The following is a 57,671-nucleotide window of genomic DNA, read 5'->3' on the forward strand; positions in this document are numbered from 1 at the left end:
TATTGCATTCTGGCTAATTTGTGTTCATACTTTTTATAACTTTTTGCTCCATCAAATATTTCTGTTGTTGATAATGTGGCTAAATGATTTATTCCTAAGTCTACTCCGACAAACTCTTGTTTTTTAAGGGTTTGACTTGTTTCTACTTCTATTTTCCAGGAGATAAACCATCGGTCAGCTTGTTTGCTAATTGTGACTGATTTGGGTTTATATCCAAAAGGTAAAATCTCATAAGTTTTTAACCATCCAATTATCGGAACTTTTGCTTTTTTATGGTCAATATGAATTGCACCATCTAAAGTAAAAGAATCATGTCTACCTTTTTTCTTAAAGTTAGGAAACCCTTTAACTTTCTTGAAAAAAGATTTAAAGGCATCTGACAAATATCTTAATGCGTACTGAGGAGCGCATTTTGATACGTCATAATACCAAGGATGGGTAAATTTAACTGCTGCTACTAACCATTTATGTAAATCTATGGCTGTGGGAAATTTAATTTTGTCTTCAGGATTAAGTTTGTTATGTATGAGAACCTGTTGACATAATGCTAACAAGCGTGTCTGGCTACTCCTGCGTGTTGTACCAGTAGTAGACGTTGTTGCTTGTTTACCTTGAGTTCGGTCTTGAATCCTAGTAGCATGATTGTATTTTACAGCCAAATCCCAATACAGTCACAATAACTGATGACTTTGGCTGGGAGCATAAGTGCGTAATTGGTACTAATTGTTAGCTTTTGGGCTACTGTTAATTAACCCTTCCCCAAGGAGTATCTATCGGTGCAGCCAGATTTAGTAGGCTTAGAAATTAGCAAAGGTGAATTAAAACGCTTAACTGGCTTTGACACAGAAGACGTATTTCGTCCTTCAATTATGGCAGACAAGCAAAAGCGCATCGGCTTTTTTATTAATGAAGCCTTAACCGCTTTAGCACTGACACCGATTATTGTTGGCTTTATTTATGCTTTTATAATTTTGCCCACATTGGGATCTTCCAATATATTGGGCGTTATTTTATTGATTATTGTACCTATGGCCGTAGTTTTGGGGCGTTGGCGTAGCCCGTCGTAGACATCGCTCTGGAGAAAATTCACCTGTCCCCACGCACTCACCATACTCCTAGACGAAGTTGATAAATATCATGCGGTAGTCCAAGCTATAGATATTAACGATCCACTCGCGACCTCTGGCAACTCCCAAAGTAACATTAAAGACAGGAAGCAAATCCTAGCCGCACTGCAACTGATTAGAGAAGATTTAGTTCGCGCCTTAAAAAGTGAGCCTATTTTGCGCGATAATAAAAAACTGCTTGCTAACATCCAAGAGTTACTTGTAAATAACTTAGCCAATTTGCAAAGCTTACAAGTTAGTTCTCAAGCTGGGGAATATGCTCAACTTCTAAATCAATCATTGCAGATTGCTTTAGATGTGCAAGCAGAACTCAGAAAATTGCCGAAAGTCTAATTTAAATTTCCTAAAAAATAAATGAATAACCAACCCAAAATAATTGTTTTAGATGATGATCCGACCGGTTCTCAAACCGTTCACAGTTGCTTATTATTAATGCGCTGGGATGTGGAAACATTACGGTTAGGCTTAAAAGATGATGCCCCAATTTTCTTTATTTTAACTAATACTCGTTCTCTCACCCCAGAAGATGCGGCAAATGTAACTAGAGAAGTTTGTCATAATTTAAAAATCGCCTTAGCAGCAGAACAAATAGACGATTTTCTTGTAGTTAGTCGTTCTGACTCTACCTTACGCGGTCATTATCCCATAGAAACCGATGTCATCGCCGAAGAACTCGGACCTTTTGATGCTCATTTTCTCGTACCCGCATTTTTTGAAGGTGGGAGAATTACCCGCGACAGCATCCATTATCTAATTATTGATGGTGTTCCTACTCCCGTACACGAAACAGAATTTGCTCGTGATTCCGTCTTTAGTTACAATTACAGCTATCTGCCCAAGTACGTAGAAGAAAAAACCAAAGGACGCATCAAGGAAGATACTGTCACCAGATTTTTACTTGCAGATATCCGTGCTGGAAGTTTAGAACCCTTACTGCAACTTCATGATAATCAGTGTGGGGTAGTTGATGGAGAAACCCAAGCGGATCTCAACACCTTTGCTGTAGATATATTAACAGCCGCAAGTCAAGGAAAACGCTTTTTATTCCGTTCCGCTGCTAGTATATTAACAGCTTTAGCGGCTTTACCCCCCCAACCCATCGCTGCTGAAAATATGGCAGAATATGTGCGTGGTGGTAAACCGGGTGCAGTGATTGTTGGTTCCCACGTGAAAAAGACAACTCAACAGTTAGAATCACTGTTAACAGTTGAGGGAACGGTAGGGATAGAAGTTAACGTGGGTAGATTACTTGATGATGGAGTGAATGAATCTGCTAAACTGCTAACCGAGATTCTCCAAAGAGTCGAGGAAGTACATAACGCAGGTAAAACACCAGTTGTTTACACCAGCCGACAGGAATTGACTTTTAAAGATGTTAAAACCAGGTTAGACTTTGGGGCAACAGTTTCGGCTTTGCTGATGGATATTGTGAAGGGTTTACCAGCTGATATAGGATTTTTAATCAGCAAGGGGGGTATTACTTCTAACGATGTCTTGAGTACCGGACTGTCTTTGACTTCAGCCGGGTTACTAGGTCAAATTTTAGCCGGTTGTTCAATGGTAATTACACCATCTGATCATCCTCAGTTTCCTAACCTGCCAGTGGTATTGTTTCCCGGTAATGTCGGTGATGCTGATGCCTTGGCTACAAGTTATCAAAGATTGACTACAAAATAAATTTGTCAGTCACAGAAGACAAGAGGCAAGAGTTATTAATTTTGACTTTTGACTTGATTTTTCCCAATTCCCAATTCCCAAGCAAGAATGAATTCTGATTCTACTCAATCACAAAAAGATTTGGAAATGGAGCCAAATTCTGCACTTCCTGATGCAGAATCTAGCTCTAAGCCAGCAGATGAGATAGAGAAAAAAATTGCCAATCCTGTTGATAAAGAGGTAGATCCTATTGTTGATGATGCAGATAGTAATTCTATTATCCCTAATGGGGAGTTAAATTCTGTTCTTGTCTATTTACAAGCTAATTCATCTGGGAATGTAGACTCTAATTCTGAAGCTAAGTCTGAAGTTAAGAATATAGAAGAATCTAATTCTGACTTGATGGATTTGAACAGCGATGAGTTAGGATTACCAGAACAAAATATCAACAGTAATATTCAGGTTCAGTTAAAAACAGAGGAGGGAAGACTGTTATTAATTTTGCCAACTGAATCTCAAGTACCTGCTTCCGACTTCAGTTGGTCCGAGATTTGGCAACAAATGAGGCAGCGTCTCAATGGAAGCGATCGCTTGCGGACACCTAATACTATAGTACATCTAGTAGCAAAAGACCGCTTATTAGACAGTAGACAACTACAAGACCTGGCAGAAACATTAAGTCAAATCAAACTTCAGTTAAAATCGGTGGCCACGAGTCGCAGACAAACAGCGATCGCCGCTTGTACATTGGGTTATTCTGTCGAACAAGTACAGCTACAAACATCCTTGACTGCCGATCTCCAAGCTACTCCCGAACCTCTAGCAGATGCCCTCTATCTAGAGATGACAGTCCGATCTGGTGGAGAAATTCGTCATCCCGGCACGGTGATTATTTTCGGAGATATCAATCCTGGTGGTATTGTAGTTGCAGATGGAGATATTCTAGTTTGGGGTCGTCTGCGGGGGGTGGCTCATGCTGGTGCTGGGGGAAATCGTGAATGTCTAATTATGGCTTTGCAAATGGAACCAACCCAACTGCGAATAGCTGATGCAGTTGCTAGAGCGCCTGAGAAATCATTGACACAATTCTTTCCTGAAGTGGCGCATATAACACCCCAAGGAATCCGCATCGCCAAAGCTACTGATTTTTCTCGCACTCAGTTAAGTAAGATTAATCAGAGTCTCTAATATAATATTCCACCAACCCTAATCGAGTGCATTCCTGTTATGAGTCGTATTATTGTAATTACCTCCGGTAAAGGAGGAGTGGGTAAAACCACGGTTTCCGCAAATTTGGGTATGGCTTTGGCCAAAATAGGCCGACAAGTGGCCTTAGTTGATGCGGATTTTGGTCTGAGAAATTTAGATTTGCTACTAGGACTAGAAAACCGCATCGTTTATACAGCGGTAGAAGTTTTAGCTAGAGAGTGTCGTTTAGACCAAGCTTTGGTTAAAGATAAGCGGCAACCTAATCTGGTACTGCTACCAGCTGCCCAAAATCGCACCAAAGATGCCGTCACTCCCGACCAAATGAAATTGCTAGTAAATGCACTAGCGCAAAAATACCAGTATGTGGTGATTGATAGCCCCGCAGGTATTGAAATGGGGTTTAAAAATGCGATCGCCCCAGCTAAAGAATCCCTCATTGTCACCACCCCAGAAATTTCCGCAGTTCGTGACGCTGACCGGGTAGTAGGGTTGCTGGAAGCACAAGGTGTCAAAAAGATTCATTTAATAATTAACCGGATTAGACCTGCAATGGTGCGGGCAAATGATATGATGTCTGTGCAGGATGTTCAGGAACTTCTCGCCATCCCCTTAATTGGGGTAATCCCTGACGACGAGCGTGTTATTGTTTCTACCAACCGTGGGGAACCTTTAGTATTATCAGAAACTCCTTCTTTAGCGTCCATAGCCTTTGAGAACATTGCTCGTAGATTAGAAGGGGAAACTGTCGAATTTCTTGAGCTTGACTCACCCAACGACAACATCTTTTCCCGCTTGCGGAAGTTGTTGTGGACAAAGATTGTTTAACTCATTTTCCAGTCTCCGCCTTACACCTAGTTGCAATGATCCTTGAACTTTTAGAAAAACTTTTTGTTCGCACACCAGACACCAGTCGTACCCAAGTTAAACGTCGTCTGCAAGTAGTAATAGCCCACGACCGCGCTGACTTAGACCCCCAAACCTTGGAAAAAATGCGCCAGGAAATCCTAGCAATTGTTTGTCGCTATGTAGAAATTGAGACAGACGGCTTGGAATTTTCCCTAGAAAGCAACCAACGCACAACAGCTTTGATTGCTAATTTACCTATCCGCCGGGTAAAGGAAGCTACATCTGATTTGGAAGACAGTAGTGATACATCTATTGAGGTTTGATCTCTAGGGTGGGTTAGGTGCATTGTTTAATTATGTTACTAAACAAAAGAATTACTTTTGCGCTTTAACCCACTTATCAGGATTTACAGAATTTATGTTGGAGTTGGGTATTTCTGATAGTCGGTTTTTCAGCTTTTTTTGCTTCAAGACTTGACAAGATGCGTAAACTTATTTACTCTTATGTTATGAGTGGAAATCTGTGCGCGCATATATAGTAGGATTTTGAATTATCAACATCATTATTTTCATCCACATCCAAAAAATCTTCAAATCCTGTACATTGAAAGTTGTATTTGTCTGAATCAGGATATCCAGGATTTAAGGATTTATGGCTTTAGCTTGCGTGACGACGTAGGAGTCATACGCCACGCTGCGCGAACAGGATGGTAATTTTTAGATGGTTTGTTGGTGATGAAATTTGCATTTGTCTGATAGCGTAGCGTGGCGCAAGCCATATCAGGATATCCATGATTAGGGGAGAAATGAGCAACGGATACTGTTGGCGAATGTAATACATATTTGTATTTTTAAGTATTACGTAAGCTCAAACTTTTAATCTGTGGTTGCGGCTTTTAGTTGTAACACATTTGTTGGTGAGTTTGTAACACTTTCGCCAACAGTATCTACGCTATATTTACCCCTTATTGCGAAATAATGAGCGCACTGTAGCGACCAATACCTACATTACCTCGATAAGGCATATAGTCAGGGTCTCCTGCATCAGTGGGATAAGCTTCGGTGTGATAGCCTGAATGATTCTCAAAATCAGGACTGTAGCCTTTCCAGTCACTGTTAAAGCGCACCCACCATATTCCTCCTTGGGGAAACCCAATGCTGTAGCTATCGTAAGCTTGATTGCTCATATTAACGACAACTATGACATCATCTCCAGAACCACCATTTTCCCAGCGGTGAAAAGCAATAACTTTGTCTTTGTCGTTGACATGATGGACGTGTACGTTCTGTCCTCGCAAGCCTCGGGTATTGTTATCCCAATTGCGTCGGAGATGAATTAAGTCTTTATATAGGTTATATATCCCTGGATATTTAGAGAGATTATCCCAATCAAGTGGAACATTATCTTTCCAAGCACCTTGTTCCAGGAATTCTTGTCCTTGGAAAATCATCGGAATACCAGGTGAAGTCAAAGCAAACACAGATGCTAAAGTAGAGCGTTTTTTTGCATAGAAGCTATCTGGTTGATTCTCATCTATTCTATTGGGAAGACGCTTTTTGCGATTAATATCAGCGACTTCATCATGGTTTTCGCTATAGATTACCCGCTTGAAGGCATCCGTATCAAAGCGGTGTAAAATTGCATTCTGCACGTCAATTATATTACGGGAATTGTCAAGTGGACTAACTAAGGCATTGTAAATAGGCCAGTAGAATGAACTGCCCCACTGAGAGTTAAAACCCGCGCCTCCTGCGCCTGTATCTTTAGTAATCCATTCGTTGTTTTGTAAATCTTCGGCAATGCAGATTTTCCAGGGCTGTTTGTTATTTTTATCGTTGTTTATCCACTGCATTAAACCCCATCCTTCAGGAATATCATTCCTGGGGTCGTTATTATTTCCTTTGGCATTTCTGATATTTACAGTGGAATCAAATCGCCAGCCATCAAGTTGATATTCCTCTAGCCACATTAAGGCATTATCTCGAATAAAGTGGCGTACCTCCTCTCTACCAAAATCAGGGCGGGGACCAAAAGGAGTATCAGCACGCCAATCGTTGTATAAGTAGATACCGCCATATTCTCCTTGATACCAGCCATCAAAGCGCCAAAGACTCGGAAATACCTGCTCATAAAGACCGGAATCAAAATGGTTATAGACCACATCTAAGATGATAGCAATGCCTTTATCATGAGCAGCCATCACAAATTTTTTAAAGTCTTCTGGTGAACCGTAGCTACTTTCAATATCAAAAGGTAGATTGGGGTTGTATCCTAAAGATGTTTTAGTTGGGAAGTCAACAATTGGCAGAAGTTCAATGGCATTGATTCCCAGGTCTTTGAGGTAATCCAATTTGGCAATTATGCTAGTGAAAGTTCCTAGCTGCTCTTCATCAGAATTAACAGAACTTGCCTGAATAAGATTGTAGAAAATTCCTGGTAATTTCTTACCTTTACGAGCATTGAAAGAACTGACGTGTAGTTCGTAGATAACTAATTCATTCCAGGCTGGCATGGTGAAATGATGATTGCCCCAATCAAAAGGAGCTTTGATTTCAACTTTGCCTATATCATTCGGATTAGTAGTGTTATCACGAGGATCTATTACGTGCTTGCCATAGGGATCTGCACGTCTGAGGATTTGGTTCTTAAAGTGCAGTACATAGCGATAGTAATCATCTGGTTTAGCTCCTGAAACATCTACTGACCAATATCCATTGCTTTCAGATGCTAAGGGAGTTTCTGTTGGAGACCAATTATTAAAGTCTCCTTCTACGTAAACCTGTGATGCAAATTTTGCCCAAACTCTGAAGGTAGTCCCACCATCGTAAACAATTGCTCCCATTCCATTACGAGTAGACGGGTGGAAGGAAGATGAAGTGATAACATCTGGTTGAGTGATTGCTGTGACCATTATTATTAACTCCTTAAAAACGACTACTTAATTGATCATTAAGAGGTTTATCTAATTTTATGTGAAGTTCTCTAACAAAAAGTTATTGAAAAAACGCCAAAGCAAATCTGATCGTTATTATCTGATAATTTCATTTTTTAAAGATTTAACTTAGCTTTTGACATAATTCCCCAATGTTATTTATATTTTTGATGTTTAAAAAGAGGATAATCGCAGAATCAACCAGCATAATAACACCCATATTTTTATTCCTCGTACAAGTTGCTTTTTTCACAAATTTATTAAGAATCTATTGGTTTTTGTGTGAAACCACATACTCCCCCAGTGGTAAACCAGTATTCCCAACTTCCACCCGAAGCAATTGACCAGTTATTGAGGTCAAAGTGTCCACTACCTTCTGGAGTTCCTGAAATTTTATAGACTTTAACAGCTTGTCCATTATTATTCCAAATTAAAGGCAAACCTGGTTTTATTTGTTCTGGTGCAGCATCATTAGTTTGCAGAAAATAGGCATATTGACCTTCTTTTGTACCATTCCCAAACACCTGAGCGATTCCTTTATCATCAATGGCAACAAATGCACCTTCTTCTAAACCAATTCCCAAAGCCGGAAGTTGATTGCCTTTTTCATGAACAACTCTAGATAGAAATCCAAAAAGTCTCCCATATCTGGGTTCAGGATGCTCTTTATCAATCCGGTTTAAGTGGGTGTCTGTAATTACATTTTTGAAAATGGGAACTTTAATGAAGTCACTGTAATAAATATCTTTTGTATTGTGATGGAAGGGATTATTTAAAATTTCTGAACTCAGCACACCTTGATGAGCAGGTGCATAATAATAGTCGCCTAGAATAGCCATGCCAGCACTAGTGCCAGCAATCGGCACTTTTTTTTGATTAATTAAGTAATTAATTGCTTCTTCTATACCAGAACCTTCCCAAAAATCTTCATAATCATTCTGATCTCCACCGGCTATAAATAACGCATCGGCATCGCGGATGTATTGCATAACTTGTGGATGATTAGCTGCTTCACGGCTGTTGATAGCAAGTTCAGCCGATGAACTGATAAAATTTCTATAATGATTACAAATCCAAGTAGCTTGTCTGCCAATTCTGGGTGAGCGCAGAACAAGATAATCTCCCCTATCTAATCGTTTGAGAAACCATCGTGTAGCTGAATCTTCTCCAGATGTTTCCCCTTCTGCACCGCCAATTAGCAGAATACAAGAAGTTGGTTTTGGCAATTTGCTATTAACGGTTCCACATTCGCAAATATAGTCAATTTCATCAATATTATCGGGAAATACAGAAACTGTAAATTGTTTGCTCATAAAGATTCTACTTATTCCTATGTATTGTTAATTTTTCGTCTTTTTTTTAGCACACAATACTATATATGTGATTAGTAATGCAAGATGTGACACGAAACTACTTGTTGGGTTGCTAATCAAGCAATATCTACTTCTTTATTCGAGACATTTAAGCTTTTGAGTTTAAAGCTTAAACAACCAATAATAAGTATTATTATTCAGGAATTCATAGACCTTAAGATATAACTTGCAACTACTAAGCAAGTTATATATATACCAATACCTTGTCCATTTTCTGTAGGTTGGGTTAAGCGACAGCGCAACCCAAGGCATTTGTTGGGTTTCATGCTTCAAACCAACCTACAAATCAGGGATTTTTCCAACTTGGACAAGGTATTGATATACATGACTTATTTTTTTTTAATTAGAAGTAAATAGCCATTAAAAGTTGAAAAAACTTGCTCCAGAAACCTTTTGTTAATTTTCATCGAAATTTAGGAAGAATCTCACTTGTAACAGATGATGGAAGTCAAATCTGACAGAATGTGGTGTCTTAAAAAGCAATATGCTGGCTTTAGTAATAAATACTCCTACTGGCAGAAGTTAGTAACAATTATTTAAGCGTACAACTGAGTGATGATTACCAGCAACGCTGCTAATAAATTGTGGGGAGTCGCTCTTATATTGCACGAAATTGTAGTTGGGGTAAGCTTTTGTTCAATTGTTTGAGCTTTTCACTCTTTTTGCAAAAAATGGCAGGTTTCGATTTATGTTTTCAAAAGATAACTGTTACTTGGTTGCCGCTTCACCAGAACTCCGAGCCAGATTTCTCCACACTAAAGAATTATTGCAGGCAGGAGACGAATTGCCTGACGTAGCAACAATTGATGTTCTTGATTTGCGAACTTTCAGCTTAATTAGCAGTAGACGCAAACGCATCCATACGACAACTGGAGAACTGGCTCCAGTTGTTGGTACAAGAAGAGCTTTAGTACTTTTGGTAGATTTCTCAGATAATAAGGCTACTCAAAACCAACAACACTATGCAGATATGCTGTTTTCTAGTAGCAACGATGGTACAGTGAGCTTGAAAGATTTTTACTGGGAAGCTTCTTACCACAAACTGACAGTAACTGGTGAGGTCAGTGGTCAGGGAGGAGCTACAAATGGTTGGTATCGCGCTCCAAGACCATACTCCTATTACACCAACAATGATTTTGGCACGGGTTTTTATCCACAAAATTCTCAAAAGCTAGTGGAAGATTTAGTGGATTTAGCAGACCCATTTGTGAATTTCGCCAACTACGACAATGATGGCGATGGAATTGTCGATGCTCTATTCATTGTTCATGCGGGTTCTGGAGCAGAAGTTACTGGTGACAAAAATAATATCTGGTCGCATAAGTGGGAAATTTCACCAAAGACTGTGGATGGCGTAAAGGTTCAAAGCTACAGCATTGAACCTGAAGACGGAAAAATTGGTGTATTTTGTCATGAATTAGGACACGTATTTGGATTACCAGATTTGTATGACACTGACTACAGTTCATCTGGTACTGGTGATTGGGATTTGATGGCTGCTGGAAGTTGGAATAATGGTGGACAAACACCAGCCCACCCAACTGCTTATTGTAAAGTTAAACTCGGATGGGTAAAACCCGTAACAATCTTCAATAGCCAACAAAATGTCACTATTAAACCCTATGCTACTAATGATGGACAAATCTACAAACTGCCAATCAAAGACATTAACAGTAAGGAATATTTCCTACTTTCAAATCGTCAGAAAAAAGGATTTGATGGCTACTTGCTAGGTGAAGGTCTAATCATTGAGCATATAGATGAAAACAAAACTGGTAATACCAACGATACTCACTACCTAGTTGATATTGAACAGTGTGATGGTAAACTAGACCTGAATAAGGGTGCTAACCGTGGAGATGCTAACGATCCATTCCCTTGTGGTATGAACAGTTCTTTTACGGCAAACACTACACCCAGCAGTAAAGCATACGATGGTTCTGATTCAGAGATTGCGATCGCTGAGATCAAACGCAAAGGAGATAACATTACTGTAGATATTAAGTCTGGGGTACTACAAGCTCCCAAGATCCCTGTGGCTCGATAAGCAAGGTCGTAACAAGAGTATAAATTCTATATCCTGAACTGAGAACATCACACCCATGAGGTTGCTGAATCACTCATTTAGCAACCTTACAGCGATTTTCGGGTAAATGACTACCATTTTTTTGTCTCACGCAGAGGTGCAGAGGGTAATCAAGAGTGTGGTCTAAATATATGAAAACCGCTATAAATTGGTTGGGTAAATGAGTAAGATTCTAAAGTGGTTATTATTTGCTCTGGCATTTACCATTGGATTATCGGGATTTGCAATAAATGCCACTTCACTTAACTCTGTCAGACATGATGTTGCAGTTGAGATTTTAGGGGGAAAGCATTTTATGGCATCAAAGTTACAGGGAATAATGGCAGCACCTAACGAAAGTGAAATAGAAGCAAAGGTGTTGCATATTGAACAATCTAACCAATTTCCAGATAAATGGTATTTAGAGTTAGAAATCCTAGAAATTAAAAATATAACAGGAGGGAATTTTGCTCAGATAGGAGATAAGGTCAAAGCATTTACTATTCAATCCAGCCTGAATTTTGCGAAAAATAATATAATTACTGCTCAAGCCGAGTTTTTAGGTGATGCACACGGTGGTTTCTTTCGGCTGAACAATATTCAGGTATTCAAACCATAATTTTGCTTTTTTGAAAGTTAAATTACCCAATCCTAATCTGATAGTTCGGTCTACTGATAACTACTTGCTTGACGGTTGAACATGAGATGATATTGTCCGCCTCTTGCTATTAATTCTTCATGACTTCCTGTTTCTATAATCTTGCCATTTTCTAAAACAATAATCCGGTCTGCCAGTTTGGATAAAGCTAAACGATGACTAATGACAACGGCCATTTTATTAGCAGCAATGGTACGTAAAAGCTGGTAAATTTCATGCTCGGTTTTTGGATCAAGTGCGCTTGTTGGTTCGTCCAAAATCAATAGTTCTGCTGAGGATAATCGCATCAGCGCACGAGCGATGCCTGCGGCGGGCTACGCCTACGCAATTCTTTGCCACTGTCCTTGCGATAAGTCCACCCCACCGGCTAATTGCTTACCTAATAGTGTCTCTAAGCCTTGCGGTAGATTGTCCACTGCTTTGGCAATTCCTGCTACCCTTAGAGCCTCTTGGATGGCGTTCACATCCTGTAGTGCAGATAAGTATAAGTATCCAAAACCCACATTTTCAGACACTGTAGCCGGAAACCGAGCGTAATCTTGCATCACCACAGCCAGGCGTGAGTATAGCTGTGCCAAGTCAATTTCACGTAAATCCTGTCCGTTCCACAAAATCTCGCCACTACTTGGATCGTACAGGCGACAGAGTAACTTAGCCAGAGTTGTTTTCCCTGCACCATTTTCCCCAACTAAAGCAATCATTTGCTGCGGCTGAATTGTGAGGTTGATGTTGTCCAGAATCTTGCTGTCGCTACCAGGATAAGCAAAAGATAAGTTCTTGATTTGGATTCCCTGTTGCTTGGCGATCTCCTTTGGAGTCAACGACAAGTTAGCAGCAGTATCCTCTCTTGAAGCTAACGATAACCGCAATTTCGGCTTCAATTCTAATAATTGGAAAATCGGACGGATACCCAAAACCACATCATACAAGTTAGACCCATTATTAATCAGTAAAAACAAACTCTGGCGCACTTGGAGGATTAAACCTGCATAAAGTGCTAAATTTCCTAAAGTATAAATTCCGCGTAAAGCTCCGATAACAACATAAATGTAGGGTAAAGCGGCTCCTAATCCATTCACCATTGACCAAGAAATTACCAGCACTGTCCCTTTTTTGCGGATTTGCTGCATCGATCTAAACATGATCTGGAAAAGACTTTGCCACCGATTTAGCAATAAAGGTTGTAGCTGAAATAAGCGTAATTCCTTGGCATAAGCTTCACCCACTAAGACATCCCGATACAAGTTCATTTGGCGGACAAGACTCGCCTGAGTTTCTTCGACTTCCCAGCTTTTTTTGCGGTAAGTCAATTCCACATAAATCGCTGGTGTAGCAGAGGTAAATAAAATTAACGGTATCCACCAAGCAATTGAGCCAGAGAGCAAAATAGCAGGAATTAAAAGAAAAAAACCATGGAAAGTTGTAATTACAAGCAAGGATAGTTCCTTGAGCCGTTCTATTCCTGTTTCTGCCAGTTGCACCAAGTTCAATAATTCGGGTGTTTCAAATAACGCGATATCCGTAAAATTAGCAATTTTATTCAGCACAATACTTTGAGCGAAACCCTGAACGCGATCGCGCAGGGAAGAAAAAACAAAGTTGGTAATCCCGTTTATTGATTCGGTTAATAAATTAAGTAATATTAATCCGCCAATGCTGCCAAGTAATAGTGGTTCTTGTAGGATAAGAGCGAGTGAGCTTACTGTTGTAAATTTCCCTAATGAATGGGAGATTTGGTCAATAATAATTTTATTGAGAAACAGTGAAATTGCTGGGCTAGAACCACTAATTAGAGTTAAAAATATCAGAGTGCGTAACTCAGTAGATGCTGACTGAATTACTAACAGCAGGCTACGCCGAAAAGTTTGAAACAGGCTGGGTTGGCTCGGTTGCACTCAAGGTTAAATAATGTCTTTTATTTTGTTATTCTAATTGACAATAAATATTCTTGAATTTATCGTTCATTTTATTTCAAATGATCCACAATAGAGTTGTAGAGAGTTTCTACTTTGTTACTATGTTTAAGCAAAATTTAGAGTCTTCAACAGAGCCGCTAAGACAGCTAACCAAGACCGATAAACGACTACCCTATCGCAAACCTGAAATTTACTCTCTTGGTTCTCTCGAACAGGTTCAAGCGAACGATCTAGGCAGTATGATTGACGGGCCTAACCGTGCTTACTATTACAACGGTTAGTTTTTCAGGTGAGAAATTAACAAAATTAAACCACATATAACCTTATAGTTTGTAGCTGCGCCATAACATTCAAGCGCAACTACAAAATTTTTATGAATCATTCTTCTGACAACCAGATATTTTGCCATTAGGTAGGGTAGTTTTGCAAAGCTTGACTTGCTTTATGGCTGCGGTTGCTCCTTTAGCATCTTTAAGATTGGTGCGTGTGAGAATGGCATCTTTAAGGTTAGCACCTGTAAGATCAGCACCTGTAAGATCAGCACCTGTAAGATCAGCATCTGTAAGATTAGCCTTCGTGAAGTTAGTCTTCCTAAGATCGGCATTAACTAGCTTGGCTCCAGTAAGATTGACTTCACTCAGATCAGTATCATATAAAGCACAGCGAGTTTTATCTTTATGAATTGAAGCACAAGAAGTTTTATCATCGATTGAGCTTTTAAAGACATCATCGAGGAATTGACGAGTTTCTAGCGGTAGATCGCTTAAATCTAAGCCAGGTTTGACTTCAATCGCCTGTTTTTCAAGTTTCCTTTTAAGCTCTTCACTCTCACTCTTGCTATAAAAGCATGGAAGCTCAGGTCTACTACATCCATATACAGCCCCTTTGAAATCGGTATTGTTATCTAGCACAACTTTTTTAAGATTGGCATCAATCAAGTTAGCTCGCTGTAGATGAGTGCCTTTGAGAGTAGCTTGAAAGAGGTAGGCGTTTTTCAGGTTGGCTTTTGTTAGATATGCACCAGACAGATTAGCATAATGAAGACGGGCATCTGTCAGCTCGGTGGTAGTCAGATTTGCACCTCTCAATTTAGCGTCTTTGAAATTAGCCCTTCTGAGGATAGCTCTTGATAAGTTAATTTCCTCTAAGTGGAGTCCCTCAGTATCTCTCAAACTACCAAGATTGATTTCTTCTAAAAAAGATTCTGACGGTTCTTCTGGCATTATTCCATCGACTCGATTCTTGAAACCTAATCCTGCCTCATCCAAAAAGGATAGTAAGAGTTGTCGTCGTTCTGGATTTTTTGTAAACATACAGGGAATTATACGTAAACAAATACCATCATTTGTGCTTAAAGAACGCAACGTGTTTTCTGTTACAGAGCGAGCAAGATTTTTTGCTTGCTCATATTCAGCTTTTTTCTGTTGAAATTCTTTCTTTTTATCCTCGTCATTAGTATTAAGATGTTCCTTCTTAATATGCTCCATCTCTAGATAATTGACATATAACTTATCCTGAATCAAATAAAGTTCCATTGAGGTCAAAAATTTATCTATTAACTCATCATAATATCGCTGTCTTGAAATGTAATCACCTGCTATAAATAATAATAGAGAAACCAGAGTAGATATCCCTATAAATTTGAATAACTTTATGATACCAAAATTGATTTTCATATTTTCAGTAAATCTTTTACTTAGTGTTTTTTGTATTTTTTAAAAAATTATTAGGTTCTAAATTTTTATGCCATTTATCACATTTTGAGATTTTGTAGTGAGATTAAATTATTTAATTAAAATAAAGCACTTTTTATAATTTTATTTATGTTGCAATGATAACTATTATTAGTATGCTTCGATATTTAGTATATTAGTATGTATAATTTTTACTCAGGTTGAATTTTAAAACATCCTCTCAAAGAATGAAATCAACTGAATTTGATTTTTAAAGCATCTTCTTAAAGAATGAAGTCAACTGAATAAACTTCAGTTAAAATATGGTCGTTATAATTTGCTAACAAATCTACAAATACCAAATAGATGATATTGAAAACATTAGCTAGGCAAAGATAAGGACAATATTGATGGGTGAAAATGGCAATTTTTACAGTCTTAATCGGGATGTATTTCTATTTCTGCAAGATGGGGTCGCCCAAATCTTGGACTTTGACCGCGGACAGTTTTATGGGCTGGATGAAATTGCCACATTAATGATGTTAATCGTACTAGAAAAAGGAGTAGAAGAGACAGTTAACGAACTAACTAAAATTTATGAAATAACTGAAGAAAGTGTTCGCTCCGACTTGAATAAACTCTTAAAGAATTTAGAGCAAAAAAATCTATTTGTTACCGAAATACAAACGCATAACTACATATTTAATTTGATACGTTATTGTCTCAGAATAAATAATAAAATTTTTAACAAAATCTTACTTTTGCTCTTAAAAAGAGTCAGTGCAATTTTCCGCAATTTAGTCAACCCTGAACCAACCCCAAATCGCCTGACAGTTGAGCTATTGTTAAGCTTAAGTTGGCTCAGTTTTCGTCTACTCGGATGGAGTCGTACTCTGTCATTGTGGCAACACTGGCATCGTGCAGTATCACCAACTGACACCACAGTAACAACAGATGTCATTCAAACAGTGGATCGAATGGTGCGGGAAGCTGCTGCTAGTAAACTTTTCTTACCAATAGTCTGTAAAGAACGATCGCTGGTTGGTTATCATCTTCTCCGTACTTTTTACGGCTTACCTGCAACTTTAGTTATCGGCATTGACCGCTATCCGTTTCAAGTCCACGCCTGGGTGGAGTGTAATGGCTTAGTTGTGACGGATGAATTAGCTCATTGTCAACCCTTTATCCCAGTTGTCAGATATTCCTAAACGCGATCGCGAGGACTGCCATGAGAACCGGATTTGAAGTCACCCTAGAAGCAACCGAAAAGGCTGAATTTCATCTCTTTTCCCCAGCAACTTCCCTGGTAACCTTTGCCCAAGACTCCGCAACAGAGATGGCAGTGGTGCTGATGGGACGAATTTATTACCAGGATGACTGGAAAACTCGGTTTCCTCAAGCATTTCCGCAGAACTTCGCCTCAGATGCAGCCTTGGCATTGGCTATTTTCCAACATTATGGCGCACAAGGTTTAGAGAAACTTGAGGGTGAATTTGCCCTAGTGGTTTTCGATGCCAAGGAATCGCGTCTTTTCGCCCTGCGAGATCCTCTAGGCAACTTTCCCTTGTACTGGACACGCCACAACCAAACCACCAGGGTTAGCACTAGTTTGCAATTATTAGCGCAACGACTTCCCCAAGCTGCCATTAATAAAGACTTTCTCGCCTCATTCTTAATGTTTCCCTATGCTTTTGTCGAGTTAGCCACTGAAAAGACGGCATTTGAGGAAATTCACCGGATTTTACCAGGCAATCTCTTAGTATTGACTCCCGATGGTCGGACAACAAAAATCTGGTCTTGGGACTGGATGAAGCAAATTCAACCGATAGAAAATATCACGCCCCAGGAAGCTGGTTTACAGTTTCTCCACCTTTTTCGGCAAGCAGTCAAACAGCGAATTCAGGACGAGAAAACCGCTTCTCACTTATCAGGAGGGATGGATAGCTCTTCTATAGTGTGTATTGCCCGTGACTTACTAGCCGCAGAAACTTTTCCCAGAAAGCTGATTACCCTTTCTTTGGTTTATCAAATGCGGAGTTTGGCAGGTGAAACTGATTACATTCAGATGGTGGTAGATCAGGGAGGAGCGATTGATCCACAATATGTGGATGGGGATGCAGCTTTAGATTTCCAGTGGTTTACTCAAGAACTCCCTACCTATGACGAACCTTATCCTGGTTTATTCCACTTAGCAATGGAAAAGGTGCTGGTGGATGTAGCTGCCCAGCAAGGGGTGACGGCGATTATGAGTGGAGGGGGTGCAGAACTGATTGTAGAAGGAAATCGGATGCACTTGGCAGATTTGATGCTTCAAGGTCACTGGAACAAAGCTTTACAGGAGGCGCGTCAATGGGCTAATGCCAAAAACCAGAGCCTCTGGTCAATTTTGTACCCATTTGGAATTGAACCGTTAATTCCGCCACTGCTGCGGGAGGGCTTGCCAGCTTTCATCCGACGCGGCTATGGACACTGGCCAAAGCTAGGTTCATTTACCATTCCTCCTTGGATTCTTCCTGATTTTGCCCAGCAGCACGATATGTGGGGCAAGGCACTAGCAACTATAGGTGATATCAATAGATATCCGGTAGAAGAATCCTTAAATCTGCTAGGACTGCGAGCATCTGCCGGAAATTGGGCTGCTTGGAATCTTGCCGCACCTCTGGGAATCCGCATTTGCCAACCCTTCCTCGATCCGCGTCTGATTACTTACTGTCTCAGTCTCCCCAGAGAACTGAGAGAAATCCCTGGCGTTCCTAAGCCTCTGCTGCAAGTGGCGATGGGCGGGATTCTGCCCGAACCAATTCGGACTCGGCGGTTTAAGGGAAATTTCAATGAGGTTTATTGGCAGGGACTAGCCAAGAATTTACCCAATCTAGAGGAAATGGTCGCTCAGTCGCAAATTGATGAGTTAGGTATTTTCGACAAACAGCAATTGATTCAAGCCATGCGACAACACGCGGTGGGGATTGGCGATGTGAGAAGTGGCAGCCGGATCAGTAGTTCGTTGGCTGCGATCGCTTGGTTTGACCAAATGATATCAAACATTGCCTATTTGCAAGAGGTCTAGTGAAGGGCGGTCATCTCACATTTTCGCGTTGCTCCCCTTTTACTAGAGCCAAATTTAGCAGTTGCTTTAAAGCTAACCAAATAAAAACTGGGATAGTTGTACTATATCGACGAAATAGTCTCAATGGTTCCTGAATCAGACGATAGAACCACTCACCCCCTAAATGACGAATCCAATAGGGCGCTCTTTTGTGGCTTTCTGCAAAGACAGGAAATGCTCCTCCCAAACCAATCATCACAGCCTGAATTTTGTCTTTGTTTTGATTCATCCAATACTCTTGTTTTGGACATCCTAAAGCAACTAAAACTATTCCGGCTCCACTATCATTAATTTTTTTGATAATGGCTTCATTCTCTGTAAAAGTAAGTGGACGGAATGGTAAAGGCTCCATTCCAGCAATTTTCACATTCGGAAATACACGTTCCAACTTATATCTCATCTTCTCTAGAATTCGTATTTCAGAACCCAAGAAAAAAAGATGAATGTCTCTAAGTGGAGCTAATCTACACAAAGATAAAAGAATATCCATCCCAGCAACACGGTTTTGAGTACCTGCTCCCATTAGTCTCAACATCCAAACCAGTGGCATACCGTCGGGAGTAACAATATCCGCATTCTTTAAAACAGAGGAAAAGTCTGGATGCCAATAAGCTTCTACAAGCATATGAGTATTAGCCACACAAACAACTTTGCTGATTTTGCTCATAGCCCATTCCAAGATCATGTTTATTTGAACTTCAAAGGGTAAAGCAGTAACAGGAGAGCCAATTACATCGATTTTTGTAGGGATTTTTGAAGCTGCAAATTCTAGAGACGGACTTAAGGATTGAACCTGAATTTGGTTGTTTGTGGTTAGCATCTCTTCTTTATATTGTTTGTCAGTTACAAAAAATTTTCAGTCAGCCAGCAATTAAAACCAGTAGATTATGCAAAGATAATATTGAGAAGATTCACAAGAGTAGCTGGAAAGATTTGTTAGGTTTTCAGCCGCATCTTGCGTAAGTTCTATTTATCCTGTTCCAAAGCAGAAAAAATTATCAAACAGTGGCTTAAATGCTGCGAGTTAGCCACTACATAGAAAGGCATTTACCTTTTACACTTTAGCGTTTTCTCTTTCCCCAAACTAACTGAAAACTTACAGGTTCACAAAGCAGGCAGTATTGAGAACACTAATTAAAAAAAGTTTCAGAAATGATTGAGGATGCCTATAGTATCATTAAAATTAGCTACTTTTATTGTGGCATGAAGTTGAGCCGAGACTGTGCGGATGGCTTGCTAATGATGAAGCTTGGCGTAAGCCACATAAACTGAAACCATTGATAAATCAAGAGAATGAGGAGTCTCAAAATTTGAGCAGATGCAACAAATAATTATTGAATGCGACATTAAATTAATTTACATATTTGTGACCTCTAAGTTCAATATTTGATTATTCTCTTGCTTGGATAAATTAACTAAAATTATCGAAATTAGTTACTAAGATTAGCATAGATTTAATCCAAAATTAAGAGATATGCAACCTAAATTTACTCATAAGACCTCTTGCAGAATTCATTTTATGTTATAATTAGGGGTTGGCTTACATTTACATAAAAGTTAGAATTACACACCTATCTTTGAATTTGCGATGCCTTCGGCGAGCGTAGCTATCGCAAAGACACCCAAAAATACATACAACCTAAAACCCTTCATTATACCACAGAAACAATTTTGCAAGAGGTCCAATGAAACAATTGTCAATTATCAATTGATGAACTGTTTTCCCCTACGCCCTGATCTCTTGCTACTGTAATAATAAGTAGGTAGGCGTTAAAAATTGTCGTTATGGCAAGGCAGGAGGCAGGAGGGAAGATGTTTTTAGCAATTTTACATTTTGTTACATACCTTGGTTTTTTCGTGCTGATTTACTTAAGTATTGAAACATACACAATATTATTTTCTCAAAGTACCTTGTATATCAACAGCAATTACACCTAAAATAGAACAGGAATAAAGATTGAATTGTTCCAATACTTTTGCCACTACAGAACGATTTGTTTTACCTATTCCCATAGATAAAATGCTTGCATCTGTATGCCTAGTGAGGAGACTAGTATCTGTAAAACCTAGTAGATGTGATGTATCATATATAATTAAATCAAAACTTTCCCGAAATTTTGCTGCTAATGCTGCCATCTGAGGGGATGAAAGTAAAATTGTGGGATTTGAAGAAATTTGACCAGCAGTTAAGACAAATAAGTTATGCTGTGGACGTAATTCTCTTACATCCTTAGAAATTGCTTTTTCCAAACTATAGTTTTGGTCTCTGATGTAGTTATTGAGTCTGTGGATAACATTCTCAAAATTGAGTTCTTCAGAAATCAGATTACTTAACCCTTTTGTATTGGGTAAATCCAACATTGTATGGATTGTAGGCTTACGTAAATTTGCATCTACCAACAGCACACGTTTACCCATTGCTGCTGCTGTCTGAGCTAAGTGAAGAGCAATTATAGATTTACCATCTCCAGGAGCAGCTGAGATGATTACTAGAGAGCGGATAGAATTCTCATTATTGAGAAGAAAAATATTTGTGTAAATAGAGCGAAAAGATTCACAAACATTTGAGATATCATGTTTGTTACGAAGCTTACCATCCTTGCCCAACCTAATATGAGGAATAAACCCTAATATCGGCAGTTTAGTTTTCTCTTTTACTTCCTCAAGGTTATAAAAGACGTTATTGAACTTGTCTATGAGCAAAGCATATCCAGTGCTTAATAATAAGCCCAAAGCCGTTCCTAAAATTAAGTTAAGTGTAGGACTGGGTGCTAAATTTTCAGGCTTAGTAGGCGGAGTAAGTACCTGCCAAGGAGCCTGCTTTTGGGCTGAATCTATTCGTAGTCTTTCACGTTCAGCTAAAAAGTGATTTAGGTTATCGACAGCTATTTTTAATTTTCGTGCTAAGTCATCTTTTTGACGTATGAGAGCCGGAAACCGTTGAACCTGCTGCTTCAAGGCACTTTCAGATTGACGAAGAGATTGGATTTGAGTTGTTAATACCTGAATTTCCTTATCTACATCAAGAAATTTTTGGATTGCTCGAAGGCGAGCTGAATTTGGGGCAGCTGAATCCAGGGAATTCATAGTTGTGTTTGACCATTGGCTTCCCAAAATACGTTGTTTTTCTTTAGCAACTATATCCAGCAAATTTTGTCGTTGAATGAGCAGTTTTTGAAGACTCGGATTATTTTCCGTATAATCCACTGATTTACCGGCGATTTGAACTTCTATATCTTGGAGTTGATTCAATAACTTCTGGTATCCAGGAGACTCACTCAGAGAGGAAATAGCCTCAGCTTCATCAGTTTCCAGCCTCAATTGTTTTTGTAAACTATTGTAAGATGTTTGAGCTTTAGCTAATTGTGTTTCAGTATCTAGCCGATTCTGCACAATCTGATAATATTGCCCAGCAAGCTGCTGGCTTTGAATTTCAGCATTAATAAGGCCATATTGTTGACGAAATATTTGTAGTTGTGACTGAAGATTTTCTACTTGCTGTAGCAGTCTTGGGAGTTGATCTTCAACAAATTTAATTCCTAATTGAGTCTCTGTTTGGCGTTCCTCTAAACTGTACTTTAAGTATGCTTCAGATACTTTATTTAATACAAACAAAACTTTTTCAGGATTTGTATCTTGGTAACTGACTTCTAAAATTTGAGTATTTGGCACGAGTTTGATATTGAGTTGAGGTTCTTTACTATCTGGATAATGGTTTTTAACTTGTTGGATAATTGGAGACATTAGCTTAGGACTTGCTAAAATTTTCAACTTGGTTTCATCAATTGTGTTGGAAGTTTCATATCCTTTGGCTCTGTCGTCTCGAGTTACTTTATCTTCAGCCGTTACAGGTTCAGTTAAAATTTCAAATTTAGCAACATAAGTTGGAGGAGTAATTAAAGCCCATGCTAAAGCCGCAGCAATAATCGTAGTTGTGCCAACTCCAATGACAATTATTCTGCGATGAATCACTGATAATAGTTCGCCCAAGTTCAATCCACCTTCATTATTTTCTTCAGGTTCGACTGTATAAATAAGCGGCATATATTGATGTTGATTGTCATTTGCTTCCAACAGATTTTGCTGAGAATAATATCTTGTGTTTATCATCAAACTTGTATATTTTATCTTGCAATTTTCAGATTAATTATCGTGTTCAAAAAGTTAAAAAATCTTAATTACTCACTCATGATACCCCTATGCGGAAGCAAGATGAGTAATTGTAACGTAATTAGTCATGGCTTGAATGGGCTTGAGTGGGGGCTTTAACCCATTGTTTGGTTTAGACCGCTACATGAAAAATTCATCTTCAATTTAGCAGAGTCTACAACACCAACTAATTACGCACTCAGTCTCCATTAAGCTACTGTAGCTACTATTCAGAATTAGTAACTATTTGGTCAAAAATTTGCAATTCCAACAACTCTTAAAGTACCACATAGAAGCTAGGAGTGCAGTTCAGAAACTTTGTAGATTAATGTTTCTACTCAGAACAGGTGTGACGAATTTTCTGCACAAATATGGTAAGTTAAGCACAAATGATGTTTGAGACTGGATGTAAAACATATTAACTTATAGGTAGGAATAACACAAGTTTTAATTGAAAAAAAACAATTATCTTTTAATTTTGTAAAAAAATACTTGTACCTTAGCCAAATTTAGCGGTTTATAACTAGATAACCCAGATAATTTGATTCAAGTTTGAAACTTTTATACTTTTCAATAGGGTTGTAATTACATAGTAAGATACTATTGCTCTGCGGGCATAAAAAAATAGTTAACTTAATAATTAACATCTTTTTTTGTCGTTCTTCACAATTTAACTCTAGTCCTGATAATTTCATTTATAAACTGTATGAATTATGAAGATTTTGTAAAATTGACAAAAAACTGTAATTTATATATTGACTCCTAACTGCAATTATCTTTTAATTTGCTTTAATCCTAAGTTACCACAGGAAAATATCAGGACTTACGCAACTGGCATATTTATTAGGGTGTGTCAGATGTTAAAAATTTGTTTATTGACAGGATTTATGCAGTCTGGCGGACCATACAAGAGATGTTTGATGTGACACTTGCGTAAGTCCTAAATATAAAAAAATCAGCATTCATCTGTTGGTTTTTTCGGTTTCCATCAACAAGAACCTGACAACTATCAATAATTGACAATGAACTTAACAACTAAAGACTTTAAACTTCATTAACCTAATTATAAATTATCAATTATCCATTGATAAATTGCTCTCATCAACTCAGTCTCACTAGAGAAAAAAGCTGTAAAGCCCTACTGGCATAGCCGCGCTTACCGCGTAGCTCGGCGTAGCCACCTACTGATTACTGATAGCTAAATACTTACCCAAATTTATCGTTTTATCATTAATTATCGTGCAAAAAGGTAGATAAAAATGGCTATAAATGATAACGTGAAATTAGGTAAAAACGTTCAAATTTTTCATCCTCATCTTGTCAACCTTTACGGTTGTACAGTTGGAGAGAAAACAAAGATCGGCAGCTTTGTAGAAATCCAAAAAAATGTGATAGTCGGAGCTAAATGTAAAATTTCATCCCATACTTTTATTTGCGAGGGCGTGTTCATTGAGGATGAAGTATTTATTGGTCATGGAGTTATGTTTACCAATGATCTTTATCCTCGCGCTACCAATGAAGATAGTAGTATGAAAACTGAGGATGATTGGTTTGTAACTAAAACTTATGTAAAACTACGAGCTTCTATTGGCAGCAATGCAACTATTCTGGCAGGGGTAACAATTGGCGAAAATGCTATAGTTGGGGCTGGAGCAGTTGTTACCCATGATGTCCCTGATTTTACAATTGTGGCTGGAGTACCTGCTCGTGTGATCGGCCATGTTCCTATTAAGTTGCATAAGTCAAAAAATTTAGTGATGACAGATAGCTGAAACTATTCCCTATTCCTTACCTACAAGAAAAGACTTTCTCAGCAACCCCTATATATAATTCTGAGCCAATGATAAATATTCGCGCTCATTTAGAGCAGTCTGTTGATGCAAATATGTTAATAGACCAGCAAAGTCAGGCAATTGATACCATTAAAATAGGTGTCATTGGTTATGGTTACTGGGGTCCGAACTTAGTACGCAGCTTTGCTGAGATACCAGGATCAGAAGTGATAGCCGTCAGTGATTTTAAACTAGATAGACTGGCAAAAGTGCGATCGCGCTATCCTACTATCAAGTTAACGACAAATAGCCAGGACTTACTTAAAGATCCTAGAATAGATGCGATCGCGATTGCCACACCAGTTTCCACTCATTACGATTTAGCCTTAGCAGCTTTGCAAGCTGGGAAACACGTATTGGTAGAAAAACCGATGACTGTTTCCTCCCAACAGGCGATGAGACTGATCGATGAGGCTCAAAAACGTAACTTGGTGCTGATGGTAGACCACACCTTTGTTTATACAGGTGCTGTGCGGAAGATGCAAGAACTGGTAACAACAAAGGTTTTAGGCGATGTTTATTACTATGATTCAGTTCGTGTGAACTTGGGATTATTTCAGCACGACGTGAATGTGATCTGGGATTTGGCAGTTCATGACCTCTCGATTATGGACTATGTGTTGCCATCAAAACCTTATGCTGTCTCAGCCACAGGTATGAGCCACGTTCTTAATGAACCAGAAAACATTGCCTACTTAACACTATTTTTTGAGAATAACTTGATAGCACACATTCATGTGAATTGGCTCGCACCAGTAAAAGTGCGGCGGACACTACTTGGTGGCAGTCAAAAGATGGTCTGTTATGACGATTTGGAGCCGAGTGAAAAGATAAAGGTATACGACAAAGGAATTACCGTGAATAACAGTTCTGAGAATGTGTACCAAATGCTGGTTGGCTATCGCACCGGTGATATGTGGTCTCCTAAGTTGGATATGACAGAAGCATTAAAAACAGAGGTATTACACTTTCTTCATTGTATTCAGTCAGGTAATCGCCCCATCACTGATGGAGAAGCGGGATTGAGAGTAGTAAGAATTTTAGAAGCTACTACCCAATCCATTAAACAGCAGGGTCGATTAGTTGAACTTGACTTAGGGAAAGTGGCAGCATGATTCCATTTGTAGATTTAAAAGCTCAATACAATAGCATCAAAAACGAAATTGATACCGCAGTCTTCCAAGCTTTAGACAGTACGCAATTTGTTTTAGGTAGCGAGGTAGTCGCTTTAGAAGCAGAATTTTCTCACTACTGTGGTGCTGATTATGGAATTGCAGTGAATACAGGTACAAGTGCGCTGCATCTAGCCTTATTAGCTGCGGGCATTAATCCCGGTGATGAAGTAATTACCACACCTTTCACCTTTGTTGCCACCGTAGCCGCCATTTGTTACACCGGAGCTACCCCTGTTTTTGTAGATATTGATCCCATTTCCTACACCATAGATGTCAGGCAGATTGAAGCAGCCATCACCGCCAGGACGAAAGCAATTTTGCCAGTGCATCTTTATGGCCAGCCAGCAGACATGGGACCGATATTAGATATTGCTCGGCGTTACGGTTTGATTGTCATTGAAGATGCCGCACAAGCACACAGGGCTGAGTACAAAGGGCAAAGAGTTGGTAGTATTGGTGATTTAGGCTGTTTCAGCTTTTATCCTGGTAAGAACTTGGGAGCTTATGGTGAAGGTGGCATGGTTGTAACCAATAATCCTGAATACGCTCACAAGATCGAGATGCTAAGGGACTGGGGGCAAAAACGCAAGTATCACCATGTTCTCAAGGGTTATAATTACCGCATGGATGGCTTGCAAGGAGCAATCTTGCGGGTGAAACTACGTCATTTAGATCAGTGGACCCAAGCACGGAGAGCGATCGCCGCAGAATACGACCAACTACTAGCAAAAGCAGACGTGATCACTCCGAAGGTCATGCCCTACAGCCATCATGTTTACCATATATATGCCGTGCGCTCCAAGTCACGGGATACACTGCAACAGCAATTACATGAGCAGGAAATTCAAACAGGCATTCACTACCCGATTCCTGTGCATTTACAACCAGCTTACGCTGATTTAGGCTATCAACTTGGTGATTTTCCACACTCAGAAGCTGCATCCAGAGAGGTATTATCCCTGCCTATGTTTGCAGAACTCTCAACAGAATCACAAACTCAGGTGGCAATGGCGGTAATTAGCTCAACATGAATGAAACTTTTTCGTTAAAATTCCTCGGTCACGCTGGTATACTTGTAAAAGCCTATGGTGTGACTTTACTGTGTGACCCTTGGATGAGTGAAAGTGGTGCTTTCCTGCACAGCTGGCATCAGTTTCCACCAAATGATTTTATTGAACGGCAGTCTTTATATGATGCGGATTATCTATATATCAGTCATGACCATGAGGACCACTTTGACAAATATTTCCTCAAGAATTTTCCCAAGCACAAAGTAACGGTAATCGTTGCTGACTTTTTATCAGATACTTTTGCCAAAGAAATTGCCGATCTAGGCTTTCCACGAATTTGGTGTCTGAAAGATTGGGAACAGTGTAATCTAGCCGATAGCTTCAGCATCGTTGTTGTTAAAGACCAGTCATTATACAAGATAGATTCGGCATTACTAATTCAAGTAGGCAACACAAATATCTTGCACAAAAACGATTGTCATATCCCAGACGAGGATATTTCCAAATATAGAGATTATGGCATCGATCTTTTATTTGCTCAATTTTCAGGAGCAATGTGGTACCCAGCTACCTACACCTATGAAGCTAAAAAACAGCAAAGGGTAGCAACAAAGCTCAAACAAAATCTGATCAGTAGTTTTGTTGACTTTGCTAATAGCATCTGTGCCAAACAGATTTTTCATTGTGCTGGGCCTGCTTGCTTTTTGGAAGATGAAATCTTTCATCTAAATTTTCAGGAAAACAGCATTTTCCATGACCAGTGGGATGTATATCCAGAACTGTCTCAAAGGCTAAATGGCAATTTGCACTTGCTTTTACCAGGGGATGATGTGGTATTATTTGATGAGAAGGAGCTTCACATCAGGCATCAAACTACAACTTTAAATTTTTCTGAAAAAGCGTCGCTGCTGAAAGAATATCAGCACAAAAGAACTGCTGTAATCCAATCATATCTGAAGAGTTTACCGCAGGCTGATCAGGATTTTGTGCAGAAATTTACAAACTATGTTCAGCAACTTTTCTGTAAAAGTGATTATCTGACCAAGAAAGTCAATGCTTTAGTCAAGTTCACTTTGATTGGTACAAATAATGGTTGTGTGTATGTTGACACCCGCAATCAGCTTTTTGCAGTTTTTCAATCTTCAGCAGAAATGCCTAATTATGAGTTTACTATTGAAACTGCGATCGCCAATCTGCTGGTGAAGGGAGAAGAGACATGGGAGAATTTATTTTTAAGCATGAGGTTTAAAGCAAAACGTAACCCAGATATCTACAACTGGCCTTTATTTGCTGTACTGCGTTACGGTCATGAACCCAAGCTGATTGCTCAAATTGAAAATGTGATGAGAGCAGCGGAGAATGAAAAAATCTTGGTCAGAGATGAGAATCAAGAATACCAGGTTCAACGCTATTGTCCTCATGCAGGGGCTGATCTTACCCATGCCAAAATCCAAGATAACAAGTTAGTTTGTCCACGACATCATTGGGTATTTGACCTTGCTGCACAAGGTAAATGTGTTAGCGGCGGTAATATGCCTCTGAAAATTTATGACCTTTGTTAAAAGGCTTCAAAACATTCTGCAAGAAGTAAAAAAATAATGAGTGATATCCGTCCTGGTTTCAATTCCCATCGGCTCATTACCCTAATTCAGCAAGCAATTCAGCGTTGCGAACTTCAACTTGACAATCTTACCGTACTTACAGAAGCTGCAACTGGAGCCTATGTTGTCACACCTATAATAGCTGCAATGGCAGGAGCAAAAAAAGTATTTGCTATCACCCAAGGCAGCCGTTATGGAACTATAGAGGAAGTGAAAACACAAACACAAAAACTTGCGGAAATCGGGTGTATAAGTGATAAAATTGAGTTTATAACCAATAAACCAAAAGATATTGTAGCTCAAGCAGACATTATCACCAACAGCGGCCATGTTCGTCCGATTGATGCAGAGATGATTTCCTGGATGAACCCAACAGCCGTTATTCCGTTAATGTACGAAGCATGGGAGCTGAGACCAGTCGATGTCGATATCAAAGCTTGTCGTCGCAGAGGTATTAAAGTAGCAGGAATTAATGAGCGCCATCCGGCTGTAGATGTGTTCTCATTTCTGGGACTAATGGCGATTAAGCTATTGCTTGATGCTGGCGTTGCTATTTATAAAAGCAACATTTTATTGTTGTGCGACAATCATTTTGCAGCATTTATTGAGAATGGGTTAGTAAGTGCTGGTGCAAGTATTGATACGCTCAACAATATATCACTAGCAGATAAAGGTAAAGTATACGACGCTATTTTAGTGGCAATGCAGCCTCGATCAGAATCAGTGTTATCTGCTGTGGATGCAGAGCAAATTGCAAAGTGCTGGCGTGGAGTGGTAATTGCTCAGTTTTGGGGTGATATTGAGCGGTCTGCTTTTCTTGCTCAAGAAATAGCTATTTGGCCACCAAATGCGCCAGAAAAAGGACATATGGCTATCCTGCCATCAGCAATAGGACCGGAGCCGATTATCAGGTTACAAACAGGAGGATTAAAAGTTGGGGAGTTGCTCTGGCATTCTTGTAAAAATAGAACATCTACTCAAGATAATTCTTTCTCTCAAGAATTAGAAACCTCTGAATTTATTGACCAAATCATTTAGAGCTAGAAGTAACAAGTTTAATTCAGAAATATCGCCTGATGCAATTGTACCTGAACAAAGTTATATGACTGCCAAAAAGTTCGGAAGAGAATATTCGTATTACCCCAATGAAAAATTCCATGTCTGAAATTTCATTAGAAATATTGAATTCAAATGAGATTTGTTACAAAGAAATCGACACTTTATTTAGTTCGGCTTCAAATGAAACCTTATTTCATCACCCGAAATTCCTCTCCTATCATGCCAATGCAAAATTCCCTGATGCCAACTGGAGACACTATCTATTTCGAGAAGGTTCTCGCCTGATTGGATATCTTCCCGGTGCACTGGTAATGGAGGATTCGGGTTGTATTTACAAAAGTCCATTTGCTTCATCTTTTGGCGGACTTGTTTATGGGAACTTAAACTTTGCTCAAATTGATACATGCCTTGAAAAGTGGTGGCATGATCTTGATCAACAGAATATCCAACGAGCTGAAGTAATTCTCGCTCCGTTACCCTATAGTTCCCCCAATTTTTGCGAAGGGGTTGAATTTAAGCTGAACCAACTCGGTTTTCAGCTAAAAGCACCTGAACTTTGTCTAATAGTGCCAATAGACAAACACTCGGAGTTCCCTAGACAGCTATTTCGAAATAAAGACTGGCGATACTTAAAACAGGGAAGAGAAAAGCCCGGCAGTATTATCTACTCTCAAGAGCTAAATGATATCAAACGCTTTTATCCTGTTCTATTGGAAAATAGGAAAAAGCATGGAGTGCTTCCTACACATTCTCTGGAAGAAATTATCTGTTTACACGAGCTTTTTCCACACGCACTTCATCTGTTTTTAGCAACTGTGGATGAAAACGTGGTTGCAGGTATTCTGGCATTTCAGACCAATAAAAGGGTTCTGAATGCTTTTTATCAAGCGAGTAATGAACAGGGACGCAAAATACGAGCTATGAATTTCCTTTGTGCCGAAGTTTACGGTTGGTCTTTAAGTCAATCTATTGCTTGGGTAGATTTAGGGTCATCCTCATTCGGACTTGAAGCTCATAAAACTCTGATCAATTTCAAAGAGAGTTGCGGCGGACGAAAATTTTTACGCAAACGCTATATCTGGCATCGCAACAATTATTCATAAAGGTATTTGGTGTTATATGAGACTTTTTCTTCTAGGCACAGGAAGCCTCTTTGAGAAGCTTTTTACTATTCTTCCCGATGCAGGGATAAACATCGTTGCTGCTTTAAATAGTAATCCTGAATCTCGATTTGCTGAATATTGCCATCTTCCTACGATTCGTTGGCTTCATTCAATCGACGATCTTGCTGACGACGAAGTAGACCTATGTTTTATGTGTGATTACTTACGCCTCCTTCCGGCTGAGTTTGTCAAAAAATACAAAGTTTTAAACAGTCATGGAGGACTTTTGCCCAAATACCGAGGCTATCACGGTAATGGATGGGCTTTCATCAACGGGGAAACCGAAATCGGTTACACCATTCATCGAGTAGACTCAAGCCTTGACGGAGGTCCGATTATTTATCAAAAGAAGTTTTCCGTTAATCCAACGAGCACATTTTCGGAGATTAAATCGAAGATAACTTGGGATATTGAACAAAACTTGGCAAATGTATTGAACGACTACTTTAAAGGAAAATTGAAGGAGCAGCCACAAAACGCCCAAAAAGCCACCTTCGTCGCCCGTCGCCACATCAGAGACTGCTACATTGAATGGGAGCGCAGTTCAGTTGAGATCGAGCGTTTTATTCGAGCACTAGCACCTCCCTTTGCACCTGGCGCGTTCACTGTATTTCGCAATCAGAAGCTGGTTATTTTGTCCGCAGAACTCTTTGAAACAGAAATTTACTCCGAAATACCGGGACATGTCGTCTATCGAATTGAAGGACAAGGCATTCTAGTTAAAACAGGTGATGGCGTTCTTCTGATGAAGGAGGTTGAGTATCAAGGCAAAAAAATACATTCTCTAGATCTATTTTCAACTACAGGATATCGGCTAGGTCTTGATCTAGTGGGGGAAAAACTCTCTCAACTTGGAATATATTAGAAGGTAAAGGTAATAGATAAAATGCAAAATAAACGAATTTTAATAACAGGTGGTGCTGGTTTAGTTGGTTCTCATATTACCGATTTACTGGTAAAAGAAGGAGTATCAGAAATCATTGTTTTAGATAACTTTACACGCGGATGTCGTGATAACCTAGCTTGGGCGCAGACACATGGACCGTTAGTAGTTGTAGAAGGAGATATCCGCGATCGCCAACTCTTGGCTGATATCATGCAAGGTGTAGATATCGTCTTTCATCAAGCAGCCATTCGGATTACCCAATGTGTCGAAGAACCACGACTGGCTTTAGAAGTGTTAGCAGATGGCACTTTCAACGTTTTGGAAGCAGCAGTCAAAGCAGACGTAAAAAAGGTAGTTGCAGCTTCATCAGCTTCTATTTATGGCATGGCTGAAAATTTCCCCACTACTGAATCTCACCATCCCTACAATAACCGCACCCTCTACGGTGCTGCCAAGACTTTTAATGAAGGCTTATTACGCAGTTTTTATGAAATGTATGGACTAGATTATGTAGCACTACGTTATTTTAATGTCTACGGTCCACGCATGGATATTTACGGTGTTTATACAGAGGTATTGATTCGCTGGATGGAGCGCATTATCATAAATCAGCCACCATTGATTTTTGGTAATGGTGAGCAAACAATGGATTTTGTGTATATCGAAGATATCGCTAGAGCCAACATTTTAGCAGCCAAAGCCAATGTCACAGATGAGGTTTTCAATATCGCTAGTGGTGTGGAAACCAGTTTAAATGATTTAGCTAATAGTCTGCTAAAAGTAATGGGATCTGATCTGAAACCGGAATATCGCCCAGAACGTAAAGTTAACCCCGTACAACGCCGACTAGCAGATGTGAGCAAAGCTAGAGAATTATTAGGTTTTGAGGCACAGATATCTTTAGAAGCAGGGCTACATCAGCTAGTTACTTGGTGGCGAGAACAAAAGCTGGCAAAGGAAACGAGCAATGTCTGAACAAATGCAAAATCTCCCCATTGCTAAACCTTGGATTGGCGAACCAGAGGCAGAAGCCGCAAAACGCGCTATTATGTCCGGTTGGGTGACTCAAGGACCAGAAGTTGCCGAATTTGAACAGGAGTTTGCAGCCTATGTAGGGGCAAATTATGCCTGTGCTGTTTCTAATTGTACTACGGCTTTGCACTTAGCACTGTTAGCTGTAGGTGTGCAGCCGCATGATGAGGTGATTACTGTCAGTCACTCTTATATTGCCACTGCTAATAGTATTCGTTATTGTGGTGCGATTCCAGTCTTTATAGATATTGAACCGCAGACATACAACATCAACCCGGTGTTAATTGAAGATGGGATTAGCGATTCCCTTCGGGATAGCTCCGCTTCACGCACCCGTGCTATTCTAGTTGTTCATCAGATGGGAATGCCTTGCGACCTCAAAGCTATCTTAGATATAGCGCACCGTTACAATTTACCAGTGATTGAAGATGCAGCGTGTGCCATTGGTAGTGAAATACTTTGGGATGGAAAGTGGGAGAAAATCGGTAAACCGCATGGAGATATAGCTTGCTTTTCCTTTCACCCCCGCAAGGTAATCACTACTGGCGACGGTGGCATGATCATCACTAATAATTCTGAATGGGATCAAAAATTTCGCCTTTGGCGACAACATGGAATGAGTATACCCGATACCGTGCGTCATGGAGCTAAACAAGTCATATTCGAGTCTTACCCAATATTGGGTTATAACTACCGGATGACGGATATTCAAGCAGCAGTCGGACGGGAACAACTCAAACGCCTACCAGAAATAGTAGAACGTCGTCGTTACTTAGCAGAGAGATATTACCACAAGCTTGCAGATATACCAGGGTTAAAATTACCAACAGAACCAGCTTGGGCAAAGAGTAACTGGCAAAGTTACTGTGTACGTCTCCCTGATAGTTGCAATCAGCGCCAAGTCATGCAGGTAATGTTAGATGCTGGAGTTGCCACCAGAAGAGGAATTATGTGCGCTCATCCAGAACCAGCATATCAGATGGAAAATGGTCTGTATGGGGGCGATCGCCTAACTGAAAGTGAACAAGCTCAGGATCAGTCAATTATTTTGCCATTGTTTCATCAGATGAGTGAGCAAGAACAGGATCGGGTAGTTGAGATTTTGAAAAGAGTTTGTTTGGTTTGAGCATCCTGAAGAAAAAAATTAATGACTATCAAGGAAGAAATTGTATGAACAATATGACAAAGCCAAAGCTGGTTTTTTTTCAATGGAATCATCAGGATACATCCATTTTTGTACAGATGCACATGAAACAACACGTTAAATGCCTATCAGAGTTTTTTGAAGTTATTGTAATTAACGAAGATTGTGATTATCGCCAGATTTGTGATAAATATCAACCTGATTTAACACTATTTGAAAGTGGCGTTTCATATTCTGCTTCTCGTAGACTCTATATTAAGAATACTTCTGCTTATTCAGAAATACCCAAATTAGGATTGCATAACGGAGACCCTTGGTGTATTCGCCGTGCAGGATTTATTTCTGATATGGAAAATTGGGGTATAGAAACGTTTTTTTCTACTGCTACAACTATAGGTGAACACACGCCAGAAATTGCTGAAAATTTATTGATTTGGCCAAATTTTATAGATGCCGATATATATCGAGATTATGGTCAAAAAAAAATTATCCCAATATTAATTAATGGTAGTACAAGTAATCTGTATCCGTGGCGGCAAACAATTAATAAGATTATTTCTCAGAACTATCCTTCATTAATTTGTCCACACTTAGGTTATTCCAAGCCCTCAGAATGGCGAATGCTTTATGGTGAGCAGTATGCTCGCACAATCAATACTTCTTGGTTTGCGCCGACCTGCGGCACAGTAGCAAAAGAGGTTCTGCGTAAACATTTTGAAATTCCCGGTTCTAAATCTTGTTTAATTACAGAAAAAAGTCCCACACTTGAAGCGGCAGGTTTTATTGATATGCAAAATTGTGTTTTTGCTGATGAACACGATATATTAGATAAGCTGAATTATTTATTTCAACACCAAGATGAGCTTGAGAAAATTACTAATGCTGGTTATCAATTAGTTCACTCTCGCCACACATTGAAACAACGAGATCAAATTTTCCAATGGTACAATTTGTATAAAAATCTTAAACCCAGTCAAAAAATTGTTCAGTCCGGTCTTTTTCAGCCACTAACTATTGTAGAAAAATCATCAGATCAAAAAAGTTATCATATTATCTGTAATGGTCTAGATATTTCGCTGATTAATCAAGGAGATGAAAAGCTTTGGGCTGGAAAATACAACGAAGCAGAAGTTTTATATCTCAAATGTTTAAATTATATATCTTGGATGCCGGAACCAAAATTAAAATTAGCTCTGTGCAATCTCTATAAAGGAAATGCAAAAACAGCACTTGACTGGATTGCTTACCCAATCAAAGATACTCTTGAGAATTACAAAGCCTCTACTCCTGATCCGGTAGAGTGGTCTTATTTCCTGATTATTCTTATTTGTCAAGGCAAATTAAATGAGGCTATTAAACATAGTGAACAATTTCCATCTCTGAGTCATCCTGAACTTAATCGTACTCGTTGGATTATTAAAATGTTAAAGAATAAAGAATATATCTTACCACCCATTGAGCAAACAAAATACAGAGCTACTATTCATCAACTACCAAATCGCAATTTAAATGAATGGATTGGCAATATATACATCATGCTTACAGCCTCTGGGCAGTTTGATTTGAGAGAACAATTGAGAGAAATTATTTCCTTAAAAGCTCAAGATTTTAAAAAAGAAAACAGTAATTTTAGGGGCAATAAAAAATTTTTTATTAAAAGTAGTTTATTCACAAAAATAACCAGTCTGTTTTCACTACCAAGTACAGTGGAGCCTATTCACATTCTATTTAAAAATCGCTTAAAACGATTATGTGGTAACTTCTTACGTCGCTTAGAATGTAGATTTGGTTACTTTCTGCCCTACCATGTATCAGAAAAGAGGAATGATGAATTATTTCATACTATTCAATATCTAACACAGTCGGAAAATATTAAGACAGCACTGATTATTGGAGCGTCTAATCGAGAAGGAAGCACCGAAGCATTTTTAACCGGAATTCAGCAAAATTTTAACAAGCCAAGTGTATTTTGCATAAATATTCCATTGCCTCAATTCATAAAATTGCAAAAGCAATATGCCAATCATTCTGTTGTTAAATGCTATCAATTATCCTCCGCTTCCCAAAAGAATTTTACGCATGAAATTGAAAATGTCATCCAAAAAATTAAACAAGAAAATAAACTTGAGTTTTTTGATATCGTATTAGTTGATGGCTCTGAATTGTCTGCCAGAACAGAATTGTATAATGAATTACAAACAGTAAAATTTATTATTCTTGATGACATAAATAGTGGCTTTAATCAGCCCAATTACTTCAGTCTTGCAACGAATAAAACCCATATTGTAGATACTGAAAATATTAGCTTACGTAATGGATATGCAATATTCAAAAAAATCTAATGGATTATATTTATCCTCCCAAGAACAGCTATTATTTTCATTATGCTTGAGTAGCGGTTAATACAGAAATTTGTCAGTAACTTCAAAGAATTATTGTCATGTTAAATCATATCTGTACAATCAGCTAAAAAAGTTTTAGACAGAAGTTTAGCCACCTGAAATAAGAGCATGGTAGTAATTAGGAGAGAGAAAAAATGTCTTTATGTGAAGTTAGAGTTCCGACTTATAAACGACCGCACTTACTCAAAAGAGCATTATCGAGCTTAATAGCACAAACCTACAATAACTGGAAATGCCTCGTTCTCGATGACTCTCCTGCTCAAGAAGGCAGATTAGTTGTCGAATCTTTTAACGATGATAGAATGATTTATCAACCTCACCCTATCAATCTTGGTCGAACCAAAAATCTTGACTACGCTTTTTCATCATCTAATTACATTGGTGGATTATATGCATTTGTACTAGAAGATGATAATTATCTTCTGCCAACTTTCATTTCTGAGAATATTCAGTCGCTAGAAACTCACAATGTCAACATAGTTTTAAGAAATGCAGAAATTAGATTGCAAATAGATGAGGCATCAATTCCTACAGGTAAAACTAATCTGGGAAAATGGTATAGACAAGGGCTGTATACTCCTTTTGAAATTTATGCACGTCTATTTTTTTGTGAGGGTATTACAAATAGCGGGTTGTTCTGGCGCACTGATAAAATTCGCTCAAATCTACAGGTTGGATCTCAAGTTAAGGACGCTCTGCATCAAGAATTATTTAGAAGTTTGCAAATCAAAGATCCAATATACTTTGAATCAACTCCATTATCCGTATTTACTTTATTTGAAGTCCACGACCATATTGAAAATAAATCTGGTCTTTCCAAGAAAATAAACCTTATTCAATATAGGCGTGGAGTTCAATCTATTCTAATTCATTTAGTCAATAAATATGGCTGTAAAATTGTTAAACAAGCCCAAAAGATTGCTATGATCACTGCTTCTGAAGATATCCTAGAAAATCGCTTACTTGAGACTTTTTATCTGAATTACCAGTTCCAAAAAACCAACAAACTTAGAGCTATACATAGTCTATTTCGACATTTTTTAAGATTCTTAATACTTCCAGATCCCTACAAGGCTATGTACGACAAGTATCTGTAAATATTCAGATAATTTGGTGTCACAATGTTTTAGAGGTTGTTTGAAAAGTATTAGATGAAACCAATAATCTTCAGCAACCTAACCCCCCTTCCCCCCTTCCCTACGAAGGAATGGGGGTTTCAAAGCCTCTCCCCGCGTCGGGGAGAGGTTTGGAGAGGGGTTTATTTATACATTCAAAACTTTTAAAACATCCTCTTAGATACAAAATAATTAGATGCAAAATAAATACAAAAACCAATGCTTAATTTTCTCCCCAAGCTATTATATATTACAAAAGGCAATCACAAGTCGCTGATAGCGATGCTTTTACTATTCATGCTGATTTCCGGGTTAGAAGTTTTTGGAACTGGCATGATTAGTCCTTTCATTACCATTGCTGTTAATCCAGATGCTATCAAAAATATTTACTGGTTAAATTTAATTTATAACCAGATTAATTTTCAGTCTGAACAGCAATTTATGATTTTTCTAGGATTGGTAGTTGTTACTGCTTTTTATCTGAAATCATTTTTAGCTTTTAATGCTCAAAAAACAGTATTCAAATTCAGCCATAGCTTAAAAAGAAACCTATCTTATAATCTTCTAAAAGCATATATTCAAGCACCCTATAGCTATCATTTACGAATGAATTCAGCGACGCTTATTCAAAACATCACCAACACAACAGATGCAGTTTCTATTGGGGTAGTATCTACGTTTTTGACATTTATCTCCAATACTGTAATTGTCCTAGCATTAATGCTGCTTTTAATTAAAACTAATGCGATCGCCTTAATTCTCATTGGCGTTTTATTACTTATTTCTTTTGGATTGTTGCATCCCATGAAAGAGCGTTTAGCTCGTTGGAACAAAGATGGATTTCATGCTTATGGTGAGATGATTCGCATTACAAATCATGGACTAGGGGGTTTAAAAGAAACTCGTGTTATTGGTTGTGAATCTTATTTTGAAGAGCAAATGGAAGAGCAGTCCAAAATTTACGCCAAATCTACCACTTTAAGAGATGCTTATGGTAATCTTTCCCGCTTTGTACTTGAACCTTTAATGATGAGCTTCTTAATTGGCTTTACCTTTTTATTTATCAACTTAAATCAAAATGAGACCCAAAACCTGACAGGAGTTTTAGGTATTTTTGCACTCGCATCAGTTCGTCTAATGCCAGCAGTGGGAAATTTAATTTCTGGTATTAATGTGATTAGAGGTAACAGTTATTCCCTTGATCGGCTATTTTTTGACATGAAAGAGTTAGAAAAAGAAAAACTGATAACTGGCTTTGATTATGCTAGTCATTATAAAAAATTAATTTATGGACAAAATCAACAAAGGTTGTTATTCTTAAATGAAGTTATTTTAGATAGGGTTACATTTCAATATCCAAACACTACAAAAAATGTACTAGAAGAGATTTCCCTATCTATTCGCAAAGGAGAATCTATTGGACTCATTGGTAAATCCGGTGCTGGCAAAACTACTTTAGTTGATGTTATTTTGGGTCTTTTTATCCCTCAATATGGAGATATCAAAGTTGATGGGGTTTCAGTTTATAGCAATTTACGTGCCTGGCAGAATATGCTTGGCTATGTTCCCCAATCTATATTTTTGATTGATGATACCCTGGAACGGAATATTGCATTTGGGGTTCCTGATCATTTAATTGACTTAAATAAATTAAAGAAAGCAATTGAGATGGCTCAACTTAGTGAATTAGTTGAGCAACTTCCAGAAGGTGTGAAAACTGTCGTTGGTGAACGGGGAGTTCTTTTATCGGGAGGACAACGCCAAAGAGTTGGGATTGCACGGGTGCTTTATCACGAAAGAGAAATCCTAGTTTTTGATGAAGCAACTGCCGCTCTCGATACTGAAACAGAACATCTGATTACTGAAGCGACAAAAGCTTTAGCTGGTAATAAGACAATCATTATTATTGCTCATCGCCTTTCAACAATTGAGCATTGTGATTGTATTTACCAACTTGAACAAGGTCGAATTATTAAATCAGGCAGTTACCAAGAAGTGATTGTAGGAAGATAAAACTGATGTTATTTGTCATTATTGAAGCCTGAGAAGCCCATAGAAACAAAACATCTTCAATTTTATTTTCGTATGATATGAAACCAGTATTTAAATTTCGCAAAAATTTCGTACACAAGAATTTTTCTTATTCCTTGTTCCCTGCCATAACGAGTAATTTCACTAATTTAATCAAAACAGATTCCTATATTCATTCAGGATGAATTAGCAATGAGGATAGCTTACGTTACCACTTTTGATGCCAGAAATCTAACCATTAACAACAACTGGTCTGGAACTGGCTATTACATAGCCCAATCTCTGGCAAATCAGTTCAGTACTCTAGATTACATTGGTCCTTTAACAGATCCTTTTAATTTAAAAGCTGTTCGCAAGCTAAAAAATCACTACTATAAGCTATTCCAGAACAAAGATTATCGAAAAGATGCTGATCCTTTGACTCTCAAAAATTATGCAAGGCAGGTTGCAAAAAAAATGAACTGTATCAAATCAGATATTGTTTTCAGTGCCACGGTTAATCCAATTGCTTACCTTGAATGTGAGCAACCGATTGTATTTTGGGCAGATGGAACGTTTGCAAATATCCACAATTTCTACCCGCACTATAGCAATTTACCGCAAGAGGTTATTAAAGACTGGCATCGTATGGAAGAGCTTGCTTTACAGAAATGCAAGCTTGCCATATATTCATCCGATTGGGCAGCCAAATCTGCAATCTATAATTATGGAGCCAATCCTACTAAAGTTAAGGTTGTCCCCTTTGGTGCCAATATTGAAAGTTCTTTTACATTTGAGACCATTCAGGATGCAATTCAATCTCGACCTACAGATCAATGTAAGTTATTATTTATTGCCGTGGATTGGATACGAAAAGGGGGAAATGTTGCGTATCAAGTAGCTAAACAACTAAATCAGTCCGGCTTAAAAACCGAGTTAACTATAGTTGGTTGCCAACCGATGATTGATGAACCCCTCCCAGACTTTGTTAAATCTCTCGGTTTTATTAGCAAATCTACAGTTGAAGGCAAAAAGCAGATTCATAACCTGATTTCGGAATCTCATTTTTTGATTTTGCCAACACTAGCTGATTGTACACCAATCGTATTTTGTGAAGCGAATTCTTTAGGAGTTCCTTGTTTATCAACAACAGTTGGCGGCATTCCGACAATGATTCAAAATGATGTGAATGGTCGCCTATTTCATAAAAATGCTGCTATCTCTGAATACTGCGACTATATTGCTTACTTGTTCTCTAATTATTCAGATTATAGAAATTTAGCAATTGCTGCCTTTAACGAGTATCAATCACGGCTGAATTGGTCAGTAGCAGGGAAAAAAGTCAAAAATTTGCTTACAGAATACATCGTATAGGTAAAAAATAATGTACGCATTTCGCAATTCAATTGCTGCTTTATCTCGATCTACACCATATTTCCAGGGTAAGCGTCGTTTAGGAAACATTATCAGTCGTTTATTGACTAACTTCGATAGCGATCAAGAGTGTATTTCAACTGTAAAAATGCAAGATGGAAGCTGGATGCAGTTAGATGTGCGGAGTAGAACAGAGCAGTGGCCTTATTGGACGGGATTTTATGATAACGACATTTTGGCAAGATTATCAAGTTGCCTACAAGAAAAGAGTATTGTTTTTGATGTTGGCGCTCACGTTGGATTTTATTCAGTAGCATTAGGTCGCAAACTACAAGCATTAAATGGTCAATTGTATGCTTTTGAACCAGTAAAATCTAACTTTGAGAGGCTTACTACCAACATATTATTAAATAGTCTTGAAGGAATTGTATCAGCCCACAATATTGCACTTGGTGATGATGAAGACATCATAGAGATGTCTATGGAAAATGACAACAATTCTACAACCGGTAATGCAGTAATGGTTAAAGGAGAAATTCCAACTCATTATTTTGGCATGAATTCAACGGCTCGTTTGACAATGCTGGATACTTTTGTGAAGGAACAAGGGGTAGAAAACTGTCACCTGCTCAAGATTGACATTGAAGGATCTGAAGTTATGTTTTTCCGTGGTGGCATATCGTTTCTTAGTAAAACTCGTCCCATTATCTATGGCGAATTTAACAATTATTTCTTACCAAAGTTTGGACATTCATTTCTAGATGTAGTAGATATTGTCTCCAGTTGGAACTATCGCTTTTTTCAACAAACTCACTCATGTCAATTTGTTGATATCAGGGAAATTAAGCCCAATCTTGAGAATATTTTACTTGTCCCAGCAGAAACATCAGACTGGGTTTTGAATCAATTGGGAGTAGTCTCAGCATAAGTGAATAGGCACAGAAGTGGCACTCATCAGTTTGACGGACAGGCTTACCACTTAAAGATTGGCGTTTCTTTAGGAATAACAAATATGACTGAAAGCTTACTGGTTAGTATTATCATCAATAATTACAATTATGCTTGCTTTCTAGCAGAAGCCATCAATAGTGCCATTAACCAAACCTATCCTCACATTGAAGTTATTGTTGTTGATGATGGTTCAACTGATAATTCCCGTAATATTATTGCTGGATATGGTAATCGCATCATCCCCATCCTGCAACCTAACGGTAAACAAGCTGCTGCTTTTAATAGTGGGTTTGCCAAAAGCAAGGGCGACATTATTATTTTTCTAGATTCTGATGACTACCTGTTTCCCCAGACTGTTGAACGGATTGTTGCAGTTTGGCTGCCCAATCTTTCCAAGGTGCATTACCGTTTGGAAGTGGTTGATGCAGATAGGCAATCCTTGGGTTATACCTTCCCCCAAGGAGGTGAACCCCTATCAACGGGTGAAGTCTGGAAAACATTGCTTGATGTTGGCGGTTACGTCCGAGTTCCTACTAGTGGTAATGCACTCAACCGCAAAGCACTGCTACCTCTTTTTCCCATTGCTGATGATTACAAGCTAACTGCTGATGATTACCTGTCAGTGCTTGTCCCATTTGCTGGAGAAGTAGCAGCAGTAGAAGAACCTCTGGGAGCTTACCGGATTCACGGTAGCAATCAATGGGCATTAGCTACAGTAACTAGCGATCGCTTACATCGTTTTATTCGACATGACCTAGTAGTTTATAAATTGTTGCTTGATAAAGCCAAAGAACTTGGTTACGAATTACCGCAAGACTTTGAATTACGTTCTATGGCAAGATTTCAGGTTCGTCTGGCATCTTTGCGTTTAAACCCGGAGAACCATCCAATTGAGCATGACCAATTGTTCTATCTAATTAGTTCTGGTATTCAGAGTATCTGGAAATATACGACGTTTAGCTGGCAGAAACAATTAATCTACACAATATGGTTTCTTTGGACTGGGTTATTGCCATTACCTTTGGCTAAACCTGCTATTACCTGGTTCTTCACTCCCCTTTTTCGACCTCAGCTGCTTAAAAAAATTTATGCCTCCGTTAGCTAAGAGGTAGCTATGACTCATTCACCATTTCAAAGACTTCTGAATCGACGAGATTTTCAGCGTAATCCATTAAAAGCAGTAATGAAGAGGCTTTGGTGGAGACTTCGCTGGAAAGTGACTGATCAACCCTACGTAATTCCCTTTGCCGAAACGTTGAAAATTGTCATTCCCAAAACTGGCTCTGGAGCTGCTATTTATTACCAAGAATTTTCAGAACCCGAAACCGCAGATTTTTTGCTTCGATTCCTGAGACCTGGCATGGTAATGTTCGATATAGGCGCTCATATTGGTGAGTACACACTGCTGGCAGCAAAAATAGTCGGAGCATCTGGCCAGATATATGCCTTTGAACCTCAATCCCATTTGTTTCCTATTCTTAGTCAAAGTGTGGAAATGAATGGCTTTACTCAAGTTGTTCTCAATTGTGCTGCGGTTAGTGACTATGTAGGTGAAATTGAGTTTCAGATTCTTGACGAACCCACATTGTCATCAATTCGGAAGCAGGTAGTATCTGAGCAACTAGCGAAAATTGTTTCTGTTGACTGTACCTCGTTAGATGACTACTGGCTAAATCAAGAGCGCAAAATTGACCTGATCAAAGTAGATGTTGAAGGTGCTGAGAAATTTGTTTTTCAGGGCGCAACAAGGTTATTAAATTTGCCTTCCCATCTAGCACCAATCTGGATTTTTGAATATGCTCCTAACAGTTATGCGGACTTTGGCTATCAATCGCTTGAGATTTTGCAATTGCTCAAACAATATGGCTACGAGGTTTATCAGTATTGTTGTGCAGGACATCTAGAAATTTTCAATCCAAATGCACACTTGCCAGATATTATCAACTTGATTGCTACAAAAGATCGACTATCTCTTCTTGCCCAGATTCAGGGTCAGGAATATTTGCCTGTTATTGATAAAAAGGTAAATGTTAAAAATAGGGAGCATAGCGTGAGATGACTACAGCCTCCATTCGTGTCTTATTTATTAGTCATGCTTACGTTGTGGGAGTGAATCAGGGCAAATTAAATGCGATCGCCCAAACTGGCAATATTGAAGTCGGTCTTCTAGCCCCTAGTAACTGGAAAGCTTTAGAATGGAATCGCCTCATCCCATTAGAAACCCCCAACTCTTATATCCGCACCTACTCCGCTCCTGTTTTATTTAGCGGCCGTGGAGGCGCACATATTTATGCCCCTTGGACATTGTGGCAAGTGCTGAATGATTTTCGCCCCGATTTGGTTCAGGTAGAGGAAGAAGTTTTTTCCTTATGTGCATTTGAGTTTGCCATCTGGAGCAGATTCATAGGTAAACCCCTAGCTATTTTTGGTTGGGAAAATATTGATCGCCACCTATCTTTTCCCCGTCGCTGGATCTGTCGGTTTGTCCTGAATACTGCCAGTCTCATACTTCCAGGTAATCAGGATGGAGCAAAAATTATGCGCCGTTGGGGTTATAAAGGTTTGCTAGAAGTGATACCGCAAATGGGTATTGATCTTGAATTATTCACACCCCGTCCACAAAAAACCAGCGACCTGTTTCACATTGGTTTTCTGGGACGGTTAACCCACAGCAAAGGCATAGACCTGATTTTAACTGCTGCTCACTATTTACGCCAACAGGGTTTCAACTTCCGTATTCTCATTTACGGTTCTGGTGGGATAGAAGCACAACTGAGGCAAATATCCCAGGATCAAGGGGTAGCAGATTGGGTGATATGGCAGGGTGCTGTACCTCACAAACAAGCACCAGAGGCGATCGCTCAGTTCGACGTGCTAGTGTTACCCTCCCGCACTACTCCTGAATGGAAAGAACAATTTGGTCATGTCCTAATTGAAGCAATGGCAATGGGAGTTCCCGTAGTTGGTTCTGATAGTGGAGAAATTCCCAATGTGATTGGGCGATCAGATTTGGTTTTTCCAGAAGAAAATACTCAGGAACTAGCAAGCATATTGGCACGGTTGATTGAGGATAGGAAATGGTATCAAGAGATAAGGAATTATTGTCTGCATCGGGTAAATCAACTTTACTCCCATGAGCGCATTGCTGGTCGTCTCATCTGTTTATGGCAGAAAGTATTACAGCAAAAAAATAGTGAACTGGTTCTGAATTAGGAAGTGAAACAGATGTCACCGTATGTCTTTTGTGAGGTAGACTTTCAATGCGGTTAGTAATTGTTCGCAGAGAAACAGGTGTTGCTCTGAGCATGGATGTCTACGCTGACAATTTAGTTGCCGAATTAAAAGCAATTCGTCCAAATTGGGAAATTGTTGAGGTTGCACCACAACCCTGGAGCCGAAACCAAGAAAACCTGTGGCACTCTGGAACTGGTATTCGCAAGTATTATAAGCGTTTTTGGCATCATCCCCAACAAGTATCTCAAGTAGAAGGAGATATTTATCACATTATCGATCATACCAATGCTCATGTAGCCTATTGGTTGAAAAAGAAAGGTAAACCTATTATTGTTACTTGTCATGACTTAGTGCATTTTGTCTATCCAGAAATTCTCAAGGGAGAATCCCGTTTTCCGGCTTTAAGTATGGCATCCTGGAAATTTTCAGTACGAGGAATGGGTGATGCTGATTGTATAGTGGCTGTTTCATCAAATACAGCTAAAGATGTTCATGAAAAACTGGGTATTGAATTACAGCGAATTGTCGTAATTCCCAACGGAGTTGAAGTTTCGTTTTGTCCATTACCATCTGAGAAAATCAAATCTTTTCGGCAACAGTATCAGCGATCGCCTGAAGAAATATGTCTACTAAATGTTGGTTCTACTCACCAGCGTAAGAATATCATCACTGTTTTGAAAGTGTTAAAAACTTTAAAAGATCAGGGATTATCAGTACGTCTTTGGCGAGCAGGAGGCAAATTTACAGCAGAGCAAATAACCTTTATCAAAAAACACAATCTTCAACAAGATATTCTGGATTTTGGTACTGCTGATAAAAACATTTTGATTCAACTTTACAACGCAGCAGATATTTTATTAGCACCATCTCTTTATGAAGGGTTTGGTTTGACGATTATTGAAGCAATGGCCTGCGGACTACCTGTAATTACTTCTCAGGTATCGTCCCTACCAGAAGTAGTGGGAGATGACGGAATACTTGTCGATCCCAATTCTCCGCAAGCTATCGCCGATGCAGTATTTCATTTGAACAAAAAACCCGATCTTTATCATGACTTAGTTGAGAAAGGATTTGCCAGAGTCAAATCTTTTACTTGGCAAAATGCCGCTAAAAAGCTGGCAGTCATTTATGAAAAACTTTTGCAACCAGGCTAAAGATTTAAGGACGTTGAAAGATGAAAATCTTGTTATCTGCTTATTCGTGTGAACCGGGAAAGGGGTCTGAGCGTGGTGTGGGCTGGAATGTTGCTAAAGCAGTTGCTCAATATCACGAAGTTTGGGTGCTGACCCGACCAGATGAAAGCAGGGAAACCATTGAAGCAGAACTAATTCGTAACCCAGAACCGAATTTGCACTTTGTCTACTTTAACCTGCCTATCCTTGGTAGTATGTGGAAGTGGGGATTTGGTTTGATGCAACTGCACTATTACCTTTGGCAAATTCAAGCCTACGTAGTCGCCCGTCGTCTGCACCAAGAAATCAACTTCGACCTTGCCCACCATATCACTTTTGTTAAATACTCACGTCCTAGTTTTCTGGCATTCCTTCCCATTCCCCTAGTGTGGGGGCCAGTAGGTGGTGGTGAATTTGCACCCAAGGCATTTTGGCAAGATTTCAGCCTCAAAAATAAAATTTATGAGCTAGTACGTTTACTAGCGTGTTGGATATTTGAATTCGATCCCTTTGTTCGGTTCACTGCAAAAAACAGTGTGGTCGTCAAGACAACGACGGAAGACACTGCTGCCAGAGTGCGAAGTATGGGGGTAAAGAATGTGTCGGTTGAATTGGCAATTAGTCTGCTGAGTGAGGAAATTACCACTCTCGCTCGATACGCCTTACCTGGTAAGACACCAATCCGGTTTATTAGTATCGGTAGGCTATTACACTGGAAAGGGTTTCATCTAGGGTTGCAAGCCTTTGCTCAGGCTAATTTACCAGATGCCGAATACTGGATCGTTGGAAATGGACTAGAAAAACAAGCACTTCAGCAAATGACTGCAATGCTCAAGATTTCTCATCAGGTTAAATTCTGGGGTGAACTTTCTCGTGAGGAAACCTTGCAAAAGTTGGGTGAGTGTACAGCATTAATTCATCCTAGCCTACACGATTCTGGAGCAGGTGTATGTCTAGAAGCAATGGCAGCAGGTCGTCCAGTTATTTGCTTGGATTTGGGAGGACCAGCAGTTCAAGTTGCCAGCGATACAGGCTTTAAAGTTACTGCTACCACGCCTAAACAAGCTGTGCGGGAAATGTCCAAAGTGATCGCTCAATTAGCAGGCGATCGTGAACTGCAACAGCGCATGGGAGAAGCAGGACGCAGAAGAGTCAATGAAGTGTTCAATTGGGAAATAAAAGGTCGTAACTTAGCAAAGCTTTACCAGGAAATTGCTACTCAATCTCACCTGAAAAACCTATCAGTACCTTTAGCCACAATATCCACCTTCACCAGCAATCAACCTTCTTCTCACTCATCACCTTAAATCACTTTCAATACTCTTTTAGTGAGCATATATTTTTGTCAAAGGAGATATTCTTATGCAGCCAGTAGAATACTACCAAGAAAATGGCTATGTGATTTTTCGTAACTTAATTTCTATTGATTTAATTGATCAACTTCTAGAACGATATAGCAAAGAAATTGTACCTTCTTGCTATCCATTCTTTCGGCAAAATACAAATCGCTACGAAGTTAATCGTTTGAACGAGTTTGGCTATGTTGAACAGTCTTTTCTAGATATTCATGACTATGATAAGTTTCCTGAGTTTAGCAATATTGCCAAAGAAATTTATTGTAGTAATTCACTCCAAGATGCCCTCAGACAAATCACGGGTTCGCACAGTTTTAATCTGATGCAAACCATGTTATTTGATGCGAATACAGAAACTCGTCCTCATCAAGACTGGTGGTACTTAGATACAGTTCCCAATGGAAATCTAATAGCTGCATGGATTGCCTTGGAAGATATTGATGAGCGTGCAGGACGATTTTATGTGATGCCAAATTCCATTCACAACCCTGATTTTCATACTGATACTCCTAATTTATCCCATAGCGAATGGTTGCAACGTATTCAAATTTACTTTGAGGCTAATCAAGAGGATATTACAGCACCCAATTTGCAGAAAGGAGATGTTTTGTTCTGGAATTCTAAAACTATTCATGGTGCTTTGCCAACCCGTGACCGATGCTACTCCCGAAAATCATTAACTGCTCATTATATTCCATCAGAATATAAGTTTGGAAATCTTTTTACAGTCAAGGATTATATTGCCTATCAAACCTATAAAGGAGTAAATTTTTATCGCAATCAGCCAGATTATTCTTTTGCTAATGCCGTCAAATATAAGATTAAAAACTTGGCTTATAATTCTCCTGCTTTACTAAAATTAATGCGTAAACTACAGTTGGGAATTGCAAAGACAAATTATAAATAGTAAAAGACCATTGATTCTACTTTTTTATTGAATATCTTTACTCAGATATAAAGTCACCAAAAATATTGTCAGTAACAATTTCCAAATATTAAAATCGGAGCAGATTCTATGAATACATTACAGATTACTCAACAGGTGGTGAATCAATATTTTATCTGCTTGCAGCAGGCTTCACTTAAACCGATCCCCTGGAATATCTATCATACTAATTGCGATCCTGCCATAGCTACTTTAGATCCAACTTGTATTTACTTTAACAAAGTATTTCAAGAAATGGAGCAGCACTTAACAGTCAGAGGTTTGACTTTTTATCTGACCTGGGATACGGATAAACTTCCATCGTATGGAGATAATGTTGTTGCTATTTTGTTGGGAGATGAACACTGTCGTATCCCCTCCTACATTCATAAAGTACGAGCTATTTTCAAAACTTTGACGACGCGCTTAATGATGAGAGAGAATTTCTTTCTCCAACCTTCCTACCTAAACTTAATGATTCTGATACAGTTTTTGAGAAGCTGGTTAATTCGTACTCCAGGGTTACTTAACTTTTGGTTTCATAGGTTAATAGGAGCTAAAATTGCACATATTTATGATATTCCACTTGGCTACTACAAACAGGATGATTTACCAGTAAAAGATATAGTAGAACGTCAATACGATATATTTTTTGCTGGCAGCTTAATGCCTAATCATCCTATTTTGTCTTGGCGATACTGGCTCAGAAACCCTAAAGATATTGTTAGGAAACAAATGCTATCTGCTGTTAAAAAACTCCCAACAAAGTATGCACAACTCAAAATAGCAGTAAGTACAACCAATGATTTTGGACTAGAAGGAAAATTCTACACAGATGAACGAAGTTACTCAGAAAAGTTGATGGATACAAAAATATGCCTTGCTCCTCGCGGTACGGTATTAGAAACCTTTCGTTTTTTTGAAGGTTTAAGGTATGGCTGCATTGTTGTGGCACAAGTTTTACCAGACTCCTGGTTTTATCAAGGTTGTCCTGCAATTCAGCTATCCGCTTGGAATGAGTTGGAGCAGATAATTGAAGGCATACTACAAAACAAAGAATTAATGCAAATACAGCAAGAAAAAACTCTAAAATTTTGGCATGAAAAGTGTTCAGAAGTGTCTGTAGGTAACTTTATGGCAGCAAAGCTTAACTCACCATAAAGGTTAGAATAATTGGCAATATTCCAATCTAATCATCATTCTTAACTACATAAACAAAACTCCAATTTTTCCCATACCAATGTTTAAGGAGCTTTACATTTCAAAAGCCTATATCAACTATAGGAATCCGGTTTGGTTTCTGAATTTATTTGTGTAAGCAGGAATAGGGTTGTAGAGGATTTGGGTGTACAGAGTTTTGTTCAATAATCAAATAGGAATCAAATAGGACTCCTATATGCTGATACTACACTACTGAATTACCAGCATTATGTTTTTACGATTATCTGCAATTAAAAAACAGAAAACACAAGTATTTATTGATAACACAACTTTAATTATCTTTGCCTTTTGCACAGTTTTCTACTCACGAATTTTTTGTTCAATTACTAATGCTCCTTCAATCCTTAACCTTGCTCACTTCGTAGTTGTTCCGTTTGTATTAGTGGTTGTATTATTGACAACTCGCACAAAAGACCAAAAACAAATTGCAATTGCCTATTCTTTTCTATTTGGACTTTTTATTTTGCTAGTAGTAGTTTTGGCTAGTGCTTTGTGGAATCATGCAGGTTTCATTAACGCCATTGTTACTTTCATGATGCTTGGTGAACCCTTCATGTTCCTACTCGCTATTTCTTGTATTCCCATGTCTGCTAAATCTATTACACGCATGAAGAAGTGGCTCATCTGGTCTGCTGTGATTAACTTTTTACTTGCTGCTATCCAAAAACCCTTAATTGACTCAGGGAAACTCTACGCTGACGGATTGAATGGAACAGACGGATGTGGCGGAGTATTTTTTGTTTCTGGGGCAGGAAATTATATATCCGCTTCGGTATCAGTTGCCTTTGCTCTCTACTTCTTTACCAATGAAAAGACTGTTCCACTATGGATGAGAATTACGGTAATTCTTGCTGCTTTCTGGCAGATTCTTTTTTCTGATTCCAAACAACTTCTACTTGCCTATCTGATTGCTTGGGGTTCGCTGATTCTACTAAATTTTCAGGATCTTAGTCAAACTATCAAACTTCTGATTGCAACCTTTATTTTCGGATACGGATTTCTTTGGTGTGTACAAAACTTAGAAGCGTTTGCCGGATTTTTGGCCTGGGCGCGACCAGAACTCTACGGACAAGATGGTGAGGCTTGGTATGCTAAATTTTACTCAGTACGCTCTATTTTATCTCATTATCAATCCTCTCTCAATTGGTTGTTTGGTCTCGGTCCAGGACATACTGTAAGCCGACTGGGAGTATGGTTTCTCAAAGATTATTGGTCAATACTTAGACCACTAGGTGCTACCACCAGTCCCATTGGTATTGAAGGAATGGAGTTTGTGAATAGTTTTTGGCTTTGTTATAGTTCCAGTCTTTTTAGCCCTATTTTTGGTTGGGCTGGAATATGGGGAGATATAGGAATTTTGGGTGTAGGAGCTTACCTATTCCTATGCAGTTTAGTTTGGCAACATTTTGGTCTAGATGATTCTTTGAAAGTAAGTCTGTTAGCTGTTATTGTTCTTGGTTTTATTTTTACTCAAATGGAGGAACCAGGCTTCATGCTTTCGCTGGCATATATATTAGGACTTTCATGGCAAAAACAACGACTGAGGAAACAGACAAAACAGGCTTCTAGAGCAGTACCGCAACAATGGGTGACGCTTTAACAATACAAGTCCTCGAAAAAGCTCGATATCGTAACATAGTTAATCATAATCTCTTGAATAACTGAGCTAACGTCCCAGAGTACGGTGCTAATCCCAACAACGGACTGAATGACTTATTAACTACTATAACTATGAAAATTTTAATGTCTGCTTACTCCTGCGAACCTGCTGTGGGTTGGAATATTGTGCGAGAAGCCGCCAAATACCATGAGGTCTGGGTACTAACCCGACCCGATGAGAGCCAGGATGTGATCAAGGCAGAACTAGCACGCAACCCCATGCCAAATCTGCACTTTGTTTATTTTACTTTGCCTTTTTGGCAGGATAGTAGAAAATGGGGACAGTCTGGAGGAATGCAGCTTCACTATTACCTCTGGCAAATTCAGGCATATTTTGTTGGTAAACATCTACATCAAGAAATTAACTTTGATTTGATCCACCATGTTACCTTTGTCAATTATTCCAGTCCTTGCTTCTTGTCACTACTACCAATTCCCTTAATTTGGGGTCCGGTAGGCGGTGGAGAATCAGCGCCAATGAGTTTTTGGCAGGATTTTAGCTTGAATGGCAAAATTTACGAAATTGCCCGGAGTTGCGTTCGATGGCTGGGAGAGCAAGACCCCTTTGTACGTCTTACTGCTAAAAGAAGTTTTGTAGTTCAAGCTACAACTAAAGATACAGCCCAGCGCCTCTATAAAATGGGTGCAAGCAATGTGCAAATCCACTCTCAATCAGGGTTATCAGCAGAAGATATGGAGCTTCTCAGTCAATATGAAATGCCTAATGAGCCAATAGTCAGATTTATTAGCATGGGTAGACTTTTACACTGGAAAGGTTTTCATCTGGGACTGCGTGCCTTTGCTCAGGCAAATCTACCTAACACAGAATACTGGATCGTCGGAGAAGGTCCACAGAGGGATATACTACAAACTTTGTCCATAGATTTAGGAATTGTTCAAAAGGTGAAATTTTGGGGCAAATTACCCCGACATAAGGCTTTAAATCTATTACAAGATTGTCACGTCTTAGTTCATCCCAGTTTGCATGATTCTGGTGGGTGGGTGTGCATGGAAGCAATGGCTGCTGGTCGTCCTGTAATTTGTCTAGATTTAGGAGGACCTGGGGTTCAAGTTACGGAGAAAACTGGTTTTAAGATTCCCCCTGATGAACCATACCAAGCTGTACGCGACTTGGCGGCTGCAATGATTTATTTAGTTACAGAGCCAGAACTGAGGGTCAGTATGGGTCAGGCAAGTCGGAAATTAGTACGTGAAAATTACACTTGGCAGGTTATAGGTGAGCATTTGAATCAACTTTATTTAGGGCTTGCTAACAAGAAAGTCTTGGAGATGGATGTTGTATCTCAAGTGTTTTAAAGCTGCTTTCAAATTAATTTTTCCAACTTTCATCAACACACCAACATACACATCATGATTGCTGCATTGTCAAAAACGACTGGATATTAATTAATCAATCATCTAAATTTTTAGAAAGGTTAATCGAGTGAGAATTTTGGTGTTACATAACCGTTATCAGTACGCTGGAGGGGAAGATTCAGTCGTACAAGCTGAAAAAGCTTTACTGGAGGAAAAAGGGCATCAGGTTGAATTAATTGAAGTTAGTAATAATGACATAGTTGGCATGAAAGGCAGAATTAATGCAGCTTTTAGTGCTATCTATTCACCTGCCTCTAAGCACTATGTAAGTCAAGCGATCGCTCACTTTTGTCCTGATGTAGTACACATTCATAACTTTTTCCCTCTACTCTCTCCATCTGTGTATGATGCTTGCAAAATTTATCAACTGCCTGTTGTACAAACACTACACAATTACAGACTTGGCTGCCCCAATGCCATGCTATTTCGGAACAACACCGCTTGTGAAGATTGCTTGGGAAAGAAGATAGCATGGTCTGGTATTTTACACGCCTGCTATGGTGGTTCGCACGTTCAAAGCACTGTTGCTGCTGCGATGTTAGCTGTTCATTGGCAGCGCGGTACTTGGCACAAATCAGTTGATGCTTACATTGCCCTGACAGCTTTTCAGAAAGAAAGGATGGTTCAGGCTGGCCTTTCTAGGGAAAAAATCCACATTAAGCCCAACTACATCCCAGATCCACAATCATTAAATATTACTAAAACAAACGGTGAATACGCACTCTTTGTAGGGCGAATTTCCCCTGAAAAAGGTATTTCAACTCTTTTAAATGCCTATTTACAAAATAGTTTGCAAATACCTCTGAAAATAGCTGGTACTGGTCCGCTGCTTGAGAGCTTACAGGCAAGTATTCAATCTGCTGGACTTGGTGATGTGATCCAATTTCTAGGTCAACAGGATAAGATAGCAGTAATGCAGCTAATGTGTAATGCAAGATTTCTGATTTTCCCTTCAATTTGGTATGAAACGTTTGGTTTAACGATAGTTGAAGCCTTTGCTTGTAGCTTACCTGTATTGGCATCAAATTGGGGTAGTATGGCGGAAATTGTGGAGAACAATGTTACTGGTTTGCATTTCCAAGCAGGCAGTTCAACAGATTTAGCAAATAAAATAAGATGGGCATACGAGCATCCTGAAGAAATGATTTGTATGGGTAAAAATGCTCGCTCTACTTATGAAGCACTTTATACGTTTGAACATAATTACCAACAACTAATAGCAATTTATCAAGCAGTAATTGATAAATAATTGACAATAGATCTCTTGCCAAATTGTTTATGTGGTATGATGAGGGGTTTTAGGTTGTACGTATTTTTGGGTGTCTTTGCGATAAGTAAGTGGGCGTTAAAAATTGTCGTTATGACAAGGGAACAGGGAACTCTTAACGGGGAACGGGGAACAGGGTTTTGGTGAATTTACTTTTTGTTACATACTACTCTTCGAGAAGCCGCTACGCGTCTACGGTTTTTTCCCGCCGACTTACTTAGCTACGCTCGCCGAAGGCATCGCAAATTCAAAGATAGGTATCATCATCTAAGTAAGTGGGCGTTAAAAAATATAATATAAACCTAACCCCCCAGCCCCCTTCCCTACTAGGGAAGGGGGAGTCAAAGCCTCTCCCCTGGTAGGGGAGAGGTTTGGAGAGAGGTTTTATATTTAATTGTGCCAAGTTACTTACAACCAATATTTTCATCCCACTCAAGTTAAAAGATAGATACATTGGTCGGCTGGCTCTGGCAAGTGTCAGCCAAGTTGCCATCAGTAGCCACTAGCGGTAGTCTGACAGTAAAGGTTGCACCTTGGTCAAGACCAGAACTTTCGGCTTGAATAGTACCGTTGTGTAATTCAACTAAGTTCCGAACAATTGCCAGTCCCAACCCCAACCCGTTAAATTTTCTGCTAATCGTGCTATCCTCTTGTCTAAAATATTCAAATATTTGTGGCAAAAATTCTGGGCTAATACCTTTACCTGTATCGCTAACTTTGATTTGAGCATAAGCAGGATAATCGGTAGCGGAAATTGAATTCTGTTCTGTTAATGGTTGTTCAGTTTCTATGACTTTTGACAGTTGAACTATCACTCTTCCTCCCTCTGGCGTAAACTTAATGGCATTGGATAAGAGATTGTCAATTAGCTGCTGTAAGCGAGTTGAATCACCCCTAACTTGCACTAGATTAGGGTCAATATCAGTAATTAGCTGAATTGACTTCATGTCCGCAGAATGGCTAACTTTTTCTATGGCAGCAGAGACGATAGAACTCAAATTTACTGGACAAATATTCAGCCTAATTTTCCTGTGGAGAATGCTGGAGACATCTAGCAAATCTTCAATCAATTTCACTTGAGCCTGTGTATTGCGCTCAATAGTTTTTAAGGCTTCTGTGCTCTGTTGGGCATTTAACTTGCCGCTCATCAGTAGTTTAGTCCACGCCAGAATCGGACTCAGTGGAGTACGAAGCTCGTGAGAAATAATTGCTAAAAAATCATCTCTGAGGCGGTTAGCTCTCTCTGCTTCTGCCCGTGCGACTTGTTCTCGTTGCAGCAAAAGTTGTTTTTCCACTTCCGCTTGCTTGCGGTCAGTAATGTCTTCGGCTATACCTACTACTCGGTAAGGTTCTCCAGATTGGTCTTTAATTGGAAATCCCCGATCTCGTATCCACCGCATCTCGCCATCGGGACGAATAATTCGATACTCTTGGTCGTAACCACCTATATGCGCTTGCTCACAAAAGATAGTTCGCACCTGCTCACGGTCTTCTGTATGAATTCCTTCTAGCCAATCATAAAAATTTGCATATAACAGAGAACAGGAGCGTCCCCAAATGCTTTCATAATTAGGACTGACGTAAATGAGTTGATTATTCTTGATATCTGACATCCAAAATACTGCATCAGTAATGTTCTCAGCAAATTGACTCAGCATATCACTAGCGTGACAAGTATCAGTCTTACCATCAGCATTTGTGATCAGCTTCTCCTCTAATACTTCTACTTTTGCAGCATGACTACATAGGGTATGATTTTGTGCATAATCTGGTATTTTATAACACATTAAAACGGAACTTCCTTAATATGCAAGTTAAATTTCCAGCAACTGAGAGGGATTTTAACTAAACTGTACTGAGGTTGGTTCTAAGTAAGTGGGCGTTAAAAAATATAATATAAACCTAACCCCCCAACCCCCTTCCCTGCTAGGGAAGGGGGAGTCAAAGCCTCTCTCCTGGTAGGGGAGAGGTTTGGAGAGAGGTTTTATATTTAATTGTGCCAAGTTACTTAGAATTGTGCAAAAACTTTTACGTTACTATTGTCCAACCGAGAAATTGAGCTACCTGTTCACCGAGAGAAAGAGGATCAAAGGGTTTAATAATTACTCCCGAAATGTGAGCATCCAACAATGAAATTTGCTCAGGTAAAGTTACACAAGCAGTTAATAAAATTACTGGCAAAGTCTGCATATCTGGATTACTTCTTAATTGTTTTAAAAAATTGAAAGCATCCATTTCTGGCATGACTCCATCGAGAATAATTACATCTAATGTTTCTGTCTTGGCTTTATCTAATCCTTCATATCCTGATTTGACTGTGATTACATCCCATTTACATATATCTTCTAAAACACAACGCAACAAGATTAAGGTATCAGCGTTATCATCAATTACTAAAATCCTTTTCTTGACATCTTTATTCAGAACACAAGATTGTAACTGACTTACCATTTAATTTTTAACCTCAGATATTTTAACTGTAAACAAAAATTTTAAAGATTGTTTGAAGATGACAAAATTTTTTCTCCCTGTTTCTCGATCCTCTGTTCGGTATTAAGGCTATACATATAGCAGTATGCAGTTGAATCAGATACAAAATTGTCCGGGAAGTCCATACAATAAAAGACTTTCAACTCTGTTCCCTGTTAAGAGTTCCCTGTTCCCTGCTATATAGCATGATTACCATTGCAGAAGCTCTGTTATTTGTTCCACCAATTGCAAGGGGTCAAATGGTTTGCTAATTACCCCTTTAACTCCTAAGCTGTTAAAAAGTTTTAAGTCTGAACTTTGTACTTTAGCAGTCATCAAAATTACTGGTATTACTTGAGTATTGGGTTCACTTTTTAAGCAATTAAATAAAGTTATACCATCCATATCTGGCATCATTACATCTAAAATTATGGCATCTGGTTGTTCAGTTTGAGCTAAAGTAATACCTTCATGGGGACTTTGAGTAATCAATGTTTCCCAAGCTCCAAATTCTTCTAGGCAAGTGGAAATTATAAAACCAAGGTCATATTCATCGTCTATGACTAAAATGCGTTTTTTGGTCATTTTTCTATCCTCTGTTGCTAATTACAAATTGGGTTGTATTTTCGGGTGGGAACGAGCGTAAATATTGTTTGCTATCCAGGGAGGGGTAGAGCGTAAGCATTCAGGTGGGTTAATAAATAACGTGGGTAAGATCCCCGACTTCTTATTTGACAATGCCGAGAAATTATGAATAATGGAAAGAAGTCGGGGATCTGAGTTCTTACGTGAATACTTACGATAGAGCAACAAATTTAGTAATGTTTAGGTAGAGAAAAATAAAAAGTGCTACCTTGTCCTAAAACACTTTCCACCCAAATTTTGCCACCATGCTGCTGAATAATTCGACTGCAAATAGCTAAACCTAAACCTGTGCCTCCTTTTGGACGAGAATCACTAGCATCTACTTGCTGAAATTTGCCAAAAATGCTGTTTATTTTATCGCTAGGAATTCCCCTCCCTTGGTCTTGAATTTTAAATAAATAACTATCCGGTGTTTCGGCAAGACTTAGTTTTACTGTAGTCTGAGCAGGAGAAAATTTAATGGCATTACTAATTAAATTGATCAAAACTTGTAGCATCCTGTCCGCATCTACCCACACTTGATAAGGACTGGCTGAATTTTGCAAATCAATGTGATTTTCTTGTGCTATTGTTTGCATCGAGTCTATAGCTTGATTGATCAGGTTACTCGCATTACACCATTGTTGATTGAGGATAAATTTGTTATTTTCTAGACGTTCTAAATCAAGAATGTCATTTAATAATCTGGTTAAACGTTCTGTATCGCTAGTAGCAATTTGTAAGATTTTTTGCATTTTTTCTGGTTGACTTTTGATTGTACTCGTAGTCATTAATCCTAAACAACCACGAATAGAACTTAATGGCGTTCTGAGTTCATGGCTGACTATGGAGATGAACTCGTTTTTCATTTTCTCCATATTCCGAGCATTTGTAATATCTTCTA

44 protein-coding genes and 1 pseudogene (1 of these 45 running past the window's edge) are annotated in these 57,671 nt (G+C 38.9%); 33 read left to right on the forward strand and 12 right to left on the reverse strand.

Annotated elements, in window-relative coordinates:
- Positions 1-659 (reverse strand): RNA-guided endonuclease InsQ/TnpB family protein (locus H6G06_RS27655; protein ID WP_422387065.1); only part of this gene is annotated, 659 nt, incomplete at its 3' end.
- A gap of 117 nt (positions 660-776) precedes the next feature.
- Here H6G06_RS27655 and H6G06_RS24065 point away from each other — a divergent pair.
- The 5 genes and pseudogenes from H6G06_RS24065 to minE all read left to right on the forward strand — a co-directional run bounded on the left by H6G06_RS24065 (position 777) and on the right by minE (position 5,161).
- A pseudogene (locus H6G06_RS24065) lies at positions 777-1,460 on the forward strand (hypothetical protein).
- 21 nt (positions 1,461-1,481) lie between these two features.
- Positions 1,482-2,804: a four-carbon acid sugar kinase family protein gene (locus H6G06_RS24070; protein ID WP_190564587.1), complete on the forward strand. Its 1,323-nt coding sequence runs from the start codon at positions 1,482-1,484 to the stop codon at positions 2,802-2,804.
- 87 nt (positions 2,805-2,891) lie between these two features.
- Positions 2,892-3,971 carry a septum site-determining protein MinC gene (gene minC, locus H6G06_RS24075; protein ID WP_190564588.1) on the forward strand — a complete coding sequence of 360 codons (1,080 nt, stop codon included), beginning with the start codon at positions 2,892-2,894 and terminating at the stop codon, positions 3,969-3,971.
- Positions 3,972-4,010: 39 nt separating this feature from the next.
- Positions 4,011-4,817: a septum site-determining protein MinD gene (minD, locus tag H6G06_RS24080; RefSeq protein WP_190564589.1), complete on the forward strand. Its 807-nt coding sequence runs from the start codon at positions 4,011-4,013 to the stop codon at positions 4,815-4,817.
- Positions 4,818-4,852: 35 nt separating this feature from the next.
- Positions 4,853-5,161, forward strand: a complete 309-nt coding sequence (gene minE / locus H6G06_RS24085) for a cell division topological specificity factor MinE (protein WP_190564590.1) — start codon at positions 4,853-4,855, stop codon at positions 5,159-5,161.
- 641 nt (positions 5,162-5,802) lie between these two features.
- Here the strand turns inward: minE and H6G06_RS24090 are convergent.
- Together H6G06_RS24090 and H6G06_RS24095 are read right to left on the reverse strand one after the other, a co-directional pair.
- Entirely contained in the window at positions 5,803-7,749 is a 1,947-nt protein-coding gene (locus H6G06_RS24090; RefSeq protein WP_199306869.1) for an alpha-amylase family glycosyl hydrolase, read from the reverse strand.
- A 281-nt stretch (positions 7,750-8,030) separates the two neighbouring features.
- Complete coding sequence (locus H6G06_RS24095; protein ID WP_190564591.1) at positions 8,031-9,083, reverse strand: cyanophycinase; 1,053 nt, start codon at positions 9,081-9,083, stop codon at positions 8,031-8,033.
- Positions 9,084-9,831: 748 nt separating this feature from the next.
- On the opposite strand from H6G06_RS24095, the gene H6G06_RS24100 reads away from it, so the two are divergent.
- Together H6G06_RS24100 and H6G06_RS24105 are read left to right on the forward strand one after the other, a co-directional pair.
- Positions 9,832-11,190 (forward strand): M6 family metalloprotease domain-containing protein, encoded by a 1,359-nt coding sequence (locus H6G06_RS24100; RefSeq protein ID WP_190564592.1) that lies wholly within the window; start codon positions 9,832-9,834, stop codon positions 11,188-11,190.
- Between the two features lie 199 nt (positions 11,191-11,389).
- A complete protein-coding gene (locus tag H6G06_RS24105) occupies positions 11,390-11,827 on the forward strand; it encodes a hypothetical protein (RefSeq protein WP_190564593.1) in 438 nt (145 codons plus the stop codon).
- Between the two features lie 50 nt (positions 11,828-11,877).
- Here H6G06_RS24105 and H6G06_RS27665 read toward each other — a convergent pair whose 3' ends face one another.
- The 3 genes from H6G06_RS27665 to H6G06_RS24115 form a co-directional block, all read right to left on the reverse strand.
- Positions 11,878-12,153, reverse strand: a complete 276-nt coding sequence (locus tag H6G06_RS27665; protein ID WP_242039841.1) for a hypothetical protein — start codon at positions 12,151-12,153, stop codon at positions 11,878-11,880.
- A gap of 33 nt (positions 12,154-12,186) precedes the next feature.
- Positions 12,187-13,761, reverse strand: a complete 1,575-nt coding sequence (locus H6G06_RS28080; protein WP_338422984.1) for an ATP-binding cassette domain-containing protein — start codon at positions 13,759-13,761, stop codon at positions 12,187-12,189.
- 392 nt (positions 13,762-14,153) lie between these two features.
- Positions 14,154-15,458: a pentapeptide repeat-containing protein gene (locus H6G06_RS24115; protein WP_190564594.1), complete on the reverse strand. Its 1,305-nt coding sequence runs from the start codon at positions 15,456-15,458 to the stop codon at positions 14,154-14,156.
- A 407-nt stretch (positions 15,459-15,865) separates the two neighbouring features.
- Here H6G06_RS24115 and H6G06_RS24120 point away from each other — a divergent pair, with 407 nt between their 5' ends.
- Together H6G06_RS24120 and H6G06_RS24125 are read left to right on the forward strand one after the other, a co-directional pair.
- Complete coding sequence (locus H6G06_RS24120) at positions 15,866-16,663, forward strand: lasso peptide biosynthesis B2 protein (RefSeq protein WP_190564595.1); 798 nt, start codon at positions 15,866-15,868, stop codon at positions 16,661-16,663.
- Positions 16,664-16,683: 20 nt separating this feature from the next.
- Positions 16,684-18,522, forward strand: a complete 1,839-nt coding sequence (locus H6G06_RS24125) for an asparagine synthase-related protein (RefSeq protein ID WP_190564596.1) — start codon at positions 16,684-16,686, stop codon at positions 18,520-18,522.
- Positions 18,523-18,532: 10 nt separating this feature from the next.
- Here the strand turns inward: H6G06_RS24125 and H6G06_RS24130 are convergent, their stop codons facing one another.
- Both H6G06_RS24130 and H6G06_RS24135 read right to left on the reverse strand, forming a co-directional pair.
- Positions 18,533-19,381: a WecB/TagA/CpsF family glycosyltransferase gene (locus H6G06_RS24130; protein WP_190564597.1), complete on the reverse strand. Its 849-nt coding sequence runs from the start codon at positions 19,379-19,381 to the stop codon at positions 18,533-18,535.
- Positions 19,382-20,454: 1,073 nt separating this feature from the next.
- Entirely contained in the window at positions 20,455-22,671 is a 2,217-nt protein-coding gene (locus H6G06_RS24135; protein ID WP_199306871.1) for a GumC family protein, read from the reverse strand.
- Positions 22,672-23,969: 1,298 nt separating this feature from the next.
- Here H6G06_RS24135 and H6G06_RS24140 point away from each other — a divergent pair.
- From H6G06_RS24140 to H6G06_RS24255, 24 genes are all read left to right on the forward strand, one after another.
- Positions 23,970-24,482: an acyltransferase gene (locus H6G06_RS24140; protein WP_190564598.1), complete on the forward strand. Its 513-nt coding sequence runs from the start codon at positions 23,970-23,972 to the stop codon at positions 24,480-24,482.
- Positions 24,483-24,595: 113 nt separating this feature from the next.
- On the forward strand, positions 24,596-25,657 hold the full coding sequence (locus H6G06_RS24145) for a Gfo/Idh/MocA family protein (protein WP_199306874.1): 1,062 nt from the start codon (positions 24,596-24,598) through the stop codon (positions 25,655-25,657).
- Positions 25,654-26,748 carry a DegT/DnrJ/EryC1/StrS family aminotransferase gene (locus H6G06_RS24150; RefSeq protein WP_190564600.1) on the forward strand — a complete coding sequence of 365 codons (1,095 nt, stop codon included), beginning with the start codon at positions 25,654-25,656 and terminating at the stop codon, positions 26,746-26,748. Before H6G06_RS24145 ends, H6G06_RS24150 begins: the two co-directional genes overlap by 4 nt.
- Positions 26,745-28,289, forward strand: a complete 1,545-nt coding sequence (locus H6G06_RS24155) for a Rieske 2Fe-2S domain-containing protein (protein ID WP_190564601.1) — start codon at positions 26,745-26,747, stop codon at positions 28,287-28,289. Before H6G06_RS24150 ends, H6G06_RS24155 begins: the two co-directional genes overlap by 4 nt.
- A gap of 36 nt (positions 28,290-28,325) precedes the next feature.
- Positions 28,326-29,366, forward strand: a complete 1,041-nt coding sequence (locus H6G06_RS24160) for a hypothetical protein (protein WP_242039842.1) — start codon at positions 28,326-28,328, stop codon at positions 29,364-29,366.
- A 119-nt stretch (positions 29,367-29,485) separates the two neighbouring features.
- Complete coding sequence (locus tag H6G06_RS24165; protein ID WP_190564602.1) at positions 29,486-30,490, forward strand: GNAT family N-acetyltransferase; 1,005 nt, start codon at positions 29,486-29,488, stop codon at positions 30,488-30,490.
- A 16-nt stretch (positions 30,491-30,506) separates the two neighbouring features.
- Positions 30,507-31,415: a methionyl-tRNA formyltransferase gene (locus tag H6G06_RS24170; protein WP_190564603.1), complete on the forward strand. Its 909-nt coding sequence runs from the start codon at positions 30,507-30,509 to the stop codon at positions 31,413-31,415.
- A gap of 21 nt (positions 31,416-31,436) precedes the next feature.
- Entirely contained in the window at positions 31,437-32,411 is a 975-nt protein-coding gene (locus H6G06_RS24175) for an NAD-dependent epimerase/dehydratase family protein (RefSeq protein ID WP_190564604.1), read from the forward strand.
- Positions 32,404-33,594, forward strand: a complete 1,191-nt coding sequence (locus H6G06_RS24180) for a DegT/DnrJ/EryC1/StrS family aminotransferase (protein ID WP_190564605.1) — start codon at positions 32,404-32,406, stop codon at positions 33,592-33,594. The genes H6G06_RS24175 and H6G06_RS24180 overlap by 8 nt, the downstream gene beginning before the upstream one ends.
- Positions 33,595-33,638: 44 nt before the next feature.
- Positions 33,639-35,954: a glycosyltransferase gene (locus H6G06_RS24185; protein WP_190564606.1), complete on the forward strand. Its 2,316-nt coding sequence runs from the start codon at positions 33,639-33,641 to the stop codon at positions 35,952-35,954.
- Between the two features lie 194 nt (positions 35,955-36,148).
- Complete coding sequence (locus H6G06_RS24190) at positions 36,149-37,111, forward strand: glycosyltransferase family 2 protein (RefSeq protein WP_190564607.1); 963 nt, start codon at positions 36,149-36,151, stop codon at positions 37,109-37,111.
- Positions 37,112-37,348: 237 nt separating this feature from the next.
- The gene (locus H6G06_RS24195) at positions 37,349-39,142 is read left to right on the forward strand and encodes an ABC transporter ATP-binding protein (RefSeq protein WP_190564608.1); all 1,794 of its coding nucleotides are present in this window, start codon (positions 37,349-37,351) and stop codon (positions 39,140-39,142) included.
- A gap of 210 nt (positions 39,143-39,352) precedes the next feature.
- The gene (locus tag H6G06_RS24200; RefSeq protein ID WP_190564609.1) at positions 39,353-40,513 is read left to right on the forward strand and encodes a glycosyltransferase family 4 protein; all 1,161 of its coding nucleotides are present in this window, start codon (positions 39,353-39,355) and stop codon (positions 40,511-40,513) included.
- Between the two features lie 10 nt (positions 40,514-40,523).
- Complete coding sequence (locus H6G06_RS24205) at positions 40,524-41,441, forward strand: FkbM family methyltransferase (RefSeq protein WP_190564610.1); 918 nt, start codon at positions 40,524-40,526, stop codon at positions 41,439-41,441.
- A gap of 84 nt (positions 41,442-41,525) precedes the next feature.
- On the forward strand, positions 41,526-42,569 hold the full coding sequence (locus tag H6G06_RS24210; RefSeq protein ID WP_190564611.1) for a glycosyltransferase: 1,044 nt from the start codon (positions 41,526-41,528) through the stop codon (positions 42,567-42,569).
- Between the two features lie 9 nt (positions 42,570-42,578).
- Positions 42,579-43,523, forward strand: coding sequence for an FkbM family methyltransferase (locus tag H6G06_RS24215; protein ID WP_190564612.1), 945 nt, complete (start codon positions 42,579-42,581; stop codon positions 43,521-43,523).
- The gene (locus H6G06_RS24220) at positions 43,520-44,677 is read left to right on the forward strand and encodes a glycosyltransferase (RefSeq protein WP_190564613.1); all 1,158 of its coding nucleotides are present in this window, start codon (positions 43,520-43,522) and stop codon (positions 44,675-44,677) included. Before H6G06_RS24215 ends, H6G06_RS24220 begins: the two co-directional genes overlap by 4 nt.
- Positions 44,678-44,724: 47 nt before the next feature.
- Positions 44,725-45,852, forward strand: a complete 1,128-nt coding sequence (locus H6G06_RS24225; protein ID WP_190564614.1) for a glycosyltransferase family 4 protein — start codon at positions 44,725-44,727, stop codon at positions 45,850-45,852.
- Between the two features lie 20 nt (positions 45,853-45,872).
- Entirely contained in the window at positions 45,873-47,177 is a 1,305-nt protein-coding gene (locus tag H6G06_RS24230; protein ID WP_190564615.1) for a glycosyltransferase family 4 protein, read from the forward strand.
- Between the two features lie 55 nt (positions 47,178-47,232).
- A complete protein-coding gene (locus tag H6G06_RS24235) occupies positions 47,233-48,132 on the forward strand; it encodes a phytanoyl-CoA dioxygenase family protein (protein WP_190564616.1) in 900 nt (299 codons plus the stop codon).
- A gap of 108 nt (positions 48,133-48,240) precedes the next feature.
- Positions 48,241-49,311, forward strand: coding sequence for a glycosyltransferase family 47 protein (locus H6G06_RS24240; RefSeq protein WP_190564617.1), 1,071 nt, complete (start codon positions 48,241-48,243; stop codon positions 49,309-49,311).
- 268 nt (positions 49,312-49,579) lie between these two features.
- On the forward strand, positions 49,580-50,971 hold the full coding sequence (locus tag H6G06_RS24245; protein ID WP_190564618.1) for a hypothetical protein: 1,392 nt from the start codon (positions 49,580-49,582) through the stop codon (positions 50,969-50,971).
- A 131-nt stretch (positions 50,972-51,102) separates the two neighbouring features.
- Positions 51,103-52,347: a glycosyltransferase family 4 protein gene (locus tag H6G06_RS24250; RefSeq protein WP_190564619.1), complete on the forward strand. Its 1,245-nt coding sequence runs from the start codon at positions 51,103-51,105 to the stop codon at positions 52,345-52,347.
- Between the two features lie 139 nt (positions 52,348-52,486).
- Positions 52,487-53,656, forward strand: coding sequence for a glycosyltransferase (locus tag H6G06_RS24255; RefSeq protein ID WP_338422987.1), 1,170 nt, complete (start codon positions 52,487-52,489; stop codon positions 53,654-53,656).
- Between the two features lie 455 nt (positions 53,657-54,111).
- Here H6G06_RS24255 and H6G06_RS24260 read toward each other — a convergent pair whose 3' ends face one another.
- From H6G06_RS24260 to H6G06_RS24275, 4 genes are all read right to left on the reverse strand, one after another.
- Positions 54,112-55,461, reverse strand: a complete 1,350-nt coding sequence (locus tag H6G06_RS24260; protein ID WP_190564621.1) for a PAS domain-containing sensor histidine kinase — start codon at positions 55,459-55,461, stop codon at positions 54,112-54,114.
- A gap of 241 nt (positions 55,462-55,702) precedes the next feature.
- Positions 55,703-56,125, reverse strand: a complete 423-nt coding sequence (locus tag H6G06_RS24265) for a response regulator (protein WP_190564622.1) — start codon at positions 56,123-56,125, stop codon at positions 55,703-55,705.
- Between the two features lie 228 nt (positions 56,126-56,353).
- Complete coding sequence (locus tag H6G06_RS24270; protein ID WP_190564623.1) at positions 56,354-56,728, reverse strand: response regulator; 375 nt, start codon at positions 56,726-56,728, stop codon at positions 56,354-56,356.
- Positions 56,729-56,958: 230 nt separating this feature from the next.
- Positions 56,959-57,671: the final stretch of a GAF domain-containing protein gene (locus H6G06_RS24275; protein WP_199306873.1), read on the reverse strand. It continues 2,932 nt past the right edge of the window; 713 of the gene's 3,645 nt are visible here — the last part of the coding sequence; the start codon falls outside the window, past its right edge — the gene reads right to left on this strand; the stop codon is at positions 56,959-56,961.

This window comes from Anabaena sphaerica FACHB-251 (genome assembly GCF_014696825.1).
GTDB lineage: Bacteria > Cyanobacteriota > Cyanobacteriia > Cyanobacteriales > Nostocaceae > RDYJ01.

Coding starts and splice junctions, on each gene's coding strand:
- H6G06_RS24070 (WP_190564587.1), top strand. CDS start 1,482: ATGAATAACCAACCCAAAATAATTGTTTTAGATGATGATCCGACCGGT.
- minC (WP_190564588.1), top strand. CDS start 2,892: ATGAATTCTGATTCTACTCAATCACAAAAAGATTTGGAAATGGAGCCA.
- minD (WP_190564589.1), top strand. CDS start 4,011: ATGAGTCGTATTATTGTAATTACCTCCGGTAAAGGAGGAGTGGGTAAA.
- minE (WP_190564590.1), top strand. CDS start 4,853: ATGATCCTTGAACTTTTAGAAAAACTTTTTGTTCGCACACCAGACACC.
- H6G06_RS24090 (WP_199306869.1), bottom strand. CDS start 7,749: ATGGTCACAGCAATCACTCAACCAGATGTTATCACTTCATCTTCCTTC.
- H6G06_RS24095 (WP_190564591.1), bottom strand. CDS start 9,083: ATGAGCAAACAATTTACAGTTTCTGTATTTCCCGATAATATTGATGAA.
- H6G06_RS24100 (WP_190564592.1), top strand. CDS start 9,832: ATGTTTTCAAAAGATAACTGTTACTTGGTTGCCGCTTCACCAGAACTC.
- H6G06_RS24105 (WP_190564593.1), top strand. CDS start 11,390: ATGAGTAAGATTCTAAAGTGGTTATTATTTGCTCTGGCATTTACCATT.
- H6G06_RS27665 (WP_242039841.1), bottom strand. CDS start 12,153: ATGCGATTATCCTCAGCAGAACTATTGATTTTGGACGAACCAACAAGC.
- H6G06_RS24115 (WP_190564594.1), bottom strand. CDS start 15,458: ATGAAAATCAATTTTGGTATCATAAAGTTATTCAAATTTATAGGGATA.
- H6G06_RS24120 (WP_190564595.1), top strand. CDS start 15,866: ATGGGTGAAAATGGCAATTTTTACAGTCTTAATCGGGATGTATTTCTA.
- H6G06_RS24125 (WP_190564596.1), top strand. CDS start 16,684: ATGAGAACCGGATTTGAAGTCACCCTAGAAGCAACCGAAAAGGCTGAA.
- H6G06_RS24130 (WP_190564597.1), bottom strand. CDS start 19,381: ATGCTAACCACAAACAACCAAATTCAGGTTCAATCCTTAAGTCCGTCT.
- H6G06_RS24135 (WP_199306871.1), bottom strand. CDS start 22,671: ATGATAAACACAAGATATTATTCTCAGCAAAATCTGTTGGAAGCAAAT.
- H6G06_RS24140 (WP_190564598.1), top strand. CDS start 23,970: ATGGCTATAAATGATAACGTGAAATTAGGTAAAAACGTTCAAATTTTT.
- H6G06_RS24145 (WP_199306874.1), top strand. CDS start 24,596: ATGTTAATAGACCAGCAAAGTCAGGCAATTGATACCATTAAAATAGGT.
- H6G06_RS24150 (WP_190564600.1), top strand. CDS start 25,654: ATGATTCCATTTGTAGATTTAAAAGCTCAATACAATAGCATCAAAAAC.
- H6G06_RS24155 (WP_190564601.1), top strand. CDS start 26,745: ATGAATGAAACTTTTTCGTTAAAATTCCTCGGTCACGCTGGTATACTT.
- H6G06_RS24160 (WP_242039842.1), top strand. CDS start 28,326: ATGAGTGATATCCGTCCTGGTTTCAATTCCCATCGGCTCATTACCCTA.
- H6G06_RS24165 (WP_190564602.1), top strand. CDS start 29,486: ATGTCTGAAATTTCATTAGAAATATTGAATTCAAATGAGATTTGTTAC.
- H6G06_RS24170 (WP_190564603.1), top strand. CDS start 30,507: ATGAGACTTTTTCTTCTAGGCACAGGAAGCCTCTTTGAGAAGCTTTTT.
- H6G06_RS24175 (WP_190564604.1), top strand. CDS start 31,437: ATGCAAAATAAACGAATTTTAATAACAGGTGGTGCTGGTTTAGTTGGT.
- H6G06_RS24180 (WP_190564605.1), top strand. CDS start 32,404: ATGTCTGAACAAATGCAAAATCTCCCCATTGCTAAACCTTGGATTGGC.
- H6G06_RS24185 (WP_190564606.1), top strand. CDS start 33,639: ATGAACAATATGACAAAGCCAAAGCTGGTTTTTTTTCAATGGAATCAT.
- H6G06_RS24190 (WP_190564607.1), top strand. CDS start 36,149: ATGTCTTTATGTGAAGTTAGAGTTCCGACTTATAAACGACCGCACTTA.
- H6G06_RS24195 (WP_190564608.1), top strand. CDS start 37,349: ATGCTTAATTTTCTCCCCAAGCTATTATATATTACAAAAGGCAATCAC.
- H6G06_RS24200 (WP_190564609.1), top strand. CDS start 39,353: ATGAGGATAGCTTACGTTACCACTTTTGATGCCAGAAATCTAACCATT.
- H6G06_RS24205 (WP_190564610.1), top strand. CDS start 40,524: ATGTACGCATTTCGCAATTCAATTGCTGCTTTATCTCGATCTACACCA.
- H6G06_RS24210 (WP_190564611.1), top strand. CDS start 41,526: ATGACTGAAAGCTTACTGGTTAGTATTATCATCAATAATTACAATTAT.
- H6G06_RS24215 (WP_190564612.1), top strand. CDS start 42,579: ATGACTCATTCACCATTTCAAAGACTTCTGAATCGACGAGATTTTCAG.
- H6G06_RS24220 (WP_190564613.1), top strand. CDS start 43,520: ATGACTACAGCCTCCATTCGTGTCTTATTTATTAGTCATGCTTACGTT.
- H6G06_RS24225 (WP_190564614.1), top strand. CDS start 44,725: ATGCGGTTAGTAATTGTTCGCAGAGAAACAGGTGTTGCTCTGAGCATG.
- H6G06_RS24230 (WP_190564615.1), top strand. CDS start 45,873: ATGAAAATCTTGTTATCTGCTTATTCGTGTGAACCGGGAAAGGGGTCT.
- H6G06_RS24235 (WP_190564616.1), top strand. CDS start 47,233: ATGCAGCCAGTAGAATACTACCAAGAAAATGGCTATGTGATTTTTCGT.
- H6G06_RS24240 (WP_190564617.1), top strand. CDS start 48,241: ATGAATACATTACAGATTACTCAACAGGTGGTGAATCAATATTTTATC.
- H6G06_RS24245 (WP_190564618.1), top strand. CDS start 49,580: ATGTTTTTACGATTATCTGCAATTAAAAAACAGAAAACACAAGTATTT.
- H6G06_RS24250 (WP_190564619.1), top strand. CDS start 51,103: ATGAAAATTTTAATGTCTGCTTACTCCTGCGAACCTGCTGTGGGTTGG.
- H6G06_RS24260 (WP_190564621.1), bottom strand. CDS start 55,461: ATGTGTTATAAAATACCAGATTATGCACAAAATCATACCCTATGTAGT.
- H6G06_RS24265 (WP_190564622.1), bottom strand. CDS start 56,125: ATGGTAAGTCAGTTACAATCTTGTGTTCTGAATAAAGATGTCAAGAAA.
- H6G06_RS24270 (WP_190564623.1), bottom strand. CDS start 56,728: ATGACCAAAAAACGCATTTTAGTCATAGACGATGAATATGACCTTGGT.